Source organism: Stenotrophomonas sp. B2 (genome assembly GCF_014947095.1).
GTDB lineage: Bacteria > Pseudomonadota > Gammaproteobacteria > Xanthomonadales > Xanthomonadaceae > Stenotrophomonas > Stenotrophomonas maltophilia_P.
Map to the genome: position 1 here is coordinate 113,916 of NZ_JADCQA010000007.1, position 55,401 is coordinate 169,316.

Annotated in this window: 55 protein-coding genes, 1 tRNA gene and 1 pseudogene (2 of these 57 running past the window's edge); 28 read left to right on the top strand and 29 right to left on the bottom strand. The window is 65.7% G+C overall.

All coding sequences use genetic code 11. The annotated features are described in order from the left end of the window. A protein-coding gene (locus IMX13_RS10165) for a multiubiquitin domain-containing protein (RefSeq protein WP_193396282.1) crosses the window boundary here: on the bottom strand, positions 1-664 show its 5' portion. Its footprint begins 83 nt before the window's first position; 664 of the gene's 747 nt are visible here — the first part of the coding sequence; it begins with the start codon at positions 662-664; its stop codon lies beyond the left edge, outside the window. A 141-nt stretch (positions 665-805) separates the two neighbouring features. On the opposite strand from IMX13_RS10165, the gene IMX13_RS10170 reads away from it, so the two are divergent. Both IMX13_RS10170 and IMX13_RS10175 read left to right on the top strand, forming a co-directional pair. Further along, positions 806-1,159, top strand: coding sequence for a helix-turn-helix transcriptional regulator (locus IMX13_RS10170; RefSeq protein ID WP_193396283.1), 354 nt, complete (start codon positions 806-808; stop codon positions 1,157-1,159). Beyond that, positions 1,156-2,073, top strand: coding sequence for an ImmA/IrrE family metallo-endopeptidase (locus IMX13_RS10175; RefSeq protein WP_111188213.1), 918 nt, complete (start codon positions 1,156-1,158; stop codon positions 2,071-2,073). Before IMX13_RS10170 ends, IMX13_RS10175 begins: the two co-directional genes overlap by 4 nt. 226 nt (positions 2,074-2,299) lie before the next feature. Here the strand turns inward: IMX13_RS10175 and IMX13_RS10180 are convergent, their stop codons facing one another. Together IMX13_RS10180 and IMX13_RS10185 are read right to left on the bottom strand one after the other, a co-directional pair. After that, positions 2,300-2,656, bottom strand: coding sequence for a hypothetical protein (locus IMX13_RS10180; protein ID WP_065181349.1), 357 nt, complete (start codon positions 2,654-2,656; stop codon positions 2,300-2,302). Between the two features lie 543 nt (positions 2,657-3,199). Continuing rightward, positions 3,200-4,123 carry a LysR family transcriptional regulator gene (locus IMX13_RS10185; protein WP_193396284.1) on the bottom strand — a complete coding sequence of 308 codons (924 nt, stop codon included), beginning with the start codon at positions 4,121-4,123 and terminating at the stop codon, positions 3,200-3,202. Between the two features lie 96 nt (positions 4,124-4,219). Here IMX13_RS10185 and IMX13_RS10190 point away from each other — a divergent pair. Both IMX13_RS10190 and IMX13_RS10195 read left to right on the top strand, forming a co-directional pair. Then, positions 4,220-5,059: pseudogene (locus IMX13_RS10190) on the top strand (type 1 glutamine amidotransferase domain-containing protein). 98 nt (positions 5,060-5,157) lie between these two features. After that, entirely contained in the window at positions 5,158-5,889 is a 732-nt protein-coding gene (locus IMX13_RS10195) for a hypothetical protein (protein ID WP_193396351.1), read from the top strand. Between the two features lie 66 nt (positions 5,890-5,955). Here IMX13_RS10195 and IMX13_RS10200 read toward each other — a convergent pair whose 3' ends face one another. The 3 genes from IMX13_RS10200 to IMX13_RS10210 all read right to left on the bottom strand — a co-directional run bounded on the left by IMX13_RS10200 (position 5,956) and on the right by IMX13_RS10210 (position 9,741). Beyond that, positions 5,956-7,839, bottom strand: coding sequence for a DUF2075 domain-containing protein (locus tag IMX13_RS10200; protein WP_193396285.1), 1,884 nt, complete (start codon positions 7,837-7,839; stop codon positions 5,956-5,958). After that, a complete protein-coding gene (locus IMX13_RS10205) occupies positions 7,836-8,108 on the bottom strand; it encodes a nucleotide pyrophosphohydrolase (RefSeq protein WP_227255387.1) in 273 nt (90 codons plus the stop codon). Before IMX13_RS10205 ends, IMX13_RS10200 begins: the two co-directional genes overlap by 4 nt. Positions 8,109-8,361: 253 nt before the next feature. Beyond that, entirely contained in the window at positions 8,362-9,741 is a 1,380-nt protein-coding gene (locus IMX13_RS10210; RefSeq protein WP_193396286.1) for a hypothetical protein, read from the bottom strand. 128 nt (positions 9,742-9,869) lie between these two features. On the opposite strand from IMX13_RS10210, the gene IMX13_RS10215 reads away from it, so the two are divergent. Then, entirely contained in the window at positions 9,870-10,652 is a 783-nt protein-coding gene (locus IMX13_RS10215) for a 3-hydroxybutyrate dehydrogenase (protein ID WP_193396352.1), read from the top strand. Here IMX13_RS10215 and IMX13_RS10220 read toward each other — a convergent pair. Continuing rightward, a complete protein-coding gene (locus tag IMX13_RS10220) occupies positions 10,649-11,020 on the bottom strand; it encodes a DUF4180 domain-containing protein (RefSeq protein WP_193396287.1) in 372 nt (123 codons plus the stop codon). The genes IMX13_RS10215 and IMX13_RS10220 overlap by 4 nt on opposite strands. A 315-nt stretch (positions 11,021-11,335) precedes the next feature. On the opposite strand from IMX13_RS10220, the gene IMX13_RS10225 reads away from it, so the two are divergent. The 5 genes from IMX13_RS10225 to IMX13_RS10245 are packed head-to-tail and all read left to right on the top strand — an operon-like array spanning position 11,336 to position 13,997. Further along, the gene (locus tag IMX13_RS10225; protein WP_193396288.1) at positions 11,336-11,758 is read left to right on the top strand and encodes a PAAR domain-containing protein; all 423 of its coding nucleotides are present in this window, start codon (positions 11,336-11,338) and stop codon (positions 11,756-11,758) included. A 2-nt stretch (positions 11,759-11,760) separates the two neighbouring features. Then, complete coding sequence (locus IMX13_RS10230) at positions 11,761-12,213, top strand: DUF4123 domain-containing protein (RefSeq protein ID WP_053517579.1); 453 nt, start codon at positions 11,761-11,763, stop codon at positions 12,211-12,213. Then, entirely contained in the window at positions 12,213-12,572 is a 360-nt protein-coding gene (locus IMX13_RS10235) for a hypothetical protein (protein ID WP_053517578.1), read from the top strand. The genes IMX13_RS10230 and IMX13_RS10235 overlap by 1 nt, the downstream gene beginning before the upstream one ends. Continuing rightward, a complete protein-coding gene (locus IMX13_RS10240; protein WP_065181358.1) occupies positions 12,572-13,273 on the top strand; it encodes a Tox-REase-5 domain-containing protein in 702 nt (233 codons plus the stop codon). Before IMX13_RS10235 ends, IMX13_RS10240 begins: the two co-directional genes overlap by 1 nt. Positions 13,274-13,286: 13 nt before the next feature. Further along, positions 13,287-13,997: an Imm52 family immunity protein gene (locus tag IMX13_RS10245; RefSeq protein ID WP_180875926.1), complete on the top strand. Its 711-nt coding sequence runs from the start codon at positions 13,287-13,289 to the stop codon at positions 13,995-13,997. Positions 13,998-14,019: 22 nt separating this feature from the next. Here the strand turns inward: IMX13_RS10245 and IMX13_RS10250 are convergent, their stop codons facing one another. From IMX13_RS10250 to IMX13_RS10260, 3 genes are read right to left on the bottom strand one after another with little or no spacing between them, the layout of a single operon-like run. Further along, the gene (locus IMX13_RS10250) at positions 14,020-14,478 is read right to left on the bottom strand and encodes an SRPBCC family protein (RefSeq protein WP_193396289.1); all 459 of its coding nucleotides are present in this window, start codon (positions 14,476-14,478) and stop codon (positions 14,020-14,022) included. 2 nt (positions 14,479-14,480) lie between these two features. Beyond that, entirely contained in the window at positions 14,481-14,795 is a 315-nt protein-coding gene (locus IMX13_RS10255; RefSeq protein ID WP_053517574.1) for a metalloregulator ArsR/SmtB family transcription factor, read from the bottom strand. A 33-nt stretch (positions 14,796-14,828) separates the two neighbouring features. After that, entirely contained in the window at positions 14,829-15,665 is an 837-nt protein-coding gene (locus tag IMX13_RS10260) for an oxidoreductase (protein ID WP_193396290.1), read from the bottom strand. A gap of 102 nt (positions 15,666-15,767) precedes the next feature. On the opposite strand from IMX13_RS10260, the gene IMX13_RS10265 reads away from it, so the two are divergent. The 3 genes from IMX13_RS10265 to IMX13_RS10275 all read left to right on the top strand — a co-directional run bounded on the left by IMX13_RS10265 (position 15,768) and on the right by IMX13_RS10275 (position 17,942). Further along, complete coding sequence (locus IMX13_RS10265; RefSeq protein ID WP_319637183.1) at positions 15,768-16,721, top strand: AraC family transcriptional regulator; 954 nt, start codon at positions 15,768-15,770, stop codon at positions 16,719-16,721. Positions 16,722-16,776: 55 nt separating this feature from the next. Further along, positions 16,777-17,361 carry a TetR/AcrR family transcriptional regulator gene (locus IMX13_RS10270; protein WP_193396291.1) on the top strand — a complete coding sequence of 195 codons (585 nt, stop codon included), beginning with the start codon at positions 16,777-16,779 and terminating at the stop codon, positions 17,359-17,361. Between the two features lie 95 nt (positions 17,362-17,456). Beyond that, complete coding sequence (locus IMX13_RS10275) at positions 17,457-17,942, top strand: hypothetical protein (protein ID WP_193396292.1); 486 nt, start codon at positions 17,457-17,459, stop codon at positions 17,940-17,942. Positions 17,943-17,966: 24 nt separating this feature from the next. Here IMX13_RS10275 and IMX13_RS10280 read toward each other — a convergent pair whose 3' ends face one another. Next, the gene (locus tag IMX13_RS10280) at positions 17,967-19,211 is read right to left on the bottom strand and encodes a hypothetical protein (protein WP_193396293.1); all 1,245 of its coding nucleotides are present in this window, start codon (positions 19,209-19,211) and stop codon (positions 17,967-17,969) included. Positions 19,212-19,297: 86 nt separating this feature from the next. Next, positions 19,298-20,299 carry a helix-turn-helix domain-containing protein gene (locus IMX13_RS10285; RefSeq protein ID WP_193396294.1) on the bottom strand — a complete coding sequence of 334 codons (1,002 nt, stop codon included), beginning with the start codon at positions 20,297-20,299 and terminating at the stop codon, positions 19,298-19,300. Between the two features lie 260 nt (positions 20,300-20,559). Between IMX13_RS10285 and IMX13_RS10290 the strand changes: the two genes are divergently transcribed. The 9 genes from IMX13_RS10290 to IMX13_RS10330 all read left to right on the top strand — a co-directional run bounded on the left by IMX13_RS10290 (position 20,560) and on the right by IMX13_RS10330 (position 31,158). Beyond that, positions 20,560-23,136 (top strand): TonB-dependent receptor, encoded by a 2,577-nt coding sequence (locus tag IMX13_RS10290; RefSeq protein WP_193396295.1) that lies wholly within the window; start codon positions 20,560-20,562, stop codon positions 23,134-23,136. 52 nt (positions 23,137-23,188) lie between these two features. Next, positions 23,189-23,770: an FMN reductase gene (msuE, locus tag IMX13_RS10295; RefSeq protein ID WP_193396296.1), complete on the top strand. Its 582-nt coding sequence runs from the start codon at positions 23,189-23,191 to the stop codon at positions 23,768-23,770. Between the two features lie 159 nt (positions 23,771-23,929). After that, a complete protein-coding gene (locus tag IMX13_RS10300) occupies positions 23,930-24,292 on the top strand; it encodes a DUF3088 family protein (protein WP_193396297.1) in 363 nt (120 codons plus the stop codon). Between the two features lie 14 nt (positions 24,293-24,306). After that, on the top strand, positions 24,307-25,302 hold the full coding sequence (locus IMX13_RS10305) for an LLM class flavin-dependent oxidoreductase (RefSeq protein ID WP_053517564.1): 996 nt from the start codon (positions 24,307-24,309) through the stop codon (positions 25,300-25,302). Positions 25,303-25,320: 18 nt separating this feature from the next. Then, positions 25,321-26,664 (top strand): LLM class flavin-dependent oxidoreductase, encoded by a 1,344-nt coding sequence (locus tag IMX13_RS10310; protein ID WP_193396298.1) that lies wholly within the window; start codon positions 25,321-25,323, stop codon positions 26,662-26,664. A 4-nt stretch (positions 26,665-26,668) separates the two neighbouring features. Then, the gene (locus IMX13_RS10315; RefSeq protein WP_193396299.1) at positions 26,669-27,883 is read left to right on the top strand and encodes a M20 aminoacylase family protein; all 1,215 of its coding nucleotides are present in this window, start codon (positions 26,669-26,671) and stop codon (positions 27,881-27,883) included. Then, complete coding sequence (locus tag IMX13_RS10320) at positions 27,880-28,440, top strand: GNAT family N-acetyltransferase (protein WP_065181368.1); 561 nt, start codon at positions 27,880-27,882, stop codon at positions 28,438-28,440. The genes IMX13_RS10315 and IMX13_RS10320 overlap by 4 nt, the downstream gene beginning before the upstream one ends. Further along, positions 28,437-30,167 carry an amino acid ABC transporter permease/ATP-binding protein gene (locus IMX13_RS19025; protein WP_193396300.1) on the top strand — a complete coding sequence of 577 codons (1,731 nt, stop codon included), beginning with the start codon at positions 28,437-28,439 and terminating at the stop codon, positions 30,165-30,167. The genes IMX13_RS10320 and IMX13_RS19025 overlap by 4 nt, the downstream gene beginning before the upstream one ends. A gap of 16 nt (positions 30,168-30,183) precedes the next feature. Further along, positions 30,184-31,158 (top strand): ABC transporter substrate-binding protein, encoded by a 975-nt coding sequence (locus IMX13_RS10330; protein ID WP_128990415.1) that lies wholly within the window; start codon positions 30,184-30,186, stop codon positions 31,156-31,158. 59 nt (positions 31,159-31,217) lie between these two features. Here IMX13_RS10330 and IMX13_RS10335 read toward each other — a convergent pair whose 3' ends face one another. Both IMX13_RS10335 and IMX13_RS10340 read right to left on the bottom strand, forming a co-directional pair. After that, complete coding sequence (locus tag IMX13_RS10335) at positions 31,218-34,334, bottom strand: discoidin domain-containing protein (protein WP_193396301.1); 3,117 nt, start codon at positions 34,332-34,334, stop codon at positions 31,218-31,220. 197 nt (positions 34,335-34,531) lie between these two features. Continuing rightward, a complete protein-coding gene (locus IMX13_RS10340) occupies positions 34,532-35,611 on the bottom strand; it encodes an MBL fold metallo-hydrolase (RefSeq protein ID WP_065181371.1) in 1,080 nt (359 codons plus the stop codon). Positions 35,612-35,714: 103 nt separating this feature from the next. Here IMX13_RS10340 and IMX13_RS10345 point away from each other — a divergent pair, with 103 nt between their 5' ends. After that, positions 35,715-36,326 carry a TetR/AcrR family transcriptional regulator gene (locus IMX13_RS10345; RefSeq protein ID WP_065175563.1) on the top strand — a complete coding sequence of 204 codons (612 nt, stop codon included), beginning with the start codon at positions 35,715-35,717 and terminating at the stop codon, positions 36,324-36,326. Between the two features lie 124 nt (positions 36,327-36,450). Beyond that, entirely contained in the window at positions 36,451-37,479 is a 1,029-nt protein-coding gene (locus IMX13_RS10350) for an aminoglycoside phosphotransferase family protein (protein ID WP_193396302.1), read from the top strand. Positions 37,480-37,486: 7 nt separating this feature from the next. Here the strand turns inward: IMX13_RS10350 and IMX13_RS10355 are convergent, their stop codons facing one another. From IMX13_RS10355 to IMX13_RS10385, 7 genes are all read right to left on the bottom strand, one after another. Beyond that, entirely contained in the window at positions 37,487-38,374 is an 888-nt protein-coding gene (locus tag IMX13_RS10355; RefSeq protein ID WP_065175629.1) for a DMT family transporter, read from the bottom strand. A gap of 32 nt (positions 38,375-38,406) precedes the next feature. After that, positions 38,407-39,468: a UDP-N-acetylmuramate dehydrogenase gene (murB, locus tag IMX13_RS10360; protein WP_193396303.1), complete on the bottom strand. Its 1,062-nt coding sequence runs from the start codon at positions 39,466-39,468 to the stop codon at positions 38,407-38,409. Between the two features lie 8 nt (positions 39,469-39,476). After that, on the bottom strand, positions 39,477-40,532 hold the full coding sequence (locus IMX13_RS10365) for a quinone-dependent dihydroorotate dehydrogenase (RefSeq protein ID WP_065181373.1): 1,056 nt from the start codon (positions 40,530-40,532) through the stop codon (positions 39,477-39,479). A gap of 8 nt (positions 40,533-40,540) precedes the next feature. Further along, complete coding sequence (locus IMX13_RS10370; protein WP_180875936.1) at positions 40,541-41,308, bottom strand: class I SAM-dependent methyltransferase; 768 nt, start codon at positions 41,306-41,308, stop codon at positions 40,541-40,543. Between the two features lie 5 nt (positions 41,309-41,313). Beyond that, positions 41,314-41,598, bottom strand: a complete 285-nt coding sequence (locus IMX13_RS10375) for a DUF4190 domain-containing protein (RefSeq protein WP_053517549.1) — start codon at positions 41,596-41,598, stop codon at positions 41,314-41,316. A 76-nt stretch (positions 41,599-41,674) separates the two neighbouring features. Next, on the bottom strand, positions 41,675-42,478 hold the full coding sequence (locus IMX13_RS10380; protein WP_193396304.1) for an SDR family oxidoreductase: 804 nt from the start codon (positions 42,476-42,478) through the stop codon (positions 41,675-41,677). Further along, positions 42,478-44,010 carry an aldehyde dehydrogenase family protein gene (locus tag IMX13_RS10385; protein ID WP_065175566.1) on the bottom strand — a complete coding sequence of 511 codons (1,533 nt, stop codon included), beginning with the start codon at positions 44,008-44,010 and terminating at the stop codon, positions 42,478-42,480. The genes IMX13_RS10380 and IMX13_RS10385 overlap by 1 nt, the downstream gene beginning before the upstream one ends. Before the next feature lie 483 nt (positions 44,011-44,493). On the opposite strand from IMX13_RS10385, the gene IMX13_RS10390 reads away from it, so the two are divergent. Beyond that, complete coding sequence (locus IMX13_RS10390; protein WP_193396305.1) at positions 44,494-45,951, top strand: undecaprenyl-phosphate glucose phosphotransferase; 1,458 nt, start codon at positions 44,494-44,496, stop codon at positions 45,949-45,951. Between the two features lie 149 nt (positions 45,952-46,100). Next, a complete protein-coding gene (locus tag IMX13_RS10395) occupies positions 46,101-46,535 on the top strand; it encodes a low molecular weight protein-tyrosine-phosphatase (RefSeq protein ID WP_053516763.1) in 435 nt (144 codons plus the stop codon). 61 nt (positions 46,536-46,596) lie between these two features. Here the strand turns inward: IMX13_RS10395 and IMX13_RS10400 are convergent, their stop codons facing one another. The 6 genes from IMX13_RS10400 to IMX13_RS10425 all read right to left on the bottom strand — a co-directional run bounded on the left by IMX13_RS10400 (position 46,597) and on the right by IMX13_RS10425 (position 52,431). After that, positions 46,597-48,702 (bottom strand): YjbH domain-containing protein, encoded by a 2,106-nt coding sequence (locus IMX13_RS10400; protein ID WP_227255388.1) that lies wholly within the window; start codon positions 48,700-48,702, stop codon positions 46,597-46,599. 83 nt (positions 48,703-48,785) lie between these two features. Then, the gene (locus IMX13_RS10405; RefSeq protein WP_193396307.1) at positions 48,786-49,538 is read right to left on the bottom strand and encodes a capsule biosynthesis GfcC family protein; all 753 of its coding nucleotides are present in this window, start codon (positions 49,536-49,538) and stop codon (positions 48,786-48,788) included. Between the two features lie 5 nt (positions 49,539-49,543). Continuing rightward, a complete protein-coding gene (locus tag IMX13_RS10410) occupies positions 49,544-50,170 on the bottom strand; it encodes a YjbF family lipoprotein (RefSeq protein WP_164152426.1) in 627 nt (208 codons plus the stop codon). A 64-nt stretch (positions 50,171-50,234) separates the two neighbouring features. Then, the gene (locus IMX13_RS10415; protein ID WP_180875995.1) at positions 50,235-51,335 is read right to left on the bottom strand and encodes a polysaccharide biosynthesis/export family protein; all 1,101 of its coding nucleotides are present in this window, start codon (positions 51,333-51,335) and stop codon (positions 50,235-50,237) included. An 83-nt stretch (positions 51,336-51,418) separates the two neighbouring features. After that, positions 51,419-51,751, bottom strand: a complete 333-nt coding sequence (locus IMX13_RS10420; RefSeq protein ID WP_053516758.1) for a hypothetical protein — start codon at positions 51,749-51,751, stop codon at positions 51,419-51,421. 77 nt (positions 51,752-51,828) lie between these two features. Continuing rightward, positions 51,829-52,431 (bottom strand): phosphatase PAP2 family protein, encoded by a 603-nt coding sequence (locus IMX13_RS10425; RefSeq protein ID WP_193396308.1) that lies wholly within the window; start codon positions 52,429-52,431, stop codon positions 51,829-51,831. Positions 52,432-52,540: 109 nt separating this feature from the next. Here IMX13_RS10425 and IMX13_RS10430 point away from each other — a divergent pair. Next, a tRNA-Arg gene (locus IMX13_RS10430) sits at positions 52,541-52,617 on the top strand. Between the two features lie 886 nt (positions 52,618-53,503). Beyond that, a complete protein-coding gene (locus IMX13_RS10435) occupies positions 53,504-53,686 on the top strand; it encodes a hypothetical protein (protein ID WP_053516755.1) in 183 nt (60 codons plus the stop codon). Positions 53,687-53,968: 282 nt separating this feature from the next. Here the strand turns inward: IMX13_RS10435 and IMX13_RS10440 are convergent, their stop codons facing one another. After that, positions 53,969-54,328, bottom strand: a complete 360-nt coding sequence (locus IMX13_RS10440; protein WP_053516753.1) for a response regulator — start codon at positions 54,326-54,328, stop codon at positions 53,969-53,971. Beyond that, positions 54,325-55,401, bottom strand: the 3' portion of a protein-coding gene (locus IMX13_RS10445) for a PAS domain-containing sensor histidine kinase (protein WP_193396309.1). Its footprint extends 78 nt past the window's final position; 1,077 of the gene's 1,155 nt are visible here — the last part of the coding sequence; its start codon lies off the right edge, out of view — the gene reads right to left on this strand; it ends in the stop codon at positions 54,325-54,327. Before IMX13_RS10445 ends, IMX13_RS10440 begins: the two co-directional genes overlap by 4 nt.

Sequence of the window (55,401 nt, forward strand, 5' to 3'; positions counted from 1 at the left end):
GATTCTGGTGAGGTCCTCCAATGTAGTCGATGGTGTAAACGATCTCCTCGGCAGGGTTGGCATCGGGGAAGCCCAGTTTGACGACGTCCCAATAGGCCAAGCGGGGGCGGGACAGGGTCTCGGGCGACCCGTTGACGAAGATGTTGAAGGTCACCTCCCGCAGGTAGAAGCGCTCCACGCCTGGCAGGGTCAGGTCGACCAAATCTTCGTCCAAGACGAGCAAATCGGCTTGGCTGCGCAGGTCTTGCCAGATGAAAAGGTCAGGCTCATCGCGACCTGCAAGAGCACGAAGCGTGGCTCCGGAAATGCGGCCTGCACCCCAATCCAGCGTTCGGTCGTCCACCAGCAGGCGGAAGGATCTGTCGTTCTTAAACAACAAGAAGCGGGCCGCGCGATTTGAGCGGATATCGGTGGTCTCTTCGGGGTTGATTTCCTCCAAAAGCCCACTTGGCAGCATCTGGTAGACCAAGTGTTCGATTCGGTCCCTGACGCCTGCAACGGCCAGAATCTGACTGCCCGTCAGGATCGGATCCGTTACGACGATGGAGCGGAACTGAAGCGCGTCATCACCAACTTGGATGCGCCACGGTCCCTCGTGGCTCACGGCACGCCCAGCCATCACTGCGCGTTCAACGTCTTCTTCAACAGCCGGTTCAATTGTCATGTCACGTCTCCCGGGAGCAGGGCGCTCCGTCGGGCACATGATGTAGAACGCATGCGTACTTTGTCAAGCACTAAAAGCATGCTTGACGCATCAAGCGGAAGCGGCTACAATCAATCGCCCCTGCACGATTAGGAGGGCCAAGTGGGCCCGACTCTTGGCCAATACTTAAGTTCGATCCGACTTGATCGGAAAATGTCACTACGGCAGGTCGAGGAGGCGACGAACAAAGAAGTCTCCAACGCCTATATAAGCCAGTTGGAGAATGGTCGCATTACTGCTCCAAGCCCCAATGTTCTACACGCGCTTGCAGAAGCATATGATGTTGACTACATCACTTTGATGCAGCTGGCTGGTTATCTTCCTGCCGCAAGTGAGCGCCCCGATCAGGCACGTCATGGTCGAGCGGCAACCTTTGCCGAACATAATTTAAGCAAGGACGAGGAAGTCGAGCTTCTCGACTACCTACAATTTCTCCGGACGAAGAAACGAACATGAAGCCCGATGACAGCTCGCTTGATCCAGCAGACCTTGTTGTTGTTGAAGGTCGTGCAAAGCGGTTCCTTGATCGAGCGGATGCATGGGGTGTTTTTCCAACGCCAGTGGATACCCTAATGGAGGCGGCGAAGCTCCAAGTGGCCCCTAAAAGTGCCTTCGACCCCTCAGTATTCCTTGCTTACATTAAGCAGAAGACGCAACAAGCTGCAGAGACATTGAAGCGCGCAATTGGCAAGGTGTTCGGCCTTTATGACTCCACGGAGGGAGTAGTTCATATCGACTACGGGGTTGGATCTGCGAAGCAGACCTTCCTAAAGCTTCATGAAGCCGGGCACCATGAGATGCCCACGCACAAGACCGTGTTCAAGTTGTTCCAGGAATGCGAGCAAACGCTCGCGCCTGAAATTGCAGACCGCTTCGAGCGCGAAGCCAACAATTTCGCCCGCTTCGTGCTCTTCCAGGGTGACACATTTCGTAAAGCAGCTGCGGATCATAAAATGGGCATCCGCACGCCGATCGACCTTGCCAAGCGCTTTGGCTCGTCCAACTATGCTGCGGCGCGCGAGTTTGCGCGCACTCACCATGCGCCCTGCGTCGTGTATGTCCTCAATCCACTGGTGCCCGGTGACGCTGGTGGATTTAAGGCGGAAGTGCGAAGGATTGAGCCTTCCCCTAGTTTTCTGATGAAGTTCGGTCGACCTACTGATCTTGTTATCGATCACAAACACCCGCTCGCAAGCTTAATTCCCATTGGAAAAAAACGTATGACGCCTCCACGAGATTTCGTCTACGTAGATAGAAATGGGATCAAGCATCAATGCATTGGGGAAGGGTTTGACACCAAGCACAACATCCTATTGCTGATTTACCCCGAGGCCGAGTTGCCGACGAGCCTGTTGTTCTTGCCGAAGTGAGTCTCGGGTGCCCGGCTGGCGATCAAGCAATAGCCGGTGAATCGAAATGTGTCCAACCGTCGGTTTTGTGAGTTGCTGGACCTGAGAGGCCGACTGGTCATGCACGCTTGAGCGTAGTCTTGGCTCGGCTTAACACGCGGGCTCATGTCTTCTGCTGGCCGGACGTGGACGTTGGCTGATTCCGCGCTCGATCAAATTTGCTGCTTGTGCGCTGGCTTGAACTCAATCACTCCGGCCTAACCTCCCGACAAGCCCACTCAAGCAACCCCCTACAAGCCAGAAACAACCCATCCACCACCCCCTCATCCAAATGACGCTCCGGGTCAGCCGCCACCCGGCAGCGGTCCGCGGCATGTAGCACCTCCAGCACTGTCAGCGCCCCCACCATCGCGCGCTCACTCCTGGCGAGGCTGACTCGCCGTCCAGGCGACACATCGTTCTCCGGCCAAGGCAACCCATCCGCGCCCTCGCAGCGGCGGATGCGCTTGAGGATGCCAATCAGGGAGTTGAGGTCGGGCGGCGGGGTGTCGTCGTTGATGGGCTCAACGGATGTATACGAGGAAAAGTTCTCGGAATCGTTCATGGCGTCGGCTTCCCTGGCTGTACTTAACAGCGCCACCGCGAAGAGGGTGGCGGACGGTGCGGGTTCCAAACCGGGACAGACAGTTGTCAGAAGACCGGCGGGTCCGGAGACCCCCACGCACCGCCCGCCATAAAGGCCGACGGATTACCCGCCGGCACCGGTTTAAGACGGTGCCGACGGGTAAGCGTAAACAACTCTCTGTCTCGGGTTTGGACGCCCGGCCACCCGTTGTCGGTGGCGCGCCATGGTGTTTACGCCGTCGCTCCGAATGCCAATAGAAATTCCCGAAGAAATCGCAGGAATCGAGAGCGAAGAACTATTGTGGCACGCACCATTCGTGCAGCACGCGACATCGCCAGACGCATTCGCGCAGTCACCCTGCTGATTGCGAATCAAACTGGCGTAATCGCCCACGCCACAAGCGAATAGCGCGACAGCCTTCTTAACACCCCTTTCGGCTTAAAATCGGATGGCGACACCGCCCGATCACCCGCGCACCTGAAAAATCGGTTCAATCACGACACCGCCAGCAGGCAGCGCTCCTCAACGAACACCTTCCTCAACCGCGCCCGCATTCCCCACCAACAACTCAATCATCGCCCGCGCCGCCGCCGACTGCCGCCGATGCGGCGCATAGATCACCGAGAACGGCCGTGACCGGCCCCGCAGCTGCGGCAGCACTTCCACCAGCTGCCCGCGCTGTAACCGCTCGCGCACGATGAACTCATAGCTCTGGCAGATGCCGATGCCCTGTTCGGCCAGCGACACCACGCCCAGCACATCGTCGGAGGTCTCGATGGACGAACGCGGCAGCCAGTCCACGTCGCGCCCGTCGTCGCGGAAGATCCACGGCGCCAGCCGCCCGGTACGCGGCATCACGAAGGGCAGGCACAGGTGCTGCTGCAGGTCGTCCAGCGTCTGCGGCGTGCCACGGCGTTGCAGGTAGTCCGGCGCGGCCACCAGCAGCAACGGCGCGTCTTCCAGCTTCCGCCCCACCAGCCCGCTGTCCGGCAGCTGGCCCAAGCGGATGGCCAGGTCGAAGCCTTCGGCCACCAGGTCCACGTTGCGGTTGGTGATGTTCAGTTCCACCTGCACCTGCGGGTGCCGCTGCGCAAAGCGCGCCAGCACTGGGGGTAGCCGGTAGTGGCCATAGGTGGTCGGCACGCTCAGGCGCACGCGGCCGGCCAGCGCGCCATCTTGGCCCTGTACGTCGCGCTCGGCGTCGTCCAGCAGGCCAAAGGCCGTGCGCACCTGTTCCCGATAGAGCCGCCCGGCGTCGGTCAGGCTCACGCGGCGGGTGGTCCGCTGCAGCAGCTGGCGGCCCAGCCGCGCTTCCAGGCGGGTGACCGCGCGGCTCAATACCGACGGCGTGGTGGACAGCGCCACCGCGCCGGCCGTGAACGAGCCGTGCTCCACCACCGCCAGGAACACCTCCACATCGCCCAGATAGTCGAACTTGCGGCTCATTTGGCTCTCCGGGGAACAGATGTTTTTCGATGCGGCCAATTTATCGCCGCTGGGGCGATGAATAAAGTGGCGGCCATTCCCCGATAGGAGCTTCCCATGAACCTGATGACCCGATTGGCCGCAGCGCTGGCCCTGACCCTGGCTGCCAGCGGCGCCCACGCCGCCAACGTGCTGGTGGTGCTGTCCGACGAAAACCACCTGGACCTGAAGGACGGCAAGGTGCTGTCCACCGGCTTCTATCTCAACGAGCTGATGCAGCCGGTCAAGCTGCTGCTGGACGCGGGCCACGCGGTGACCTTCGCCACGCCGCAGGGGCGGGCGCCGACGGTGGATGCGTCCTCGGTGACGGCGGCGTACTTCGGCAACGATGCCGCGCAGCTGACGCTGCACAAGGACCTGCTGGAGAAACTGGCGCTGACCTCGCCGACGGCCTCGCCGGTGGTCAGCCTGGCGCGTGTGGAGCAGCAGGGCTACGCGCGTTTCGATGCGGTCTACATTCCCGGTGGCCACGCGCCGATGCAGGACCTGCTGAAGAGCCCGGCGCTGGGCCGGCTGCTGGCCGACTTCCACCAGCGCAGCAAGACCACCGCGCTGGTCTGCCACGGCCCGATCGCGCTGCTGTCCACCCTGCCGGATGCAGCGGGTTTCGTGGCAAAGCTGGACGCGGGTGCGATGCCGGCTACGCCGAAGTGGATCTACAGCGGCTACCAGATGACGGTGATCAGCAACCAGGAAGAAGAACAGGCCAAGCCGCTGCTGGGCGGCGGCGAGATGAAGTTCTACCCGCAGACCGCGTTGCAGCGGGCGGGTGCGAAGTTCAGCAGCAACACCACGCCGTGGACCGGCCATGTAGTGGTGGACCGCTAGCTGATTACCGGGCAGAACCCGGCCTCGGCGTTGGAGGTGGGGCAGCGGCTGCTTGAACGGTTGAAGTAAGCCGGTGGATTGGGCGTGTGATGGCCGGCGTGGCACCATGGCGGATTGGCCTCGCGCATTCGGGCGAGGCCTTTTCCCAGGGAAGCCCTCGACACGACATGCGAACGTCCTTCTTTATTCTTTCCGGCCTGTGCCTGGGCCTGCTGTCCGGGTGCGCCACCGGCCCGGAGCAGCACACCTCAAGCCGCGAGATTACCGGTGCCTTCGTGGCCGACGATGGGCAGCTTTACCTGCTGCCGCGCTACGACGAGCCGATGCGTTTCGATGCGGCGCCGTTCCGTGACTACCGCGCCCTGATGGACAGCCCGCTGCGCGAGGCGGTGGTGTGCGCGCAGATGTACTTCCACGAGGATTGGCGCGATCCGGCCAACAAGGCCAAGGTGCATGGCAGCTACGCGCTGCTGCTGCGGCCGGAGCAGGTGACGCCGCAACAGGCGGCGCAGTTCAGGCTGGAACGGATTGACGTCACGCCGCGCGAAGCCAAGGTGGTCGATGAGCGCGCGCGCTACTACCTGCCGCTGGAGCGGAGCCGTTACTCGCTGGCCTTTGATCGCGCCTGCGACCTTTCAAAGAAGGGCGGCAGCTATTACAGCGCCTTGTTCGAGGGCAATGGCGAACGCGTGCAGTTGCCGCATGCTGCGGCACTGGCGGCGAAGGCGGCGCTGGCGCAGCCGATCAACGCGCGCGCCGAGCGTATCCTGCCGGAGCGGGAGGACGGGCCGGGCGTGGGGTCAGCGGCGGGCAAGGTGCTGGGCGCCGCTCTGATTCCTGTGGCGGTTCCGGTGTTTGTGTTGAGCCTGCCGTTTCTGGGGCCGGATCACTGGAAGTGATGGGTTGAGGGGGAGCATCTTCGCCCCGCGTGAATCTACCGCTGATGGCCTGTCAGGTGGAGGCGCTCAGGCCTCCACCTCTACAGCGTGCTCAACGCTGGCGACGGACTGCAGTCGGGCCCTGAAGTAGGCGGCAACCTGCGGATCGGTCGCGTAGACGTAGCAGCCCTTCATCCCTCGGGTCATCAAGGTGCGGTAGGTGTTCTTGATGATGGTGTCCGCGAGTTCAGCGGCGTGGGCGGGATGAGCCTTTGACAGCTTCACGAAACCCTTCATGGTTTTGTCGTGCCGGTCCCGCGCGCGCGGCACGGTCTTGAGCGCGCCGTCCTGCATGACGAGGTCCGGCCCGATGATCACCCCGATGTAGTCCACTTCCAGACCCTGGCAGGTATGGATGCATCCCACCTGGTCGATCGAGTCCGGCGAGATGATCCAGAGGCTTCCGTCGTCATTGAGGTTCCATTGGCGCTGGTAGCTGCCGATGACAATGTCCATCTCCTTGCTGTTCTTCTTGCTGTTCCAAGGCCAGCAGTAGCCGGCCACAACGCGCGCACGGTTGCCGGTGTTCCTCGCTTCGATGGCGGCATGCAGCGCGGACGGATCATCGAATACCTGGAAGTCGTAGCTGTTCTCGTCCAGCGTTGTGTTTGCGGTGGGCCGGATCTGCAGTACATCGTCCAGCCACGCCAGATAGCCGTCTGAACCCGCGCAACGGAACTGCGAAGACAGTACGTATTCCTCCACCGTCGCTCCACGGGCAATCGCGAAGTCCCGGATGGCCTCTTTGGTGCCGACATCCTTCAGTGTGACGCGCTGGTCTTCATCGATGAAGAACACACTGCATAGTGCGGCATTTATCAGTTCCTGGATCTGGTGCGTGCCCAGGTTCCCATAGAACCCGCTCTTCTCGGTAAGGCGGTGTGCCTCGTCCACGACCAACACGTCATACGCGTTCTGTGCCGACTCGGTAAAGGAGCCGGACCCGCCGAAAAGATGCACCAGATGGGCGTTCTCGGGCTTCTGGATGAGCGCGTTGCTGTAGACGGCGCGAGGTGCCGCATTCTTGGAGATGTACTTGACGGTCAACCCATCGCGAAGCGCGGCAAGAAGATTCACCGCGACAATCGACTTGCCCGTGCCCGGGCCACCCTCAACAATGACGACACGGGGCTTTCCGCTGGCGTGCGCTTGGGCACACGCGGCCTTGGCGGCTTCAAATACCTGCTTCTGCTCATCAAGCAGCGCAAAGGCACTATTTCCCCTCAACAGCCGATGCACATCGTCGGCGAGCGCCTTGGAAGGGCGGATTCGCCCATTCTCCAGCTCGGCAAGCACGGACGCGCCATCGCCTTTGCTGGTGTGCTGACTGATGAAGCCACGCAGCTTTTCGAGGTCCCCGGTGCTCTTCAGGAAGAGCGGGGCACGTTCGATGTAGGGCTGATAGTGGGGCGAATCGATCACACCGTCCGGCACATAGTTGTGCAGGTAGGCGCAGGGGTGGAGCTGGAGTTTTCCTTCATGGACCGCTTCGTTGAAGCCTTCCAGGAACGCAGCATAGGACCACGCCTGATAGCTGGGGTGAACGAGAGACTGCCCTTCGCGAAGCTCCACGATGGCGTCGCGTTTGGTCGGCTTGATGGCGGACCATTGCTTGAGCTCGACGATGATGACGTGGGGCGAGCCGTCCTCGGAGCGACCGGTCAGGACGACGTCGATGCGCTTCTTCGACTGGGGAAGAATGAACTCCACGGCCACACCGATGTCATCGGGAATGGAGTGATGGGTGAGTGCACGCGCGACGTACCGAAGCGACTCGCGCCAGGAACGGATCTCGGGCTCGCCTACGTCGCCCTTCGTCGCCGCCTTGAAGCTGGCGCGGATGACCTCCTCGATCTCCTCGTCGTTGCATTGGCGAAGGAAGGACGCCTTGTCTGCCTGGTAGACGATCATGGCTGCGACAGCTTGTTGTACTTGGTGCTGACGCCCCGCGAGAGGTCCACCGGGTACTTGGCGGCATTGGTGGCCAGCTTGCTGCTGACGGCTTCGTTCAGATCGATGCCGAGCACGTCCGACAGCCGGATGAGGTACAGGGCTACATCGGCAACTTCATCGCGTACGGCCTTGGCGGTGGTTTCCGAAGTCGCCGCCTTGAACGAGTCGGCCTCTGTCATCCACTGGAAGATCTCGTTCAGCTCCCCAACTTCGCCGGAAAGGGCCATGACAAGATTCTTGGGGGAGTGAAACTGGGCCCAGTCACGGGCTTCGGCGAACTCCCTGAGCGCTTGGGCAGCGCCCCGAACCTCGACAAGAGGGTGTTCCATGGCATGGCCTTATACGACAGGGTTTGGCCAATTCTACCCATGCCAGTGGGGCGTAAGCGACATTTCGGCCTTGATTCCCCTGCAATCAACAAGGGCGCCAATGGGCGCCCTTGTTGGTGATGCGATCAGGCGATGATTGCCCGTCCCGGCATCAGCCCCGACACCTCGGCCTGCCCCCTGCCACACAGCTGGCCTGCCAGTGCTGCCAGGCCTCGGCATCGATACTGGCCTTCAGTGCAATGGCCTGCAGCTCCGCCCAGTCTTTCGGTGAAGGCGCGGCCAGCAGCCCGCGCATGAAGGCCTGCATCTTCGCCTCACCCACCTGCTTTTCCAGCGAAAGTAGCAGCAACGGACCATAGACGTAGCGATACATCTCGCCCAGGTCCGAGTGGCCATCGACGGCATCAAGCGCCGGCAGCGGCGTATCGAGCGCATCGACGGTGGCCTGCAACCTTGCAACATAGTGGTCCGCCGCAGCGTCACCACTGATCTGACGCAGCGCCTTGATCGACAGGAATTCGGCGCTGGATTCCAGCAGCACCCAGTAGTACGGCCCCTGCGGACGGTTGAGCGTGCCGAAGTAGTAATGGCCCATTTCGTGCGCGACGTACTGCACGCGCCGTTCGGCCTGTTCACCGCCGGCCAGCAGCGAATCGGCCACGTTGCCGATGCTGCCGCTCATGGCGATGGTCGGCCAGGTGGCAAAGCCCCATTCGCTGCCGTCGCGGTCGCGCTCGGCCTGGTTGAGCGTGACCATGCGCAGGAAGGTGGGGCGGTCGGCCAGCGGCACGCCCATGTAGCGCGCGTGCACGTCGGCCACCTGCTGCACGACGCGGGACAGCGCGTCGACCTTGGGCGTGGGCAGGCTCTCGTTGAGGAGGGTGACCTGCGCGGTGTGGGTGATCGGGCCGCTGCCACCGAACAGCAGGATGGGCCGCGCGTTGTCGCTGCGAAAGCGGCCCTGCGTGCCTTCGATGGCGGGGCTGCCATTGAGGTACAGGAAGCGGCAGCCGCGGCAGTCCACCTGCAGGTCGTAGCGGCTTTCGCTGCCGCGCACGCGGGCCTTGGGGTCGAACGCCTGAGGCAGCCATGCAGACTGCTCGGTAAAACGGGCGCTGTCGCCGTTGAAGGCCATCATGCCTTTGAAGTCGCCCATGGCATCGTGCTTCGGGTACAGCGGGAACGCGCCCACGTACTGCACGCAGAGCGTGGCCGTGTGCTCGGCCAGAGTGTAGACGCGCGCCTCGCCATCCACGCCCGGGTCGTACCAGCCATCGAATCCGACCGGCTTGCCCTCGTCATCGGTGACCCGTGCGACGTTCAGACCGGCATTGAGCACGAAGTGGCTCTGTGCGTCGGCGGGGCGATTGGACAGGCATGCATCGCCCTCCACGCGGCCACTGGCGATATCCAGGCGCACACTGCCAGTGGTGAGCGGCGTTGCCAGCTGCTCGGGCGATGCGGCTTGGCTGAGGGAAGGAGCGAGCAGTGCGGCGAGGGCCGCCGGCAGCAGGGCCTTGCTGGGGTTCATCGAGCCATCCTTGGGTGGATGGCGCCGACTATAGAGCCAATATGAATTCCTGCCGAGAGGGGCGCATCCACGCGTGGCGTGCAGTTGCGGAGCTACACTGGCCCCCTGCACGTGATGGAAGCTCGCCCATGTTGAACGGAAAGGTCGCAGTGGTTACCGGCTCCACCAGCGGTATCGGTCTTGGCATCGCCACGGCGCTGGCGCGACAGGGCGCCGACATCGTGCTGAATGGCTTCGGCGATGCGGCGCAGATCGAGAGCCTCCGCGCCAACCTCGAAGCGGAGTTCGGTGTGCGGGTGGCGCATGACGGCGCCGATCTGTCCCGGGGCGAGGCGGTACGAGCCATGATCGCCAACGCCGTTGCGAGGATGGGGCGTATCGACATCCTGGTGAACAACGCGGGCATCCAGCACACCGCGTCGATCGAGGAATTTCCTGTCGAGAAGTGGGACGCGATCCTGGCGCTGAATCTCTCGGCGGTGTTCCATGCCACGGCGGCGGCCTTGCCCTACATGAAGCAGCAGGGCGCCGGCCGCATCATCAACATCGCCTCGGCGCATGGGCTGGTGGGCTCGGTGAACAAGTCGGCCTATGTGGCAGCCAAACATGGCGTGGTGGGATTGACCAAGGTGACCGCGCTGGAGAATGCCGGCACCGGCATCACCGCCAATGCCCTCTGCCCGGGGTGGGTGCGCACGGCGCTGGTGGAGCAGCAGATCACCGCGTTGGCAGAGAGGGAAGGCACGGATCAAGAGTCCGCCGCTCGCGCGCTGCTGGCTGAAAAGCAGCCGTCGTTGCAGTTCGTGACGCCCGAGCAGCTGGGCGAGATGGTGGTGTTCCTGGCCTCGGACGCTGCGGCGCAGATCACTGGCACGGCGCTGCCGGTGGATGGGGGCTGGACGGCGCGCTAGGTAGCCGACACGGGAAGACGCGCCAGCAGGGCGTCCCAGTCGGCCACGAAGCAGCCGTTGCGGCCGCGGTTGCATTCGGTGATCCACGCGTCCAGCGATTCGCTCTGTGCGCGGTGGGCGCTGACATCCCCCAGTACGGCAAAACGCAGGCGGTAGTTCACCAGCATCTGCAGCCATTGCCCGGCCATGCCCGAACGCAGATCGAAGAAGTCCGGCGAGAGGCGCTGCGCGGGAACCACGATCCACTCGGCATCGTGACCCAGCGCGTCGCCGACGAGGTCGCGCAGGCCGCTGGCATCCAGCACGGGGCCTTGGTCATGGACGCGCAGGAGGGTGGTGTCGCCGATCTTTTCCAGGTGCGGGTGCATGGGGGTGGAGTGGGTGGTGTGCGTTGAGCGGGGTGGGGGAGGGAGCGAGCTAGGGCTGCCCCTTTTGCGGACGGTGTGGGTCGATCAGGCCGGCTGCTCGCTCATGGTGACGTGTTCGCCCTTAACTGGAGACGCATTCTGCCGCATTTGAGAGGTGGTTGTGTTTACACGATTCCAGAATTCTCCTTGTAGCTCATCCACTTGCGGGATTGCAGGTAGATCGCCGCCGTTTCGCGCCTGGAAGTCCTGTCATCGGCTTCGGTAGCTTCGCGCAGCTGGCTGGAAAGGTCGGTGCCTGCTTCGTGTGGAACTGATATGGGTCGATTGATTGTGGTCGTCGGGGATGCAACCAGTGGCGGCGGGCGCGTTATCACGGGCTCTGCGTTTACTGATATCAACGGGCACGCCGTAGCACGTGTGTCCGACCGCGCGACATGCCCCAAGCATCAGGGAATCTTCCCGATCGTGACCGGGGACGATTCCTGGATTGTCGATGGGCAGCCGGTTGCGCGCGACGGTGATCGGCTGGCCTGCGGATGCAGCCTGCTGGCGGGCGCCCAGCAGACGACCCACATCGCGGCTGCTGGTGCGTTGGCACCTGCCACGTCGGAAGGGGATGCCACGGCTCCCGCGCCACCGCCCGACGAGTTCACGGTGCACTCGACCCCAAAGGAGCCGGTCTGCCGGGAATGCCTTCTGGCGGCGGCAAGGAGCGGTGCCGCTTACCTGCGGAGATGAATATGGAATACGCCATTGTTGACGCCGCTGCGTCCCCGCAGATTGCCAATGTTCTGGGGGGTTATGCCACATCGGGCATTGCGTGGCCGCTCTTTGAACATCAGCCTGAAGCCAGCAGCGCCGATGTTGGGCCTTGGCTGATCCAGTTGAATGGCGATGGATGGGTGCGCCGATGGCTGCTGAATCTTGAGGCGCGTCCGGGACGGGTGTGCTGGGTGACCAGTGACGAGCCGGTTGGCGCCGTCATCGAGCATCTTCAAGCCCGCCTGGAAGTACGGCTGTCAGATGGAGGCTTGGCGCTGTTCCGGTTCTGGGATGGACGCGCCTTGTATCGTGTGTGGACCGTCATGACGCGTGAACAGAAGAGAGCGTTCATGGCGCCATTCCTCCGGTGGTCAGTCTGGCTGCAGGGGCAGCAGTGGCAGCTGGATCGCGACGTTGTGGAGAAAAGCTGATGCTGACGTTCAGTGCCAGGCAGGAGGCGTTGCTGCGCTTGCCTGATCTGTTCGATTTCCTCCCCAAGCTTGCTGGCGAGATTCGTCGTGACATGCCCGAACGGGTCCTTGGCATGGATGACGCCGCACTTCTTGCGGAAACCGATCGCTGTTATGCCTACGCGGCCTACGAGTTGGGCATCACCCACCTTCCGGTGCTCGTTGCCTGGACGAAAACGGATGTCGGCAGTGGTGGTGAGCTTCATCGCAATGCTGAAGTGGATATCGCGATTCGCCACGCGGAGCATCCGAGCACCAAGGCGGCTGATGTGCTCGGCGCCTTGGCCGCCTTGCATCGGTGGCCGAAGGGAGAGGAGTGATGGTTGCGGTTCCTGTTCGTTGGGGCATAGGCAAGCTGGCCGAGAGAGCCGCTGCGGCGGCGGCAGCGGCAGCCGCGGCCACCGCGGCGAACGACGCCGTCAAGGACAAGCCAGACGTCCGAAGTCGAGAAGCAGACTGCTCTGATGTGCCAGACCACAGCGAGTGCAATCAGTGCTTGCTGGGGAATGGGCGAGTGGGGCAGCCGCCGACGCCGAGATACATAACCTTGAGCACACGCATCAACTATGACTACCAGCTACAGATCGCCAACATGTTTGCCGGTCCGGAGCGGTTTGGCTATGTACGCCGAGGCGATAGTGCTGACCAGATCGTGAGCATTGGCGTAGAAGTCGTAAAGGGGTTCTTTGGCAAGGGCGGAGAGTACACCACCCTTGAATGGCTATACGGAGGTACCTCGTTTGATGGCTTCTGGCGAGATCGGTGTACCGTGGTTGAAGCGAAGGCCAACTTTGAAAAATTCTTCGACGAATATGGCCGTGATGCAACGCCATTTACGTTTGCCGTAACTGAGTCCTGGCTCAAAAGTTACAGAGTGCAATCCGCGCTCGTCGCCCCTGCAATGCCTAGAGGGAAGCTTGAGTGGCACTTTATGGACGTCGTCGCTTTCATTGCTGGAATTGAAGCCGGGATTCCAACTGAGAGTGCGCGCCATACCCCTTACGTGCTGGGTGCCATTTGAGATGATCGTTACCTTGACCGTGAAGTTCGTCCCACAGAGGCTGTCTCTCTCAGAGGCATACGCCTATTCGGCTGCATTGATCGAGAATCTTGGAGAGCTCACGCCTGATTTCCGGCAATGGTGGGGCATGCCGAAAGGGCCGAAGGACCATTTCGTGTCATTCGTAGAGCGATCGAGGATCATCGCCCGAATGGAAGCGGACGATGCCGAGTTTCCAGAGCTTCGGCATGCCGGCGCTCCCGGCCTGCTGTTGACGAACGCGGGAGATGAGGCGAGCTGGAGGGCGCGCGGACGGGTTGGGCTGGCGATCTCTCCAAGCTTTGGCTCGATTCGGATCAGCATCAGCGATGTGGAGGTGGTCTTCGAGCGGCCATCGCGCGTGCTGTGGACGATTCTGGATGCGATGTCCAAGCGGCCCGATGTGTGTTTGATACAGACGAACGTGAAACAGCGTGTGGGTGCTGATCTACTGCTTTACAGCCTGCATCGAGCACCGTTTCCCCATCGTGAGTTCCTGGGCTGGATGGGATATGTGGATGAGGCGCTCACCCGTGATCAGGTTCCTGCTGCGGCAAAGCTTGAGCGACGGGGCAACGGAACACTCATCCTCGCCACCGACGTACTCGATCTTGCCGACCCGCATGCCGTGCAACAGGCCAACCAGGTCGAGATGAGCCTGGTGGATCTCGGGCTGCTTCCGGTCATCGACCCGGCGTTGAAGTGACTGCGGCCAGACACCTCACCGGTCAGCTCGGCTTAGCAAACACGTCCAGACCCTTGCCGGTCTCCAGCAACGATTTCAGGCTGGACAGCACGATCGGCCAGCCATGGCGGATGCCGGTATCCATGCCGCTGCCGGGTTCCAGATCGTCGTGGGTGACGGTCAGCCGCACCATGTCCTGGTAGGGCACGATCTCGAAGGTGACCCGGCTGTAGCTGTCCGGGTTGTCGGCCTGCGAGGCCGCGGCCCAGGTGATGACCAGTCGCGAGGGTGGGGTGCTTTCCACCACTTCGCCGACCAGCTCGACCGAGCGCGTGTCGTTGGCGCGCACGTGCTGCCAGCGCGAGCCGGGTTTCCAGTCCGAGACGTTCTCGTGGCCCCAGTAGCGGCGGGCGATCTCGGGCCGGGTGATGGCCTCGAACACCTTCTGTGGCGTGGAAGCGATGTAGATCACGTGGATGAAGCGGGTGGACGCTGCGGACATCGTCATTCTCCTTCCAGTTCTCGTTTCAGGTCATGCAGCAGGCTCAGGCGCTGCTGCTCGAACTTGCGTACCCAGCGCTCGTAGACGTCATGCAGCGGCACCGGGTTGATGAAGTGCAGCTTCTCGCGGCCACGGCGCACCGTGCTGATGAGGTTGGCGTCTTCCAGCAGGCCCAGGTGCTGGGTGACCGATTGCCGGGCCATGTCCAGGTGTTCGCACAGCTGGCCCAACGTCTGGCCGTTGTCTGCGCAGAGCAGGTCCAGCAGCGTCCTGCGCGTGGGGTCGGCCAGGGCCTTGAACACCTTGTCTGCATCCATGGCGGACAGAATAGGCAGGTAAATGCCTGCATGTCAACCGCCGTCGGTGGATCGGCTCACGGCCTCCCACTGGTCGATGCGGCTGGACATGGCCTGCAGCTTGTCACGCACACGTTGCACGGCATCGCTGCCCAGCAGCAGGTGGCTGGGCGGTGCGTCGCCGTCGATGATCTTCAGCATGGCCTGCGCCGCCTTTTCCGGATCGCCCAGCTGATGGCCGCTCTTGGCCTCGCGCGTACGGCGGATGGGGTCGAACAAGGCGTCGTAATCTTCAATGCTGCGCGGTGCACGCACCATCGAACGGCCGGCCCAGTCGGTGCGGAACGATCCCGGCGCGACGGCCGTGACGTGGATGCCGAACGTGGCCACTTCCTGGCCCAGCACCTCGCTGATGCCCTCCAGTGCGAACTTGCTGCCGCAGTACCAGGCGATGCCGGGCAGGGTGATGAAGCCGCCCATCGAGGTGATGTTGAGGATGTGGCCACGGCGGCGCGCGCGCATATGCGGCAGCACGGCCTTGATGAGCGCGGCGGGGCCGAACACGTTGACCTCGAACTGGTGGCGCAGTTCGTCCAGCGTGGATTCCTCGAGGATGCCTTCGTGGCCATAGCCGGCGTTGTTGACCAGCACGTCGATGGCGCCGATGCCGTTTTCGATGGCATCGACCAGCGCGTCGATGGAGGCGTGGTCGGTGACGTCCAGCAGGCGGCCGAACGCGCGGCCGGGGGCGAGGGATTCAAACGCCTGGCGGGCCGGTTCGTTGCGCACGGTACCGACCACGCGGTGGCCGGCCTGCAGGGCCTGTTCGGCGAGGGCGCGGCCGAAGCCGCTGCTGGCGCCGGTGATGAGCAGCAGACGGGAGGGGGACATGGTGATGGCCTCATGGAAAGAGGGCTTGCACAGTAGTGCTTGTGGGGGATGCCCTACAGGCCTAAGCTTCGGCCGATCTTGCCTATTCCTCTGAGGTGTGCGGTGCGGTCTGGCGATGATCCGGTGCAGCAGGATGCGCAGGCGCGCATGGTGGGGCTGCTGCAGGCGTTGGCGCCGGAGGAGGGCTACACGCTCACCGCCGTGCCGGGCGTACGCCTGCTGCGCTCGAACCGGCCGCTGGCGCGCACGCCGGTGCTGTATGACCCGGGCATCGTGATCGTCTGCCAGGGCGTCAAGCGCGGCTACCTGGGCGGGCAGGTCTACCAGTACGACGCGCAGCACTACCTGGCGGTGTCGGTGCCGGTGCCGTTCACCATGGAAACCGACGCGTCGGCGGATGCGCCGTTGCTGGCGATCTACCTGCACCTGGACCTGCAGCTGGCGGCGGACCTGCTGCTTGCGCTGGACGCGCATGAGGCGCCGGGGCAGACACACGCGCGCAGCATGGTGGCCAGCCCGATGGACCCGCCGATGCAGGCCACGGTGATACGGCTGCTGCATGCGCTGGGCGACACGCGGGAAGCGGCGGTGCTGGGCCCGGCGCTGGTGCGCGAGGTGTACTTCCGCGTGCTGACCGGCGCGCAGGGCGCTGCGATGCGTGAGGCGCTGGCCATGCGCGGCCGTTTCGGCAGCATCGGCCGGGCGTTGCGGCAGATCCATGCGGCCTATGCCACGGCGCTGGACGTGGCACACCTGGCGGCGGAGGCGGGGATGAGCGTGGCGACCTTCCACGATCACTTCCGTGACGTCACCGGCACTTCGCCCATGCAGTACGTGAAGTCCACGCGCCTGCACCAGGCGCGGTTGCTGATGCTGCGCCAGGGGATGACCGCCGAGGCGGCGTCGCTGGCGGTGGGGTATGCCAGCCCGTCGCAGTTCAACCGGGAGTTCAAGCGTCTGTTCGGGCTGCCGCCGGCGGCGGAAGTGGCGCGGATGCGGCGCAGCTTCGCGGTGCCGCCGGCGCCGGCCGGTGCGCTGTATGTGTCTTCCCACTGAACGGCGCGGGTCGGCACGTTGACAGGCCTACCTACCTACTAGTAGGTTTGCACCCATGAAAGAGTCGCTGTCCCCGAAGGCGCTGGAGATCCTGGCGCAGGCCCGTTCCCTGCTGGAAGCCGGTGGTTACAACGGTTTCAGCTACGCGGACGTGTCCGCGCGGGTGAACATCAGCAAGGCCAGCATCCATCACCACTTCCCCAGCAAGGCCGATCTGGTGCGCACGGTGGTGGTGCTGTACCGGGCCGAGGCACGCGAGGGACTGGCGCTGCTGGACCGGCAGCTGGGTGATCCGCTGCTGGAGCTCAACGCCTATGTCGATTACTGGTCCAGCTGCATTGCCGGCGGAACGGCGTCGTTCTGCATCTGCGCGATGCTGGCCGCGGAAGCACCGATGATCCCGGTGGAGATTGCCGAGGAGGTGCGCGGCCACTTCGAGGACCTGACCGAGTGGTTGACCCGTACCCTGCTGAAGGGCGCCGCGCAGGGGCAGCTGCGCCTGCAGGGCCCGGCGGACGACGAAGCCAAGGCGTTCATGGCGTCCGTGCACGGTGCGATGCTGGCGGCGCGGGGGTTTGGCGATGCGGCGACCTTCGCGGCCCTGGCGCGGCTGGCGATCGCGCGGGTGAGCGCCGCCTGAGAACTGTATGCGGAAGGCCTGCGGCAACGCGGGTCTTCTTTTTGCCCATCAAGCCTACCTACTAGTAGGTTTACTGAATCCAACGGAGCACTCCCATGCCACACCCGCTGTCCGCCCTCGGCGTCATCCACACTGCCGTCAGCCTGCTTCCCATCGTGGCCGGTCTCTATGGCTTGGTCCGCCACCGCGCCATCGATCCGGCCACGCGTGCCGGCAAGCTCTACCTGCTGGGCCTGGTGTTGTCGGTGGCAACCTCGTTCACCGTGTCCAGCACGGGCGGACTCAATCCCGGCCACGCCTTTGGCGTGATCGTGCTGCTGGTTGCTTTCGGCGGGGTGCTAGCCGCGCGCCTGCGCTTCCTCGGGCGGGCGGCGCGGTATCTGTCCACCTTCGCGTTGTCGTTCAGCTTCCTGCTGTCGCTGGTGCCGGGCGTGAATGAAACGCTGACCCGCATCCCGGTGGCACATCCGATTGCGGCCGCGCCGATGGCTCCGGTCGTGCTGCAGACCTTGCTGGGGTGTTTCGTGGTGTTCGTGCTCGGTTTCATCGCACAGTGCTGGCGGATGCGTGGCCGCCGCTGAGAACAGGCGCCGCGGCGACGCTGCTCAGTCTGCCAGCGGCGGCGGCGCGTCTTCGCCATAGGTGGCGTAGGCGCTGCCGCAGGTGGCCACCGTAGCGGCCGCCGCGGGCAGGCCAGTAGCGCGGATGCCGCGCCGCGTATCGCGGTCGAATATTTCCGCGTAGCGTTCGGCGGCCAGCGCGTCATCAGGCAGCACATACAGCAGCACGCGCTGCAGGGTTGACTGGCCCTCCATGGGCTGCGGCGTGCGGAACGCCGGTACCTGCACGCGGGCGCTGTGCCAGCGCATCGGCTCGCTGCTGGTCTGCCAGCGGACCTGCAGGGGCTGATCGAGCGGAAGCAGGGCGGCGCTGTCAGGGTAGCCGTAGGCGGTGCAGTCCGCGGGTGGCGTCGGGATGCTGGCGATGGCGCCGTCACCGATGTCCAGCGTGAGGCCATTGACCTCCATCCGCACGATGGGCGCGCCGCCGTAGTTGTGGACCTTGAACAGCACCAGGCCTTCGAAGCGGCTGCGCTCCAGATCATCTGCGGTAGTGCCGCTGAGGCGTGCGAGCGCGGGCGCGACCTCCACATGATCGCGGTAGTGGTAATAGAGGTGCACCAATTCCGGCGTGCCCGGGCGCCTCCATGACGCGTTGAAGGGCGCAAGGTCCGGATAGGGGTGGCGCAGCAAGGGCACGTCGGTGACGGCACGATCTCCGGAGGGCGTGGCGTAGCGGTAGTGATCCACCGAGCGTTTCAGGCGCCCGTCTTCATACGGGAATGCCCTGTCTGCATCGGACTGCGCGTTGGGGTAGCGGTGGAAGGCGATGAAACGTTCGGGCGTGTCGCCCTGCATGGGCAGGTCCGGGCCAGCGCCGGAGCCGGTGGATGCATACGGCGAGGTGTCCAGCCACAGCGGTAGCCCGCTGAGATTGACGTGCAGTTCCGCGATGGCGGCACGCGAGCCGCCGGCGAAGCTGTCCCAGGTGTTCTGCAGGGAGTGCCACAGCGGAACGATGAGCATGGCTGCGGCGGTGGGCACGAACATCACAGCGTGCACGCGGCCGGGCACCTGGCCACGGTCCCGTACCATGTAGCGCAGCCACGCCAGCGCAAGCACCAGCAGCAACGGTACGCCCACCCAGATCGCCAGGGTGGCCAGCGCCACAACGCCCCAACCCAGATTGGGGGTGGCCACGGCGATGAGCGAAAGGGTGGCGATGAACGCCGCCAGCACCAGCGACACGCCTATCCCGAAGCGGTAGTTCCTGTAAGGGCGGTCAGTCATCACCGTTCCATCGGCCTGCGGGACATGGCGATATCTTGCCGGTCCGATGGCGGAGTGGAAAGGCGGACGTTGCCGCAGGCCTACCCTCAGCAGCCGACCAGTCGATCGGCTTCGATGCCCTGCCGATGCAGGCTGCGGTACTCGGTGGGGCTGGCATCGACCAGCCCGCGGAAATGGCGGCGGAACGATTCCTGCGAGCCGAACCCGGCCTGATCGGCGACCCAGTGCAGCGGGCGGTCGGTGGTTTCCAGCAACTCGCGGGCGAAAGCCACGCGCTCGCGGATCAGCCAGTCGATGGGTGACAGCCCAGTGGCGTCGAGGAACTGCCGTTGCAGGGTGCGCTGGCTCAACGCGGCCTGTTCGGCCAGGCTGCCCAGCGAGTGCGGTTCGCGCAGGTTGCGCCGCATCCATTCCATCAGCTTGGCCAGGCGTGTCGGCTCGCCGCTGGGAATGGCGCGGCTGACGCGCTGGCTGCGCCCGGCATCACGCCAGGGCGCCAGCACCAGGCGCTCGGCAACGAGGTTGGCCACGCGCGCGCCGTAATCCTTGCGCACCATGTGCAGCATCATGTCCATGCCGGTGGCCGAACCGGCCGAGGTGATGATGCTGCCGGCGTCGACGTAGAGCACGTCGTCGCGCACGCCGATGCGGGGGAACTGCTGCGCAAGCGTTTCGGTGAGCCGCCAGTGGGTGGTGGCCTGGCGGCCATCGAGCAGGCCGGCCCAGGCCAGCACGAAGGCGCCCGAGCAGATCGAGGCGATGCGGGCGCCGCGCGCGTGGGCGCGGACGAGCGCATCAAGCAACGCCTGCGGCGGGCGTTCACTGGGTTCGCGCCAACCGGGAATGACGATGATGTCCGCATCGTCCACCGCGTTGAGATCATGCGGCAACTGCACCTGCGTATTGCCGAGCATGCGCAGCGCGCCGGGTTCGCCCGCGCACAGCTGCGTGCGGTACCACGCCACGCCCAGTTCCGGACGCACCGGTGCGAACAGGCCCACCGCACAACCGAACTCGAACAGGCCCTGGCCGTGGCAGGCCACGATGGCGACGGTCGGCGCGGTGGGATCGGCAGCGTGGATGGGCATGGCCTGATGCTACCGGTGATGGTGCATGCCGCCGCGTGGCATGCGGTCATGAGGTGATGCCTGCGGGATATATGGCGGCTGGGGTCGGATCCGTTTCCTTCGAAAGGGATCCGACCCCATGCAAGCGCGCTGCCTAACGTCATTACCAGCGGTCATGTGGGTGGCCGGATGTTACGGCTGGGTGACGCGATCACGCCTGTCGTGGCGGGTGAACAGGCCCTTGAATGGAAGCGTGTTTCCGGCCCACCCCACGAGCCCCCATGCCTGCCGCCTACGCCCCCGTCCTGAGTCCTCTTGCTGTGTTGATCGCCGCCGCCCTGGTTGCGGCCCCCGTGCATGCGGCAGACGCCGATGCGCAGCCGGCAACCACAGCGGCTGCCGCCAACGTCGCTGCATCCACCCTGGACGCAGTGGTGGTGACCGGCTCGCGCACCAGCACGCGCACGGTCAAGAACAGCTCCACGCCCATCGACGTTATCTCCGCCGAGGATCTTGCTGCGACCGGGCAGGCCAACCTGCTCGAAGCGCTGCAGCGCAGCCTGCCGTCGCTGAGCCAGATCGGTGGCTACCAGAGCGACCAGGAGAGCCTGATCCGCGGCTATCAGCTGCGCAATCTTTCACCGGGCTACACGCTGGTGCTGGTCAACGGCAAGCGCCGCAACGCCAGTGCCTATGTGAGCGGTGCCAACGGCGGCGGCTTTCCTGGCCACGCCTGGGCGGATCTGGCGCTGATTCCGGTGTCGGCCATCGACCACGTGGAAGTGCTGCGCGACGGTGCCTCCGCCATCTACGGCTCGGACGCGATCACCGGTGTGGTCAACGTCATCCTGAAATCGCAGGCACAGGGCGGCGAGGTGTCGGTGGAGAGCGGGCAGAGCATCGATGGCGACGGTACGCGTACCAGCGTGCGCGCCAACGTCGGCCTGCCCTGGGGCGAGGGCGGCTTCGTCAACCTCTCGGGCGAGACCACGCGCCAGCACCACGCGATCCGGACGCGACGCTACATCGATGGCTATCTGAGCTATCCGGCGATCGATGCCAATGGCAACCGGGTCGCGCTGCGGCCGAACAACCGCCTGCCGGCCGGTGCGACGCCGGACCCTGCCGAGGCCACGCGCGATGCCGAAGCCAACACCATCCTCAGCTCACCGTCGTATGCGCTGAAGGCGTTTGCGGTGAACGTGGGCCATGGCCTGGGTGAGAGCGCGCAGTTCTACGCCAACGCCACTGCCAGTGACCGCACCGCGCAGGCGATCCAGAACTTCCGCCTGCCGGCCACGATCTTCACCACGTACCGGACGCCGGGGGTGCTGAGCGTGTTTCCCGACGGCTTCCTGCCGGTGCTGGAGACCAAGGAGAAGCAGTACACCGGCACCGCCGGCGTGAAGGGGCAGGTGGCCGGCTGGGACTACGACGCCAGCCTGACCGGCAACCGCAGCACGGTGCGCACCTATACCCGCAACTCGGTGAACTACTCGCTGCCGTACCCGGGCTCGCCCACCGACTTCTATGACGGCAAGCTGGATTACCAGCAGGGCATTGCCAACCTGGACCTGCGTCGGGGCTTTGACGTAGCGGCCTTTGCCTCACCCCTGGAAGTGAGTGCCGGTGCCGAGTACCAGCACGAGCGCTACGAGCGCGGGGCAGGGCAGTGGGAGTCGTACACCGGATTCGGTGCCGCTGCGTTTGTCGGCTACTCCACCGCAGACGCGGTGAACGCCACGCGCAACAGCAAGGCGGTGTACGTGGGGGCGGCGACCAACGTCACCTCGCGCTGGTACCTGGATGCGGCCGCGCGCTGGGAAGACCATTCGGACTTCGGCAGTGTCTCGACCGGACGCTTGACCAGCCGCTTCGACATCACCGACGCACTGGGCGTGCGTGCGACGGTCAGCAACGGCTTCCACGCGCCAAGCCTGGGCGCGCAGTTCTACCAGGCCACGGGCAGCTGCCCGTGCGGTACGACGCTGGTGGCGCAGGTGTCCTCGCCCGCTGCGGTGGCACTGGGTGCCACCCCGCTGAAACCGGAGAAGGCCACCAACTACAGCATCGGCGTGACCTGGGACCCGAGCCCGGCCTTCCACCTGGCCGTGGATGCCTACCAGATCGACATCCGCGGCCAGCTCGGCCAGTCCAGCCAGATCGGCTACAACGCGCAGGATCCGGCGCGCATCACCGACAACAGCGGCACCGTATTGACCTCCGCGCAGAAGAACACGATCGATGCGCTGCTGGGTTCGGCCGGCATCAGCATCCTGCCGGGCGACGCGTTCTATGCCAGCTACTTCACCAACGTGGGCGACACCCGCACGCGCGGCGTGGAGCTGACGCTGGAGGCGAACCAGGACACATCGTGGGGCAAGCTGCGCTGGAGCTACGCCGCCAACGTCGGACGCACCACGATCCGCAGCGTCAGCGCCATTCCTGCGGCGCTGCAGGGGCTGCCCAACATCAACCTGCTGACGAAGTCCGGCGAGTACGCGTTGCGCTTCCGTACGCCCAGCTACACCCAGGTGGCCGGACTGGGTTGGCAGAACGGACGCTGGCGCTCGAATGTGGACGTTACCTACTACGGGTCGATCAAGCGCCTCAACAACGGCGTGGAATACAGGCAGCCACCGGTGCTGGTGACCAACCTGTCCGGCGGTGTGGAGCTGGGCGCGGGCTGGAGTGCGGCGCTGGGCATCAACAACGTGTTCGACAAGCGCACCCGCAAGGTGCCGGAGTACGCGCGCAGCGCCACCGACGTGGCCAGCATCGAGACCACCTGGGACAGCGGTGACGTGCTCGGCAGGATCGGCGCGTTCTGGTACGGGCGGGTCAATTACCGGTTCTGAGGTTCAGGCATGGCGTCGTCGGGCAGCGTCCGGCGTTACCGAGGAGAGTGGCATGTCATCTGGGTTGAAGATTGTTGCGTTGATCGGTTCGCCAACGGCATCGGCGAATTCGCGCACGCTGTTGCTGGTACGGCACCTGCTGGAGGCGCTGCAGCAGCGCCTGCATGCCAGCGTGACACTGGTGGAGCTGGCGCCGATTGCGCGCGCGCTGGGGCAGACGCTGTCGCGCAGCGAGGCCGAGCCCGCGGTGGAACAGGCGCTGGCCACCCTCGAGGACGCCGAGCTGCTGGTGGTGGCCGCACCGGTCCATCGTGGCTCGTACCCGGGGTTGTTCAAGCACCTGGTGGACTTCATCGACCTCGAGGCGCTGGTGGATACCCCTGTGCTGCTGGCGGCCACCGGGGGCAGCGAGCGGCATGCGCTGGTGATCGACCATCAGCTGCGACCGTTGTTCAGCTTCCTGCAGGCGCATACGTTGCCCATCGGCGTGTACGCCACACCAGCCGATTTCGATGGCGAGCAGATCAACAGCGCGGCGTTGCAGGCGCGCATCCAGTTGGCTGCCGAGCGCGCTGCCGGGCATCTGCTGCCGCATGCCGCCAGCGGGCTGGCGCCCCTGCGCCGCATCGCCTGAGCTGCCCATAACGGCCAGCAGTCTGCTTATTGCCAACCTGCATCTGCGTGGCCGGATCCGACCGGCGATTGTCGCCAGCAGGTACGGGCGCGGCGCACAGCTTCTCTAGCATCGATAGCGAAACGGCACTTCATTGCCGGCCCAGACGAGGACGAACCCGTGGCTGCAGCTGCCTCCCCCAAACCCATCCTGTTCCTGCTTGATCGCGAGTTCGTCGACGGCCAGTTGCCGGGCCAGCGCTTCTTCTGCCGGCACAGCCTGCTGCTGGAAGGCGCGCTGTCCAGCATCGACGGCCTGGATGCACAGCTGGACGTGCGCCGCATCGGCTTCGCGCGGCCACGCCGCGAGGTGATCGCGGCGGTGGGCGAGCAGGACGAGTCGCTGCCGAAGCTGGTGCTGCCGCAGGGCGTGCGCAGCGAACACGCCAACGGTGCCTACCAGGACCGGCAGTACGTGACCGGCGCCGAGCCGATCCTGGCCGCACTCAATGGCCTGCTTGGCATTCCTGTGGCCCACCCCTGAGCGAGGACGCGGACATGAGCTACCTCATCAGCGTGCTGGACAAGAGTCCGGTGGCCGAAGGCGCAGGCGCCGAGCAGGCGCTGCGCAACAGCCTGCAGCTGGCCCAGCGTGCCGAACAGCTGGGCTACCACCGCTACTGGTTTGCCGAGCATCACGCCGCACCGACCCTGGCCAGTCCGGCGCCGGAGGTGCTGGCGGCATGGGTGCTGGCACAGACCCGGCGCATCCGCATCGGCAGCGGTGGCGTGATGCTGCGCCACTATGCGCCGTACAAGGTGGCCGAGAACTTCAACCTGCTGGCGGCGCTGGCGCCCGGACGCGTCGACCTGGGGGTGGGCAAGGCACCCGGTGGCCTGCCGGCGTCCACCGCAGCGCTGGCCGCGGGGCGGCCGGCCTTCGCCGATTTCGATCAGCAGCTGCGCGATCTGGAAGGATTCCTGTCCGGCTCGCTGGCCGAAGATCATGCGCATGCCAATGCGCAGGCGCGGCCGGTGCCGCAGGTGGCGGCCGAGCGTTTCCTGCTGGGCGCCAGCCCGCAGAGCGCACGGCAGGCGGCGGAGCTGGGCTGGCGCTTCGTCTATGCCGCCCATTTCGACGGCGACCCGAAGCACATCGAAGCGGCGTTCGAGGCCTATCGCGCCGTATCCACGCAGCCGCCGTTGCTGGCCACCGTCGCTTTCGCGGCGCCCACCAGCGAAGCGGCGGCGCGCCATGTCGGCGCATTGCGTGTCTACAAGCTGCACCTCGGCCCGGGGCAGACGGTGAACCTGCCCAGCCCGGACGCCGCGGCCGAGTATGCCCGCCAGGTGGGCGTGACCGACTTCCGTATCGAAGAGACGCGGCCCAGCGTGCTGTCGGGCGACGCGCAGCAGGTGCGCGGGGAACTGGACGCACTGCACCGCCGCTTCGGCGTGGGCGAATTCATCCTCGATGCGCCGGTGGCCGACCTCGACGCACGCCTGGCATCCCTTGAACTGCTGTCGCCCGCGCCACGCGCGGCGGTAGCCTGACCTGCAGGAGCGATACCCATGAGCAAGACACCGCGCACCATCCCGTTCGGCATCATGCTGCAGGGACCGGGCAGCCACATGCATGCGTGGAAGCATCCGTCCAACCCGGCCGATGCCAGCGTGAACCTGGACTTCTACATCGACATCGCGCGCACGGCCGAAGACAACGGCATCGCGTTCGGCTTCGTTGCCGATGGGCTGTACATCAACGAGAAATCGATCCCGCACTTCCTCAACCGCTTCGAGCCGATCTCGCTGTTGTCCGCGCTGGCCACGGCGACGAAGAAGATCGGCCTGGCCGGCACGCTGTCCACCTCCTACAGCGATCCGTTCACCGTGGCCCGGCAGTTCGCCTCGCTGGACCTGATCAGTGGTGGGCGCGCCGGCTGGAACGTGGTGACCTCGCCGCTGGAAGGATCGGGCCGCAATTACGGCCGCCCGCATCCGGAACATGCGCTGCGCTACCAGATCGCCGACGAATACCTGGAGGTGGTGCAGGGCCTGTGGGATTCATGGGACGACGATGCCTTCATCCGCGACCGCGAACAGGGCACCTTCTTCGCCACCGACAAGTTCCGCCGCCTCGACCACAAGGGCCGCTTCTTCCAGGTCGAAGGCCCACTGAACATCCAGCGCTCCGCGCAGGGGCAGCCGGTGATCTTCCAGGCGGGCTCGTCCGACGACGGCATCGCGCTGGCCGGCAAGTATGCCGATGCGGTATTCACCCACTCGCCCTCGCTGGAAGAAACCCGTGCCTTCACCCAGAAGGTGAAGAACTCGGCCATCGCCCACGGGCGCAGCGGCAATGACGTTAAGATCTTTCCGGGCATCGGGCCGATTGTCGGCCACACCGCCGAGGAGGCCGAAGCCAAGTACCAGGCGATTGCCGCACTCGCGGGCCTGGACGATGCGCTGGCCTACCTCGGGCGCTTCTTCGACCATCACGATTTCACCCAGTACGATCCCGACGCGCCGTTCCCCGAGCTGGGCGAGATCGGCAGCAATTCGTTCCGCTCCACCACCGATCGGATCAAGCAGGATGCCCGCGAGCAGGGCTTGAGCCTGCGCCAGGTCGCGTTGCAGGCGGTGAGCCCGCGGCCCAACTTCATCGGTACACCCGAGCACGTGGCCGACGAGTTGATCCGCTGGTTCGAGGCGGGCGCCAGCGATGGCTTCATTCTGGGGTTTGCGGCGCAGCGCGAGGGGCTGGACGATTTCGTGACCCTGGTACTGCCGATCCTGCAGGCGCGCGGGTATCACCAGCGCGAGCTGGAAGGGAAGACGCTGCGCGACCACCTGGGCCTGCCGTACAAGGCCAGCCGTCATTCGACGGCCGCCGAACCGGCGCGGAAGGTGGGGTGAGGCGATGAACGTACTGCGCCGGGCATCGTTGACTGTGGCGCCCACCGGGCCGACGGGCGTGCTGCCTGAAATAGCCGCACGCGCCGATGAGGCCATCGCCATCCGCCACGACCTGCATCGACACCCGGAGCTCGCCTTCGAGGAGCATCGCACCAGCGCACGCGTAGCCGAACTGCTGCAGCAGTGGGGCTATACGGTGACCACGGGCGTCGGCGGAACCGGCGTGGTCGGAACGCTGCAGCGGGGGCAGGGCAGCCGCCGGCTCGGGCTGCGCGCCGACATCGATGCGCTGCCGATCCAGGAGGCGTCCGGGCTGCCTTATGCCAGCCAGAACGAAGGACGGATGCATGCCTGCGGTCACGATGGACACACCGCGATCCTGCTGTCGGCGGCGCATTACCTGGCCCGGCACGGGCGCATCGATGGCACCCTGCAACTGGTGTTCCAGCCGGCGGAAGAAACCGGCTCCGGTGCGTCAAGGATGCTCGCCGACGGTCTGTTCGAGCGTTTTCCGGTGGATGCGATCTATGGACTGCACAACTGGCCGGGTGTGCCGGCGGGGCACTTCGGCTTTGTCGACGGACCGGCGATGGCATCGGTCGACTGGGCACGGTTGAGGGTGATCGGCAAGGGCGGGCATGGTGCGGAACCACAGGGAAGCGTGGATCCGATCCTCGCCGCCGCGCACATCGTCACCGCACTGCAGAGTGTGGTGTCGCGCAATGTGGACCCGCGGCAGATGGGCGTGGTGACGGTCGGTTCGATCCACGGTGGGCAGGCGGCCAACGTGATTCCCGACGTGGTGGAGCTGACCCTGACCGTACGCGCCTATCTGCCCGACGTTCGCGACACGCTGCGCCGTCGCGTGACCGAGCTTGCCGAGCAGACCGCCGCCGCGTTCGGGGCGCGCGCCGAGATCGAGTTCCCGCGTGGCTTCCCGAGCGTGATCAACCATCCGCAGCAGACCGCCTATATCCGTGAGGTGGCGCTGCAGGGATTCGGCGCAGGGCAGGTGCTGGATGCCTTCGCGCCGCGCACCGCCAGCGAGGACTTCGCCTTCCTGCTGCAGGCCCGGCCCGGAAGCTTCGTGTTCGTCGGCAACGGTGACAGTGCATCGCTGCACAGCCCGCGCTACGTGTTCAACGATGCGGTCATCGCTCCCGCCGCCAGCCTCTGGGCGCGGCTGGCCGAACACTATCTGGTGGAGGACGCAGCATGAGTACGGCACCGTTCGAGGAGCGCTTCCTCTACACCTCGGTGGACGATCCACTGGCGCGGCCACTGTTCGATGGGCTCGAGCAGGAGTACGACAGTCGTTACGCCGATGTGCGGCGACGCATCGGTGGCAGTGCGCGCGAGGAGCTGCAACGCTATCCAGCGCAGGCATTCGCTGCGCCGGTGGGAGCGTTCGTGCTGCTGCTGCGTGAGGGCGTGGCCATTTCCGGCGGCGCGTTCATGCCTCACCGCGACCCGGATACGGCCGAGTTCAAGCGCATCTGGACACTGCCTGGCCTGCGCCGCCAGGGCATCGCCCGGCGCGTGCTGCAGGAGCTTGAAGACCAGGCCGCACGCCAGGGCTATCGCCGCGTGTACCTGACCACCGGCTTCCGCCAGCCTGAGGCGGTCGGCCTGTACCTGAGCCATGGCTACACCGCACTGTTCGATCTGTCTGCCGACCCGGAATCGATCGCCCATCTGCCGTTCGAGAAGCAGCTGCGGGCACCGGCGCGTCCGCCGGCATCAAGCACTGCCGCCGTGCAGGGAGTCCACGCATGAGTACGCCGTCCACCGCGATCGAGGGTCTGGCCGCGCGTCCGGCACCGGCATTGAAGATCGTGCCGGCGCGGCATCCGCTGCAGGTGTTCGGCACGGTGCTGGCGCTGGCGTTGATCCTGATCGGGCTGCAGTCGGTACTCGGCAATCCACGTTGGGGCTGGGGCACCTTCGCCGAGTGGTTCTTCGCCCGCCCGGTGCTGGAAGGGCTGGGTCGCACGCTGTTGCTGACCGCGCTCGGCACCGGCCTGGGCTTCGCGCTGGGCACGCTGCTGGCGCTGGCACGGGTATCCGGCTCGCCGTTGTTGTCGGCGGTATCGTGGGGCTACGTCTGGTTGTTCCGTTCGATTCCACTGCTGGTGCTGTTGCTGCTGCTGAACAATCTGGGTTATCTGTACAGCACGATCGAACTGGGCATTCCGTTCACCGGCATCAGCCTGTTCTCGTATCCCACCACCCAGCTGATCGGTGTGTTCACGGCTGCGGTGCTGGGCCTGACCCTGAACCAGGCGGCGTTCTCGGCCGAGGTGATCCGCGGTGGCATCCTCTCGGTCGATCACGGCCAGTATGAAGCAGCGGCCGCGCTGGGCCTGCCGCGCGGCCGCCAGGTGCGGCGCATCATCCTGCCGCAGGCGATGCGTTCGATCCTGCCGGCCGCCTTCAACGATGTGATCGGCCTGGCCAAGAGCACGTCGGTGGTCTACGTGCTGGCGTTGCCGGAGCTGTTCTACACCGTGCAGGTGATCTACCGCCGCAACCTGGAGGTGGTGCCACTGCTGATGGTGGCCACGGTCTGGTACCTGGTGATCCTGACCGTGCTGTCGCTGCTGCAGCGGCGCGTGGAGCAGCGCTTCGCGCGTGGCCAGCTGCAGCGTGAGCGCAGCGTGTCGCGGGTATCCTCGCCCGCGCCGCGTGCGGCATCGCCGGTTGCGGTGCGGCCGCGCATCGCGAGCGCGGCCGAGGCCGGACAGGGAGCGCCGATATCGCTGCACGGTGTCGGCAAGGCGTTCGACGGGCAGCCGGTACTGGAGGACATCACCCTGGAACTGCGCGGCGGCAGCGTAACGGTGCTGATCGGCCCGTCCGGTGCCGGCAAGTCGACGCTGCTGCGGCTGATCAACCACCTGGAGCGCGCCGACACCGGCTTCGTCAGCGTCGGTGGCCAGCTGATCGGCTATCGCCGTGACGGCGACACCCTGTACGAGCTGCCGGAGCGCGAGATCCGCCGCCGTCGTGCCGAGGTGGGCATGGTGTTCCAGGGCTTCAACCTGTTCCCGCACCTGACCGCGCTGGAGAACATCATCGAGGCGCCGATCGCGGTGCGCGGTGTGCCGCGTACGCAGGCCGAACAGCAGGCGCGCGTGCTGCTGGAGCGCGTCGGTCTGGCGGACAGGGCCGATGCGTTCCCGCGCCAGCTGTCAGGTGGCCAGCAGCAGCGCATCGCCATCGCCCGTGCACTGGCCCTGCAGCCGAAGGTGCTGCTGTTCGATGAGCCGACGTCGGCGCTGGACCCGGAACTGGTGGCCGAAGTGCTCAGCGTGATCGAAGAGCTCGCCCGTTCCGGCACCACGCTGGTGATCGTCACCCACGAACTCGGCTTCGCCCGCCGCGTTGCCGACCACGTGGTGATGATGGACCAGGGCCGGGTGATCGAGCAGGGCACGCCCGAGGCCATATTTGAACACCCGCGCCAGCAGCGCACCGCCGATTTTCTCGCCAAGACCCTCTGATCCGGATGTGACCCCCATGAGCCCTGCAACGTCCCGTCGTCCCTCGCGCAGCACCCTGCTGGTCATCGCTGTGCTGGTCATCGGCATTGCCGGCATCGTCTATTCCCGTGCACGGCAGGGACCGGAGGCCGTGCCCGCAGCGACCAGCAGCCTGGCCGGTGCCGGCGCGCCAGCGCTGCGGGGGACCGTGGATCCGAAAGCGCAGGCGCTGGTTCCGGCGGACTTCCGCTTCGTGACGCCGGGCACGTTGACGGTCGCGACGCATCCCGGTCAGTTGCCGCTGGCCGACTATGGCGCCGACAGCAAGGAAGTGATCGGCATCGAGCCGGACATCGCACGGCTGGTGGCCGATGCGCTGGGCCTGAAGCTGGTGGTGGTGCCGGTCGCCTGGGCCGACTGGCCGCTGGGACTGGAGTCGGGCAAGTACGATGCAGTGCTGTCCAACGTAACCGTGACCGAAGAGCGCAAGAAGAAGTTCGACTTCTCCAGCTACCGTTATGACCTGCTCGGCATCTATACGCGCACCGACGGGCCCATCCAGAAGATCGAGAAGCCGGCCGATGTCGCTGGCCTGAAGGTGGTGGTCGGTGCCAGCACCAACCAGGACCAGATCCTGCGGCAGTGGGATGCACAGAACATCGCGGCCGGGCTGGAGCCGGTGCAATACCAGTACTTCGATGATTCGGTGGTCGGCCGCCTGGCCGTGATCACCGGCCGGGCCGATGTATCGTTCGAACCCAACGCCACCGGCGCGTACTCCGCGCGCGATGGCAAGGTGCGGCGCGTTGGCCTGTTTCCGGGCGGTTGGCCAAACGCTGCTGCGATCTCGGTCACCACGCGCAAGGGCAGCGGCCTGGCCGATGCGGTGACCCAGGCGCTCAATACCCAGATCGGCAGCGGCACCTACGCACAGGCACTGGCGCGCTGGAACGTGACCGAGGAAGCCGTGCCGCAGTCGCAGACCAACCCGCCGGGCTTGCCGGATCTCTGACGCCGGGCATGCCCCGGCACCAAGGCTGCTTCTGTAGAGCCGAGCCATGCTCGGCTGCTCTACCAACGCGCCTCCAGCGTCCTGAACGGCTTCGCCAACCGCACACCCTCGGCATCGAAGTCGGAAACGCTATGGCCGTCCACGCGCACCTGCTTCGGTGCCGTGCGCGCGGGCCACCAGACCTTGACGGCCGTGGCGCTGCGCAGCCCTTCGCCGAGCGTCACGGTCAGCGTACCGTCGCGTTGCTGTGCCTGCATCCGCAGCGTGCCGTACGCCGTCGGCAGGCGTTCCACCGCAAGGCCATCGCCGGCCAGCCAGGAGGGCGGCGTACCCGGCAGCAGTGACAGGGCATCGTCGTCCTCGCGCATCAGCATCCCGAACAGGGTGCGGCCGTATTCGGCACCGATCCAGGTGTGCGGCATGTCGCCCAGGTAGCGCGGAAAACGCAGCCGTGAGTGCACGACTTCGGCCAGCACCTGCCATTGCAGCGGGCGACGGTCGCGCAGCAGGCCCTGCAGCAGCTCGTCGGCCGCTGCGGGCTGGCCCAGATGCACATAGCTCAGGACGTTGCGGATTTCATAAGGGGTGTACGCATACAGCGCACCGGGCTGGTTGCGCTTGCGGACGTCGTCAAGATAGCGGGCAAAGGTGGTGCGCAGCGCATCAGCCGGCAGCACGCTCTGCGCACCGGTGGGATCCAGCGCGATGGAGACGCCGGTCGGGTCGCCATCGCCAAGATCGGCGGAGGAGGGAATGAAATCGATGCCTTTCCACGCCATCGTCGCGCGGATCGAAGCGTGCAGTGCGTCATACAGCGCCTTGTACTGCCCGCGTGCCCAGGTGGCGGTGGCGTGGTCGCCGAGTGATTCAGCCAGCCATGCGCCGTCATGCCAGCCCTTCAGGCCCCAGTAGTCGTCCCAGTAGCTGTGGGTGGGAGAGGGATAGCCCTCGTGGCTGATCGACGGTGCCAGGATGCCGGCAAAGCGTTCCGGCGCCGGTTGATCGGCCTTGTAACCGGGTACCAGCGTGCGCTCACGCAGTTCCTGCAGGAAGCGCAGCGCGGCCTTCACTTTCGGCAGGTACGCACGCACGGACTCGGGGCCACCGTCGAGGCGCGCGACATCGGCCACCAACGCGACGTACTGGCCCTGGCTGTCGTACTCGATGTCCGATCCGAAGCCGGTGTTGACGCTGCCATCGTCATTGAGGATCGGCGACACCAGGCCGTTGGCATGTACCCCGTGTTCGCTGTACCACGCCAGGTAGTCGCGTGCGACCTTGGCTTCGCCCATCCGCAACAGCACCGCCGAGGTGGCCATGCCGTCGCGGATGAAGGAGCGGTTGTAGTTGCGTGGGCCGGGTTGCATGGCCGGGCCGGTCTGGTTGATCAGCATGTACGCGGCCTGGGCACGCAGCATGTCGACCAGCGACGGATCGGGCAGGCGCAGGCCGACCTGGCCCAATCGTGCCTGCCAGTCCGCGGAGGCTTCGGCGGCCAGCGTCTCGAAGCCGGCATCGGCATCGCGTGGCAGGCGCGCGAGGTCCAGTGCCGGTGGCTCCGGAAGTACACCCTTGGCGTCGGCCGCCGCCGTACCCAGCGGGAAGGCGACGACCACGGATTGGCTGGCGCCGGGCGCCAGGGTGATCCGGTAGTCCAGCGCCGCCGCCGCCAGCCCACGCGCATCGGTGGCCTGGCGTGCGCCGGGCAACCGGCCCGAAGCGATGGCGGAGGTGATCTCGGTTTCGCCGTTCGGGCCGAACGGTGCCGCGCCGGAGGCGCTGACCGCCGACAGCGAGTGCAGCAGGGTACGACCATTGACGCGCACGCTCTGGCCGTCGATGGCCACGTCGCGGATCGGCGACAGGCCACCGTTCTGCCACGGCGGGTTCATCTGCATCGGCCGCACCACCAGGCTCAGCGTGCCCTCGACCGGCGTGGTACCGGTATTGCGCAGTCGATGCCGGAGGAAGGTGACGGGCTGGCCGTCGCGCTCGATCGCGAACGCTTCGCTGCGCAGTTCCAGACCGGGCTGCGGCGACCAGGCGGCCGAGGGCATCGGCTTCCAGCCGTCGCGCAGGGCATGCTGCACGGTCTGTTCCGCGGCACCGGCGGCACGCCCATCGGCATTGCGCCAGATCGGCTGCACCAGCGGTGCGCCCTTGAATGCCTCGATGTTGCCGTATTCGTCGAAGATCGACTTCTGCCGTCCGGCATGCACGCCCACGGCCGTCCAGTACGTCTGCTGCATCTGCAACGACGCCGGGAACAAGCCACGCTGCGCGCCGCTGGCGGCGATCTGGTACTGCTTCATCGGCGTCATCACGGCCTTCGGGCCGAGCAGGCGCAGGCGCGTGACCTGTGGCGAGGGCCCTTCGACGATGAGCCGCAGGGCACGCACATCGTGCACCGTATCGCTGGCCAACCAGCTCTGGGCATGGCTGGCGGCCTGCGTGTCCTGCGCCAGCGGCTGCCAGCGCCCCTGCGCATCCTGGGCCTGCAGGCGTGCGGCGCCACGCTGGCCCGCCCACTCCACCGCCAGGCCGGTGCCCGGCTGAGCGCGCGGCAGGGTGATTTCAAGCACATGGCTGCCCTTGCCATCGGTAGGGAGGGCGACGCCGCTACCGCCTTGCCACAACGCGGCTGCCTGTGCGCTGTCGAGTCCGTGCACGCGTGCACTGAGCGTGGCGTCCAAGGGTTCCATCTCGAAGATGGAGACCCCCCAGTCCGACGTGCGCTGGGGACTGGCCAGCCTCAGATAGCGCGCCTGGCGCGGTTCGAAGTACAGCGTCTCCACATCGCCCAGCGAGTCGGCCATGGTGTATGCGGGCTGCCACTGCCGGCCGTCCATCGAGGTCTGCAGTGTGTAGCCCTCGGGATTGGAGACGTCCCAGGTCAGGCGTGCGCCCCCCAGCAGGGCAGGTGCGCCCAGATCGATCTGGAACCAGTGTCCGGGGCTGAAGGCGCCGCCGGTGACCGTCTTCGGGTCGTTGTCGATCAGATGGCCGATGGCCATCGCCGGGACCTGCTGTGATGAGCTGCTGGCCTGCCACTGGCTGCGCGGTGGCAGTGTCTGCGCCTGCGCGGCGGAGGCCATCACGGCCAGCGGCAGGAGAGCGCGCGCGGCGTAGCGCAGGCAGGCGCAGGAGGGGCGGGAGCGATCAGCACGCAGCGTCATGTCGACAGCCTTGGAGGTTCGGCCAGGATCGGGCAGGCGCTACGCTAGCAGGGGGTGTAATCGTTTACATGACGCGCTGCAATAGGGCAGAGGGCGGACGCGTGGCGCGACGCCCTGCACGGCGTCGCGACAGCCATCGTCCGCAACGTCACTGCCTGCACGAACCGGCGCCCCGTGACAGCAGCGCCCAGGCAAGCTCAGCGCAGCGCCACCTGTTCCCACCAGCGCGTGCCTGCCTGCGGCGCCTGCATGTCCAGCGCCTCGCCCATCATCGGCGTGGCGATCGGCACATCGTGCGCGGCTGCCAGCGCGGTGATGCGCTCGAAGGGCTGTTGCCAGTCGTGCAGGGCCAGGTCGAAGGTTCCGTTGTGGATCGGCAGCAGCCACTTGCCGCGCAGGTCCAGGTGGGCCTGCAGCGTCTGCTCCGGCTGCATGTGCACGAACGCCCAGCGCGGATCGTATGCGCCGGTTTCGATCATGGTCAGATCGAACGGGCCGTACTTCTCGCCGATGGCCTTGAAGCCATCGAAGTAGCCGGTGTCACCACTGAAGAAGATGCGGAAGTCGCCGTCCTGGATGACCCACGAGGCCCACAGGCTGCGGTCGCTGTCGCCCAGGCCGCGGCCGGAGAAGTGCTGGCCGGGTGTGGCGGTCAGGCGCAGGCCATCGGCTTCGGTCGATTGCCACCAGTCCAGCTGTTCGACCTTGTCCGCGTCCACGCCCCAGGCGATCAACTGATCACCCACACCCAGCGGCGCGATGAAGCGCGTGGTCTTGCCCGCCAGCTGCATCACCGCAGCGTGATCCAGATGGTCGTAATGGTTGTGCGAGAGGATCACGCCGGCGATCGGCGGCAGCTGTTCGATGCTGATCGGCGGGGCGTGGAAGCGCGCAGGGCCCATCCACTGCACCGGTGACGCCCGTTCGGAGAAGACCGGGTCGGTCAGCCAATACTGGCCGCGCAGCTTCAGCAGGATCGTCGAATGCCCCAGCCGGAACAGGCTGCGATCCGGCGCGGCTTCCAGCGCGGCACGATCCAGCGCCTGCACCGGAATGGCGCCCGCGGGTACGGTCCCCTTCGGCTTGTTGAACAGGAAGGTCCACCAGATCTCCAGCCCGTTGCGCAGGCCCATCGCCGGCCGCGGCAGTACGTTGTGGAACTTGCCCTCGCGGTATTGCGGGGAGTCGGGGAAGTCGGGGAGGGACCAGGACTTGCAGAAGGTGTAGGCGGTCACGGCGAGGATTCCAAGCAGGAGGACAAGGAGCAGGCGCTTCATGGGTGACGTCCGCAGGGTACACTGCACAGTGTAGTTTCCTGCTGCGGAAAAGTATACTCATCGGTGTAAAATGGGGGTATCCGTTCAGTTATCTGGTGTCGCCATGTCCCGTCCGCCGCAGCGCCTGACCGACCGCAAACGCGAGGCCATCGTGCGCGCGGCGGTGGAGGAGTTCCGCACGGCCGGCTATGAAGCCACCAGCATGGACCGGATCGCGGCAGCGGCCGGTGTATCCAAACGCACGGTCTACAACCACTTCCCCAGCAAGGAAGAACTGTTCTCGCTGATTCTGGAGGAACTCTGGGAACGCAGCATGGCCGGCGTCGAGCTGCCCTACCGTGCGGAGCAGCCACTTGAGCCGCAGCTGCTCGCGTTGCTGGAGCAGAAGCTGGAACTGCTGGGTGATGCCAATTTCATCGACCTGGCCCGCGTTGCCATGGCGGAGATCATCCATTCACCCGAACGTGCGCAGGCAATCGTCTGTCGCATGGGCGAGAAGGAGAGTGGGGAAAGCGCCTGGATCCGTGCAGCGATCGCCGATGGCCGGCTACGTGCGGTCGATCCCGAATTCGCCGCCCATCAGCTGCATGGACTGGTGAAGAGTTTCGCCTTCTGGCCGCAGGTAACGATGGGGCAGGCGCCGCTGGGGGCCGACGAGCGCGCGCGGGTGGCGGCATCGGCGGTCGCCATGTTCCTGGGCCACTACGCGCGCTGACGCCGTGGCAACCGCGTCGGCATGGATCGCCCGGCCCGCAAGCACAGTGCTGTGACGGACATGTCTGTGCCGTCGATGCGCCATCTGCGATAGTGACGTCGGGTATCAATGCACGATTGCTTCCATGTCATCCGCTTCGGCGCGCCATATCGGCGAAGTCCTGCAACAGTCCTATGGCATCACCACCGCCGCCGTGGTGCCTCGCCCGGTTGGCGCAGACGCCAATGCCAGCGTTTACCGCATCGACGCGCGACGCGGTCAGTGGTGGTTGAAATGCCGCACCTACCAGGTGCAACCGGCGGTCTGGGACACGCTGCATTGGCTGCGGGGCACCCTGGGCATCGAGGAGATCGTGGCGCCATGGCCGGCATTGACCGGCGGCGCGTCGGTCCAGCGCTGGGGCCTGCAGTTCACGCTGTTTCCCTACATCGAGGGCCAGTCCGGTTTCGAGGCGCCGCTCAGCCATGCGCAGTGGCTGCGCCTGGGCAACGTGCTGCGCCGGCTGCATGACACTGAGGTGCCCGAATCGCTGCAACGCGCGCTGCCGAGCCTGCGCCTTGAAGCGGATGCGTTGAACACCGTTGGGCGCTGGCTGCAGCCGGGCGATGCCTTGCCGGTCGCGCAGGATCGGTTGGGCAGCGCATTCCTGGCCGTCTGGGAGCTGCGCCGCGAACGTATCGCCGAGGTCCACCGCCGCGCGTCGGAACTCCACGATGAACTGCGCGACGAACGGCCGCCGCTGCGGTTGTGCCATACCGACCTGCATGCGGGAAACCTGCTGATGGGCAACGAGGGCAACCTGCACCTGATTGATTGGGATGGCCTGTCCCTGGCGCCCCGCGAGCGGGATCTGATGTTTCCCGGCGCGGCGGTGGGTGGACGCTGGGGGCGCGAACGTCCGCTCGGTTTCGTGGAAGGGTATGGCCCGGACCTGGGGGACCCACGCTGGATAGCCTGGTACCGGCACTGGCGGATCCTGCAGGACCTGATCGAGTTCGAACAGGTGCTGCTGGGGGGCGACGCACTGGAGCGCTCGCCGCAGCTGCGCCGTCAGTCGCTGCACTACCTGGGCGAACAGTTCGCGCCGGGCAATGTGTTCGACGCAGCCGAACGCGCGTATCGCGCGCTGGATGCGTCGCCGCTGCAGCGTTGACGGTGGATCATTCGGCGGGCTTGGCCGCCGCTGACGCCGCCGCCGTCGCCGCCCGCCGCGACAGCACGGCCTCGCGGTGGGCGATGTAAGCGTTGGCGGCCAGAATGATGCCCGCACCGACGATGGTCCAGCGGTCCACGGTCTCGTTGAACAGCAGCCACCCGCACAGGGTCACCAGCGGCAGCTGCAGGAAGCTGATCGGCGTCAGCGCCGACACTTCTCCCAGGCGCAGCGCGCGCGTCCACAGCAGCTGGCCGACCGTGCCCATCACGCCGGTGACCAGCAGCCACAGCCAGGCCACGCCACTGGGCCAGACCCAGACAAACACTGCCGGAACCAGCGAAAGCGGCACCCAGAAGACGTAGGTATAGAGCACTACGGTATCGGCGCTGTCCACGCGGGTGAGCTGCTTGATCTGGATGGCCACCAGTGAACTCAGCACCGCAGCGGCGACGGCGACCAGGCTGCCAGCGGTGAAGCCGGTGGTGCCCGGCCGCACGATCACCAGCACACCGATGAAACCGACCACCACTGCGGCCCAGCGGCGCACACGCACGGTTTCGCCCAACCACAGCACGGCGGCGATGGTGACGAACAACGGTGTGGAGTACGAGAGTGATACCGCCTGCGCCAGTGGCAGATGGCCCAACGCCCAGAACGCGCACAGCATCGAACCCAGGCCGATCGCGCTACGCACGAAATAGCGTGGCAGCTGCTGGGTCTTCAGCGGCGCATGGCCCGGCCGCAGCAGCATCGGCAGCAGTGCCAGCAGGCCGAACGCATTGCGGAAGAAGGCGACCTCCTGGGTCGGTACGTAACGGGTGGCGTAACGGATCGCCACCGCCATCATGCCGAACGCCAGGGTGCTGCCGAGCATCAGCAGTGCCGCCCGCATCGGGGTGGCGCCGGTGGAAAGGGCGGGGGTGTTCACCACTGTGCGCCGAGCAGGCGGGGCTCCGGTTCGATCGGTACGCCGAATTTCTCCAGCACTGACGCGGAAATGCGCCGCGCCAGCGCAAGCAGCTCGGCCCCGGTGGCGTTGCCATGGTTGACCAGGACCAGCGCATGGCTGGCAGCAACGCCTGCATCGCCCTCACGGAAGCCCTTCCAGCCGCAGGCCTCGATCATCCACGCTGCGGAGACCTTGCGCCGGTCCTCACGATCGGCCGGGAACACCGGCAGGTCCGGGAAATGCTGCAGCAGCACGTCGACCTGCTCCAGGGGCAGGACCGGATTCTTGAAGAAACTGCCGGCATTGCCCAGCACCTCCGGATCGGGCAGCTTGCGGCGGCGGATCGCGATGACTGCGTTGGCCACGTCCACGGCACTGGGCAGCTCCACGCCCTGCGCCTGCAGTTCTTCGCGGATGCCGGCATAGTCCATGCGCAGGTCGTGCAGCAAGGGCAGCTTCAGCTCGATGGCGGTGATCAGGTAGCGGTCTGCCTGCTGCTTGAACACGCTGTCGCGGTAGGCGAAGCCACACTGTTCGTTGTCCAGCCGCACCCAGGCCTGCTCGTGGCAGTCCCAGGCTTCCACTGCCTGGATGAACTCGCCGACCTGTGCGCCATAGGCGCCGATGTTCTGGATCGGCGCTGCACCGGCCGTGCCTGGAATCAGGGCCAGGTTCTCCAGCCCGGACAGGCCTTCCTGCAGCGACCACATCACCAGGCCGTGCCAGGGCACGCCGGCACCGGCGCGGATCACCGCATGATCGGCGCGATGCTCCAGGAAACTGATGTCGCGGTTGCCGAACACCAGCACGGTGCCAGGCAGATCGTCGGCGATCAGCACATTGCTGCCGCTGCCCAGTACCAGCAGCGGTCCGCCGGAAACCTCCGGTAGCGCCAGCACGTCCGGCAGCAGCGATGCGTCATGCAGCTCCAGCAGCTGCGCGGCATTGGCACGTACGTGGAAGGTGTTCAGCGCCTGCAGCGGCGCGTTCCGGGTCAATGTCCAGCGCAGCGGCGCGGCGGTGTCGAGTCCATCCATGGGGGCGCTCACAGCGGCGCCACCGCGCCACGGCTTGGCGCTTCGCGGCGGCGGCGGATCGCCTCCACGCATTCCGATACCAGCGCCGGCCCGCGGAAGATCAGGCCGCTGTAGCACTGCACCAGCGAGGCGCCCGCCGCCATCTTGGCCACTGCGTCGGCGCCGGACAGGATGCCGCCGACACCGACCAGCGGCACCGACTCGGGCAGGCGCGAGCGCAGCCGCCGCAGGACCAGGGTGGACTGTTCCAGGACCGGGGCACCGGACAGACCGCCGGCTTCGTTCGCCAGCGGATCGCCGGCCACCTTGCTGTGGTCGATCGTGGTGTTGGTCGCGATCACGCCGTCCACCTGCAGCTCGCCGAGCACGCGCGCAGCAGCGTCGATGTCGCGCTCGCTGAGGTCAGGCGCCACCTTCACCAGCATCGGTACGCGCCGGCCGTGCCGCGCGGCCAGGTCTTCCTGGCGGTCACGCAGCTGGCTGACCAGCTGGCGCAGTGCGGTTTCCTCCTGCAGCTCGCGCAGGCCGGCGGTGTTGGGCGAGGAGATGTTGACGGTGATGTAGTCAGCCAGCGGGTACACCTTGTCGAGGCAGGCCACATAGTCGTCGACGGCCTGCTCGTTGGGGGTGTCCTTGTTCTTGCCGATGTTGATGCCGAGCAGGCCGCGACGGTTGCGCGCGCGCTCGACATTGCGCACCAGTGCATCCACGCCGGCGTTGTTGAAGCCCATTCGGTTGATGATGGCGTTGTGCGCCGGCAGCCGGAACAGTCGCGGCGTCGGGTTGCCCGCCTGTGGCCGCGGCGTGATCGTGCCGATCTCGACGAAGCCGAAACCCAGCGCGAACAGCGCATCGATGTGCTCGCCATTCTTGTCCAGGCCGGCCGCCAGGCCGACCGGATTGGGGAATGTCAGCCCGAACACGGTGCTCGGCAGCGGCGCGATGCGTGCGGCCAGCAACGGCGTGGTGCCGGTGCGGTAGGCCACGTCCAATGCGGACAGGCCGAGGCCGTGGGCGCGCTCGGCGTCGAGCGAGAACAGGAAGGGGCGGGCAAGCGAATACATGCGTCGGTTCAGTCCAGCGTGCCGAGGAAGGCTCGGGTTCGATATTCAAAGGCGACCTGGCCGTTGACCGCGTGGGCCGCGAACAGATCCTGCAGTGCCGCCAGCATCGGCGCATGGCGCGGATGCCCGGGCTGTGGCGCATAGGAGGACGACAGCAGGCGGCCGCGCAGGGCGTCCAGATCCAGATGCTGCACGTTCGGCAGTTCCACCTGGCCGCGCAACCCGGCACCAAACCATGCCTGCATCGTGGCGTCATCCTGGTAGCGTTCGGCCACGGCGGAATAGTCCGTGCCGTAATCGAGCAGCAGCTGCTCATAGCCGACCAGGAACGGGCTGGCATCGAGCAGGCGTGAGTTCCAGTAGATCAGCGCCAGTCCGCCGGGGCGCAGGATGCGCTGCCATTCGACACGGACGGCGTCGGTGTCGAACCAGTGGAAGGCCTGCGCGGCACTGACCAGATCGACGCTGTGCTCTGCCAGGCCGGTGGCCTCGGCACGCCCATCGACGGCCTGGAACAACGGATATGCAGCCAGCCAGCCTTCGGCGGCGGCGCGCATGGCGGCGTTGGGTTCGACCGCGACCACAGGATGGTCGGTGTCGAGGAACAGACGGCTGGAAATGCCGGTACCGGCGCCGATGTCGGCCACCCGTGCATCGTGGTCGACGCCCATCGGTCCATGCAGCCATTCCATCAACGCCGGCGGGTAGTCAGGCCGATAACGGACATAATCGGCGACGCGGCTGCTGAAGCGTTCGGTGCTGTCGGAGGAGGTCATGGCGGTCAGTTCGACAGTGCGGCGAGCCAGGCCAGGCCACCGAAGAAGAGGATGAAGGCCAGGACTGCCGCCAGGGCGGCTGCCACCATCACCCAGCCCAGCACCAGCCCGGTGACCGCCAGGCCATCGCCCTCAAGTTCATGCGGGCGGCGGCGGATCTCGGCGCGGGCCATGTGGCCGGTGACGATGGCGACGATGCTGGCCACGAAGGGCAGGACAGTCCAGGCGGCAATGCCCATGACCAGGCTGACCACGGCCAGGGCGCTTGTCTGTCGGGGTGCCACGCTCATCGGGTCCTCCTTGCAGTACGCACATGATAGTGCCTCCGTCCGGGCAATCCCATGGGCAGTGCCCGGCCCGAGCGGTTCAGCCCATCAGTACCTGGCCACCATCGACGTTCAGCACGTGACCAGTGATCCAGCGCGCCAGCGGCGAGCACAGGAACAGCGCGGCATCGGCAATCTCGCGTGGCTGGCCGAAGCGGCCGAACGGAATTCTTGCCAGGGTGCCGTGATACAGCGCCGGGTCGCTGGTTTTGCGCCGGTCCCACAGACCGTCGGCAAACTCGATGGAGCCCGGGGCGATCGCGTTGACCCGGATCCGGTCTGGCGCCAGTGCCAGCGCCTGCGACGTGGTGTAGTGCGAAAGAGCGGCCTTGGCAGCCGCATAGGGGGCGCCCCCCGGCCGGGGCTGCTGCGCGGCGATCGAGGAGAGATTGAGGATGCAGGCGTCGCTCGATTCGCGCAGCCAGGGCAGGGCGAGCCGCGAGGCCCGCACCGCGGCCATCAGGTCGACCTGCAGGCTTGCGGCCCAGCCGTCTTCATCGTCGGCCATGCCGTAACCCGTGGCATTGTTGACCAGCACGTCGATGCCGCCCAGGGACGCTGCGGCCGCATGCAGCCAGGCGTCGATCTGGCCGGGGTCGGCCAGGTCGGCGGCAAAGGCGTGCAGTGATGCCCCCTGGGCCGCTGCGTCGGCCAGCAGGGCGTCGAGCCCCGCCTGACCTCGTGCGCAGACCGAGACATGGGCGCCGGCCGCAGCGAAGGCCAGGGCCATCTCACGGCCGATGCCTTTGCTGCCGCCGGCAACCAGCACCCGGCGGCCGCTGAAGTCGAGGATTGGAGCCCCCGCCGGGGCCCCACTCTCGGCGACGTCCGGGTCGGGATGCATCACAGGTCGAACTTGATGCCCTGGGCCAGCGGCAGCGAATCGGAGTAGTTGATGGTGTTGGTCTGCCGGCGCATGTAGACCTTCCATGCGTCCGAGCCCGACTCGCGGCCACCACCGGTGTCCTTCTCGCCACCGAACGCGCCACCGATCTCCGCACCGGAGGTGCCGATGTTGATGTTGGCGATGCCGCAATCCGAGCCCGCAGCCGACAGGAAGCGTTCGGCGGTCTTCAGATTCTGGGTGAAGATCGACGAGGACAGGCCCTGCGGTACCCCGTTCTGCATGTCGATGGCTTCGTCGATGCTGTCGTAGGGCATCACGTACAGGATCGGCGCGAAGGTCTCGTGCTGGACCACGGCATCACTGTTCTTCAGGCCGCTGACAATGGCCGGCAGCACGAAGTTGCCGGCGCGGTCGATGCGGGTGCCGCCGGTCTCGATGGTGCCGCCGGCTGCCTTGGCCTGGGCAATGGCGTCGAGGAACTGCTGCACGGCACCTTCGCTGTTCAGCGGACCCATCAGGTTGGCGGCATCGGTCGGATCGCCGATCTTGCCTTCCACCTGCTTGTACGCCTTGACCAGCGTGGCCAGCACGTCGGCGTAGATCGAGCGGTGCACGATCAGGCGGCGGGTGGTGGTGCAGCGCTGGCCGGCCGTACCGACGGCGCCGAACACGATCCCCGGCACAGCCAGCTTCAGGTCGGCGGTCTCGTCGAGGATGATGGCATTGTTGCCACCCAGTTCCAGCAGGCAGCGGCCCAGGCGGCGCGCCACCTTTTCATTGACGGTGCGGCCGACCTGGGTGGAGCCGGTGAAGCTGATCAGCGGCACGCGACGATCATCAACCAGCTTTTCCGACAGTGCGGTGCCGGCATCGTTGACCAGGTAGAAGATGTCCGGGAAGCCGGCTTCGCGCAGCGCGTCGTTGCAGATCTTCATCGAGGCGATGGCGGTCAGCGGCGTCTTGTTGGACGGCTTCCAGATGCACACGTCGCCGCAGATCGCCGCCAGGAATGCATTCCAGCTCCACACCGCGACCGGGAAGTTGAAGGCTGAAATGATGCCGACCAGGCCCAGCGGGTGGTACTGCTCGTACATGCGGTGGCCGGGGCGCTCCGAGTGCATCGTGTAGCCATACAGCATGCGGCTCTGGCCGACGGCGAAGTCGGCGATGTCGATCATCTCCTGCACCTCGCCATCGCCTTCCGGCTTGCTCTTGCCCATCTCCAGGGCAACCAGCGAGCCCAGCGCGTCCTTGTGCCTGCGCAGCGCCTCGCCGCACAGGCGCACGGCTTCGCCACGGCGCGGGGCCGGGGTGGTGCGCCACTGCTTGAACGCTTCCTGGGCGCGGGCGATCACCGTTTCGTATTCAGTTTCGGTGGTCGCACGCACCTGTGCGATCGGCTCGCCCGTGGTCGGGTTGACCGGGGTGATCAGCTCACCGCTGGCAGCGCTCGACCACTCCCCGTTGCCCAGGTACGTGCCAGCGTTGATCGCGTCCAGGCCAAGGGACTTGAGCAGCTCGGAAGACATGCAGACTCCTGTGTTTCGTTACGTTGTTTGGCGTCATCGCGGGCGGGTGGGGGGCGATGAACAGAACCGCTGATGGTAGCAGAGGGCGATGAGCGGCCTTGGTGCAGTGCAGGGTGCCAGGCCTGGCGGACGTGCTGGGACGGGACGTCCCGGCGACGCCAATCGGGTTGATCCTTCGGAGCGTGATGGGATGATTCCGTGCAACAAACGTCGATTTCTGGACGCTGTCGGACGCAGTGCGAATCATTTTGACGCATTTTGAAATATTAAAAAATAGGAATAGTTCTAATGACTTAGGGTGGGTCGGGCGGGTGAATGGGCGCACGACGGGCTGCCGCTTCCTACCAATTGCCTTTCACATCATTCACAATCACGTTCGACTTATTGACGCAATTCCGTCTGTTCGCACCGGCTTGGGGAGGCCTGGTATGCGACAGCCATCACATTGTAGTGCTGGATCGGAACACAGCTTGGAGAAGTGCAGTGCTACATGGATCGGTAGATGACCTCCCCGCAGAGCGTGCCGATGCCGGCCGCCGCCGGGTCGAAGCCCGGGCGGCCCTGGAACTGGGGCTTCGCCTCGGAGACCTGTTGCTCCTGCCCGGCATGGCTGCACTGGCCCACGTCGTATGCTACGGGACGCCGGCCCCCAACCAGTCCCAGCGCATCGTCTTCGGTGCGGTGATTCTCAGCGCCATCGTCTGCTTCTCCATCGCACCGGTCTACCGCAACTGGCGCCTGCGTGGCCTGCTGGCCGACCTCTGGCTGCTGCTGCTGGCCTGGTCCGGCAGCTTCGCCCTGTTCTCCCTGTATGCCGTGCTGGTGGGGCTGGCCGATGCCGTGCCATCGCGCTGGCTGGTGGGCTGGTACATCGGCGGCCTGGCCTCGATGGCGGGGCTGCGCGTACTCCTGCGTGTCCAGCTGCACCGGTTGCGTTCGCGTGGACTGGATCACGAGCGGATCCTGCTGGTCGGGCTCCGGGCCCCGGCGCTCAGGCTGCATCGCCTGCTGCGCGGCAAGCCGGAGATGGGCAAGGAGGTGATCGGCTACTTCACCAGCAAGGGCGACATTGCCACCCGGCGTGGCGGCGATGCCCCGCAGCGCCTGGGCGCACTGGAGGATGTGCCGCGCTACCTGGATGCGCACCGGGGGGAGTTCGACCAGGTCTGGGTGTCCCTGCCGCTGGGGGATACCGCGCCCATCCGTGACATGCTCAAGCAGATCGAGCGGTTCCCGGTGCCGATCCGCCTGATTCCCGATACCACGGGCCTGGGAGCACTGAATCCGGGCGTGCACCAGGTGGGCGATGTGCCGATGATCGGCGTGCGCCAGGGCCTGGTGGACCATAATTTCCGCCTGTTCAAGCGCATCGAGGACATCCTCGTGGCCGGCGTAGCGGTCATCCTGCTGGCGCCGCTGTTCGTGGTGCTGGCGATCGGCGTGAAGATCAGTTCACCCGGCCCGATCCTGTTCCGCCAGCGCCGCCACGGTCTGGGCGGGAAGGAGTTCTGGATGCTGAAGTTCCGCTCCATGCGCGTGCATGAGGAAGGGACGGGGCAGATCACGCAGGCGACCCGGGGCGACCCGCGGGTGACCCGGTTCGGTGCCTTCCTGCGGCGCAGCAGCCTGGATGAGCTGCCCCAGTTCTTCAACGTGCTGGGCGGCAGCATGTCGGTGGTGGGCCCCCGTCCGCATGCGATCCAGCACAACAATCACTATGAACGGGTGATCGAACGCTACATGCACCGCCATTACGTCAAGCCGGGCATCACCGGCTGGGCGCAGGTGCACGGGCTGCGGGGCGAGACGCCGGAACTGCGGTCGATGAAGAAGCGCGTGCAGTACGACATCGACTACATCCGTCGCTGGAGCCCGACCCTGGATGTTCGGATCATTGCCTTAACGGCGCTGAAGGTTCTCGGGCAGAAGTCGGCTTATTGAGCCTGCAGAACTGCGAACTGCGACGTAATTCCATGAGTTGCATGGCTATTTTCTCGCCAGCAGCGGCGCTGTAAGGTAATCTGTGCAGCTGTCAGCGCTCCGCCCGTTTCGCGGCGGGGCCTGCATGGAATGCCACAGGATCCAGGTCAGTGTTCAATAACGTACTTTTTGTTTGCGTCGGCAATATCTGCCGCAGTCCCTCGGCTGAAGTGATGCTTCGACGGGCGGTTCAGGGCAGAGGCATCCAGGTGTCTTCCGCAGGTCTGGGAGCACTCGTCGGGCATGGTATCGACGCCACTGCCCAGGCGCTGCTGGTGGAGCAGGGCATGGATGGGCTGGCTCACCGCGCACGCCAGATCGATGATGCGATCCTTGGGGCGGCCGATCTGGTGCTGGCCATGGAGCGCAAGCACATTCACCGCATCACCGAGATCGCGCCGCAGGCGTCGGGCAAGACCTTCCTGCTGGGCAAGTGGCAGCAGGACCGGGAAATCCCCGATCCCTATCGCCAGCAGCGTCCTGCTTTCGAGCATGTCTACAGATTGATGGCCGAAGGCATCGAAAGTTGGGTGCGGTACCTGTAGGTCTTCACCGGGCGAACGTGCAGCAGGGCGGCCTTTGGCCGCCCTGCTGCGTTCCGGCAGGTCAATCGTCGATCGAGCGGATGTTGTCGTAGAAGAATCGCTCGTCGCGATCGCCGGTGATGTTGTACAGCGAATATTTGCGGCTGAGCATGGCGCCACCGTCGCGGATCAGGGGATTCCAGTTGAACGCGGCTCGTCCGCGTGTCGACCGTGGCAGGAATCCGTCCAGCGGGACGCTTATGTAGATTCCCTTGTCGAAGCTGCCTTCGCCGAAATCGCGTGCGGAAACGTTGGTCTTCGTTGCATAGGCACCCATCGTGACGCCATTGTCGAAGACGCGGGCGACGTCCAGGGTTGCGCCCCTGTCCCCCGCCAGATACTGGCCGACGGACAGCGAGCCGACGATGCGCTCGCGGGCGTCGAAACTGTAGTAGAAGGTGGCGTGCCCGGTCGTGACCTTGTAGTCGCGCAGATCCCAGCGCTGATCGAAGTCGCGTTGCTGCACGCGATTCAGGTTCGCGCTGACGGCCCATCGCTCACCGCCGGGACGATACAGCAGTTCACCGCCTACGCCGGCATACATCCACTCCAGATAACCCGCGTACGCGATGCCATAGAGATCGCGGCCCAGGCGCCCAGCCACATTGAACTGCAGATTTGGCAACACCACGTCCGAGTCCACCATGTACCTGCGCAGATCGGTGCGCACGCGCGGGAGTCGACTTGGGGCGTTGTACTTGAACTTGTCGTAATTGTTGATCAGGTTGGCGCTGACGGTTCCTGTAAGCCACATGTTGGGGCGTACGAACAGGCTTCCGGAATAATTGGCGGCAATCTGGTAAAGGATGAAACCATCCGGGCCACCGAGATTCTGTCGGTAGCCGATGTTGAAGCCGCCGCCATAGGGGCGTGTCCTGGGTTCATACAACGTCTGGCGAGTGACGTCGTCGGGAGACTGCACCTCGGTGCTGCGACGTAGCACGTCCTCGCTGACCCGACCATCCAGATAGCCCACGAGGGCACCGCGGGCGACGGACGTGTCCACGATGGGCATCCCCAGTCGTGTTGTCCGCAGCGTGAACCACTCGTACTCATCGCCCGTCGCATTGGCCAGGATGCGGCCGGCGCGTCCCAGGCCCTTGGCGTTGTGGAGGTATCGGTTCTGGTAGCCGTCCACGTAGAGCTCAGCGCCGCGACGGGAGATGCGCTCGACCCGGAAGCCTGCATTCCGGGTGAGGTCGGCGCTGATGGCAGCCCAGTCCGGGCCGCCTTCTGCTGTCGTGGCGCCGGCGTCGCGCGCTGCGGTCGCCGCAACCGCGGCTGCCTGCGGGTCGCGAGGCACGATCCGTTGCGGCGGAGGATCGAAAGGCTTGGGCGCAGACACTGCATGGCCGGGATTGCCGCGCCAGGTCAGCGAGAACATCGCCGCGTCACCGCGTTCCCACGCGGCGGTGAGTTCCACGTTGCGGTTGGGGACGTAGACCAGCCCCACGTTGATGGGGGTGCGCTGTTCCAGATTGTTCCCGCGCGGCTCACGGCGGTAGTCGTTACCGTCGTACTCGACCTTGACCAGCAGCGAATCCAGCGGCGTCTGATAGGTGATGCCGCCAAAGACGCCGACCGGGCCCTTGAACATGTTGTCCAGACCAAAGCGACCGGCGTCGTTGATGTTGCTGCCCGCGATGGGGCGTCGATTCTTGAATCGATCGTCGATCGCTCCCAGCGGATTGGCGAAATCGCCGCGGTTGCCGATGTAGCCGGTCGCAAGGCCGATGGAGGCGTCGATGGGCCCCAGATTCTTGCTGGCAACCAGATATTCGCTGGAGAAGAAGCCGGTACCACCGAGGTCGCGTACACCGAAGGCAAGCTCCGGCAGCCATCGTGATTCCTGCCAGAGCCGCAGCTTGAAGTCGATCGATTTGTCCTTGTAGTTCTGGTCTCCCGCGATGTTCGGACCATAGCGGATGTTGGACACGTTGATGTAGCGGAACGTGCTCTCAAGCCAGGGGAACGGTTGCAGCGTGAGGTTGTAGCGGCTGTACGGGGAATTGTGCGAGGCCGTGAAGCTGAGGTCGCCGTCGGGCGCCATGCGTGCCGTCGGTGTCTGCAGGAGGCCGATGCCGCCCCATTCGTTGGCGGTCGGCGGAGGGGCTTCCTGGGCCTGCAACGCGGCACTCAGTGACAGGGCGAGCGCGGTCAGCGCAAAGCGGGCTGGGCGCGGCACGCGTGCACGCTGGGGAATGTCGGTCATTACGGGCTGACAGGCTGGGTGGCGATGAAGGTGGCAACGTCGTTGTTGAATGCCGGGTCGATGGATTTCAGCACCGATTCGCGCAGCGGAACATAGATCGAACCGCCAGGGGCGACCGCCTGGGGATCTGCGCGGTTCCAGAGCGCAATGCCCTGCTTCTGAACCCGGCCATCGGGTTGCACGATATAGAGCGAGTCGGGATCGGCGGCCGCGTTGGGTGGGCAGTCACGCAGATAGTCCCGCGCATCGCGCTGCGGGGAGTGGTGGACAGTACAGCTGGTTCGGACCGCGCCGAGGACCGTGACGTGATCAGGTCGGGCGGGAATGCGGAGGACGTCGTCGGCCATGAGCACCGGATTGCTCTGCGGCTGCACCTGCATCAGGCGTGGCGAGATCACCGTCGGTACACGTCCGGTTGCAGCGTGCGCCTGCACCCATTGCTGGAGGGCCGCCGCGGTTTCGACGACGGCCGGATCCGCGTTGAGCTGAAGCTGCGTCAGGCCATGCAGGATTCCGGCACGCAGTCGGACCTGTTCAACGAGCGCCTGGCGGCGAAGATAGCTGCTGCCGAGCAGATAGGCGTCGGCGGCAGGCTGGGCTTGGACAACCGCATCGGCCATTCGCCGCTCCGGCTGGATGGCCTGGTCACCGGGATGGGCGACCGCACCCTCGACGCGCACGGTAGACGGTGCCTGCGCCAAGCACAGTGACGGTAGTGCCGACAGAATCAGGCAGAGAATTCGAGTGTTCATGCCTGTCATCCCTTCGGGGCACGGTAGGGCTTGAGCTGGGTGAGTTCCACGACGTACCCGGGGGCAAGATGCTGCCGGCTCTTCCAGATGAATCCGGTCGCCGGGTCCGCCCAGTAGATGTTCTGCGCGTCCATTCCGCCGCCCTGGAGATGCTCGACGAATCGCTGCAGGGTGCGGGTGCGGCCGAGAATCCTGACCTCCTCGGTGGCGCCGGGTGTCAGCGTGCCGGTGACGACAACGCCGAGCTGATACGACGACATCCAGTCGTATTGGCGTTGCACCTGTGCCGGTCCGCTTAACGACGTCAGGCGGTCGAAGGGGGACGCGCCGATGATCCGCGTCTGCAACTGACGTCCCAGCCCGCTTGAGCCCAGCAGCACGCCGTTGCCGTCCAGCTCGATCACGGCATGCGTGCCGGCGTACCACTGCTGCCGGCCACCATCAACGTAGCCAAGAACGGCCACCGCGGTCAGGTCACGTGTCTCGACCAGCACCTGCGGGAAGCGATTTGCCGCCACGGTAGCGGGGCTGACCTCAACGGGCTTGTGCAGCAACAGCCGGAAGCTGTCCGCCGTTGCCCGGCTGCCGGTGGTGCAACCGGCAAGCACGAGCGCCACGGCGATCAACGCCATGCGCAATAGACGGCCTGAAGTGCGTCGGAATGAACGCACCGAGGCTGCTCCCGTGCGCGCCATGTCAGTTGTCCCTGACTTCGGTTCCGGTGCGCGCGGCCGTGTAGAGGATATTGGTGAAGGGCAGCAGCTGGTTGACGAAGCGGTTCCAGCGGCTCACACCTGCGGCGCCGACAAACACCACGTCCCCGGGCTGCAGCTTGAACTGGCTGCCAACGGCAAATGCTGTTGGTGAGCGTGCTTCCAGCTGATAGATCACCGAAGGCTCCTGCTGCAGATCGGTGCTGCCGCGGATGACGTACACCGCATTGCCATTGGCCGTCTGCTGCAGCAGCCCGCGTGCACGACCGAGCGCCTGGTTCAATGTGACGTCGCCAGTCCGGAAGCTGTACGCGCCTGGCAGGTTGACCTCGCCAACGACGAAGACCTCCTTGCGATCCAGATAGGGGATATAAATTGAATCGCCATCCTTCAGGAACAGCTGGCGCCCACCATGTTCCTTGGCCAGACTTTCAAGGTTGATGGTGTAGCTCACTCCGTCGCGGCTGAACTGGATGCCGGAAAGATCCGCCTGGGCCGCGTTCAGTCCGGCCTGGCTGATGGCATCGGTCAGGGTAAGCGGCGAGGTACCCAGTGGGACGGGCGAGGACCGCTCGGCCGCGCCGGTGACCCACACCCGCTGGCTGCCGTAGTTGAGGACCGACACATCCACCTGCGGCGATTCCACGTACTGCGCGAGTCGCCGGCTGATTTCCTCACGGATCTCAGACGGGGTCTTGCCCGCCGCCTTGACCTTCCCGATGTAGGGGTAGAACAGCGTGCCATCGCTCTGCACCAGACGACCGGCGAGCGCGCCCTGTTGTTGGGAGCCGGCGGGTACGGTGAGTTCAGGGTGATCCCAGACCGTCACGTAGAGGATGTCACCGATGCCGACCTGGTAAGGGGAAGGCTGGTAATCGAAAAGCTCGGCAGGAAGCGTCTGTTCGTTGCGAGCTGCATGCTCCTGGGCGATCAGCTTGGAGGTGATGGTGACGATTTCCAGTCGGCCATCGTCGCTGCTCTGCGAAGTGACATCACTTCGGCGCAGGTGCTGACCTGGCGCGAATGCGCAGCCGGAAACGGCCAGCACAGTGAGTGCAGTGGCGAGAATACGGAGAGGCTTCATGTTCATGTGGTGGGTTTCCGACAGGCATAAAAAACCCCCGCCGTGCATTGCCCGGCGAGGGCTTGCTCGAACAGCAGGGCGAATCAGCCGCCGGTGCCGCCGGTCCCGCCAGTGCCACCCGTACCGCCGGTGCCTGGGCCGCCCGGACCCGGACCACCGGGTTCGCCGCCACCATTGTCGTCGCTGCCGCTGCTGCTGTCGCCACCGATGCTGTAAGCCACAGCTGCGGCTGCAATGCCAACTACAGTGGTGCCGAAAATGGCAGCGTTCGAATAGCCAGCGGCTTCAGCGCCGGCGGTCACTTCGGCAGCCGGGGTCTCGGCGTCAGTGGTTGCCTGCGCGTCCTGCGCGAAGGCCATCATCGGGGAGGCGGAGAATGCCGCCAGGGCCAGAACGGCGATCGTCTTCTTGAACATGGGAGAGGCACCTACTCCGTTAGGGAAAATTTCACCCCAATCTTGCGGCGGAAGGCCCGCAGTGTCAAGCGCCGGGTTCAGTTCCCGAGGTCATGCCGCTCATGCGTGCTGCTTCGCCCCGACAGCAGCTTGGCGGCGTCCCTGATGAGATCGTGTGTCCGAAGATCCGAAATGGCCGCCGGAACCACCAGCCCCGTCACGCAGGCCAGCAACAGCACCCGGACTTTCGGCCGCGAGTGGGCGACCGATGTCCCCAGTGCCGCGCAGCTTGCAGCCAGGCCCAGAGCCAGGCCGGAGATGACCTCCGATGTCGAATGTGCCTGAATAGGCAGTCGTGAATACGCGATTGCACCGGCCAGCAGAGAGCCAGCAGCGAACCAGCGGAGGTCCCGGCGTTCGCCAGTGCTCACCGTCAGCCATAGAGCTACCGGGTACACCACGCTGGACATCGCGGCGTGCCCGGAAATGCCGGTGAAGTCCAGGCGTCGGATGCCGATCCCCCAACCCATGAATGCGAGCTTCGACGCCACTGTCAGCCCGGCGGTCACGGCGATGGCGACGGCCCAGCGTCGCCTCAAGGACGATTCGCTTCGCGGCAATGCCAGCAGCAGCACCATGGCCATGGGCAGCAGCCAGCGGCTGTCGCCCAAATTGGAGAGGAAAAGCCAGAACTCGGACATCCGGTGGGACTGATGTGGGGGCGGCCAGCATACCTGCCGCCGATGGCGCGGCGATCGTCGGTGGCTTGGTCCATTCAGCTGGACGCGGTATGCTTTACCGCTTGCGCAAGGCCCCGTAGCTCAGCTGGATAGAGCGTCCCCCTCCTAAGGGGAAGGTCGCCCGTTCGAATCGGGCCGGGGTCACCATCGGTCAATTGCCCGCAGATGATCAGGCGGGTACCGCTTCTGCTTGCGGCGTGCCGTCTTCGCTGCGGCGTGCTTGCCACCCGCCACAGTGCGTTGGAAAAGGGCGTGCGGCGGCCTTGCCTGCCTTCCGCCAGGCCCACCTAGGGGCGATCCAGGTCCTCTGGCAACAGGCCAGCGAGTGCGAGTATTCGATCGTGCCTGATCTGCTGCACCCAGTGGCCCCAGGCATCCGCCGCCGTCAAGACATCGATCGAGCCGCAGGCGGGACACCTCAGTTGCACACCCCCGTGCACATCGGTGAGCCCGCACCCATGCGACATCCGTGATTCGTCCCCACATGACTTGCACTTGGCCTGCACGGAATCCAGCCGTTCGATGGTGGCATCCAGGCGCAGCAAAGGGCGGATCCGCAGGATCCGGAATGCAACAGGAGTGGTCATGTGTCTTGCCGGTCAGGGGCTGGACACGGAGGCGAGGAATTTCGCGCCGAAGAGAAGCCGAATGCAGTGACCATACAGCATGAACTGTTAAGACTCTCGTTCTTGACAGCCCTTACTTCGTTCTGGTGAGGGCCGAGGGTTCGCGAGAGGGGCGGGGAGCCTGAACATCCAGTCAGGTAAGCAAGCCGTTTTCACACAAGGCTAACTGCTCAGCGCCCAGTTTCACTGCAGCGTGACGGGTCGGCAGGGGGACTCGTGGCAGGCCTTGAGCCTGCCGTGCGCAGCGCTTCCCCCATGACCAGCAGGATCCGAATGAATCGCAATGCCGTGACGTCCGTTGGCGTCGGACCGGGCGCCGTCCCCCTGGGCTGCCGGGGGGGCCATGCCGTCTTCCCTGGACGCGCACGCCGCCGCGCCTTCCCGATCATCCCCCCGGCGGCCGGGTGATGGGGCGTTTCCAGTACGCCTTCCGCAAGGCGCGGGGCTGGCAGGCCTCCCTGGTCGCTGCCGCGTGGGCAGCGCTGCGCTATACCGTGAGCGGGGACACCGGCTACTTCCGCTCCCACGGCGGCTGGCGAAGATCGCGGATCAGCCGGAAACCGGGCGAGGCCGACTCTCTGGATGACTGAGTCCGCGGGTGATTCTTGCCGGAAACGCATAGCAGTCTGCGGGCTGCATGGGTTTGCCGGGCCTACAGTGGCCCCCAATGCCGGGAGGGGTACCCGGCCACCTGCACGCCTTCGGTCCAGACGGGAGTCGCCATGCACCTGCTGATCGCCCTTGGCAAAGTGGCCGCGGTGTTCGCCTGCGTGCTCGGAATTCTTGAAATCTGCAGCCGGGTTCACCGTCGGCGCAGGGGCCGCAGTAGGCGTGCGGACAGGGAAAAACTCCCCTGACGCACTTGGCGAGGCTCAGTCCTGCCTGAGCAGCTCCACCAGTTGCCGCAGCCGATAGGGTTTGGGCAGGAACTCGACCTGTTCGGGCAGGGGAGGCAGCTGCGAACGCGCATAGCCGGAGGAGAGGATCATGCGGGCGTGCGGCTGGTCGCGCGCGACGTGTTCGCTCAGTTCAATGCCGGACATGCCATTGGGCATGCTGACGTCGCTGAACACCACGTCGAAGCGGGTATCGCCGCGCAGCAGGGCCACTGCTTCATGACCATCGGCCGTGGTCGCCACGTCGATGCCGAAATCGCGCAGGGCCAGCCCTATCATTTCGCGCAGGTCGGTCTGGTCCTCCACCATCAGCACGCGGATCGGATCATCGGTCATGGGGCGGGTTCCTCTAGTGCGGGTAACAGCAGGCTGACTGTGGTGCCGACGCCTGGCGTGGTGGAGACATCGACGAAGCCGCCGCTCTGGGTGGTGAATCCGAACACCTGGCTCAGGCCCAGTCCGCTGCCTTTGCCGATGTCCTTGGTGGTGAAGAAAGGCTCTGTCGCGCGTTCCGCCACATCGACGGGCATTCCACGCCCCTGGTCACGCACGCTCACCGTCACGTATCGGCGCTGCTGGCCAGCCTCTCCATCCGGATCAAGGCGATGCTCCAGTGCGGTGGCGATCAGCACGTGGCCGCCATCGGCCGTGGCTTCGACAGCGTTCGCAACCAGGTTTGCCAGGGCGGTCTGCAGCTGCAGCGCGTCGGTGCACACCGGCGGCAGATCGTGAGCCAGTTCCGTGCCCAGCAGTGTACCCGAGGCATGCGCGCGCCGCAGGCCCGGCAAGGACTCGACGATCAGTTCGTTGACGTCCACCGGTTCACGGATCAGGGTCTGCCCGGTGCTGAAGGCAAGCAACTGGCGGGTCAACAATGCGCCGCGGTCGGTCGCCGTCTGTGCAGTGGAAAGCAGTTCGTGGGCCCGCGGATCACTGCCCACGCGCAGCGCCAGCAGATCCAGTGCGTTGCCGATGGTGGTCAACAGATTGTTGAATTCATGCGAGAGCCCACGACTCAGCCGGCCGACCGTCTCGAACTGCTGGGTCTGCCGGAGTGCACGCTGTGCGTCACGCAGCAGGCGCTGCGCCTGCCATTGTTCGGTGATGTCGCGGGTAATCTTGACGTAGCCGAGCAGTTCGCCGTTCTCCAGCACCGGCTCGATCACGATGCTGGCGCGGAACGAGGCGCCGTCGCGACGGACGCGCCAGCCTTCGGCGGAGCAATGACCCTGCTGCGCGGCCAGCCGGAGCAGCCGCTGCGGCTCGCCGGCGTCGCGGTCTGCTGGCAGGTAGAAGCGTCCGAAGTGGGTCCCGATGACTTCGTCGGCTGCATACCCCTTGATGCGTTCGGCCCCGGGGTTCCAGCTGCAGACGATGCCCTCGGGATCGAGCAGATACAGCGCATGGTC

Bases quoted from the DNA above. Each gene is read 5' to 3' on its own strand.
- IMX13_RS10175 (WP_111188213.1), top strand. From the start codon at position 1,156: ATGAAGCCCGATGACAGCTCGCTTGATCCAGCAGACCTTGTTGTTGTT.
- IMX13_RS10180 (WP_065181349.1), bottom strand. From the start codon at position 2,656: ATGAACGATTCCGAGAACTTTTCCTCGTATACATCCGTTGAGCCCATC.
- IMX13_RS10185 (WP_193396284.1), bottom strand. From the start codon at position 4,123: ATGAGCCGCAAGTTCGACTATCTGGGCGATGTGGAGGTGTTCCTGGCG.
- IMX13_RS10195 (WP_193396351.1), top strand. From the start codon at position 5,158: ATGCGAACGTCCTTCTTTATTCTTTCCGGCCTGTGCCTGGGCCTGCTG.
- IMX13_RS10200 (WP_193396285.1), bottom strand. From the start codon at position 7,839: ATGATCGTCTACCAGGCAGACAAGGCGTCCTTCCTTCGCCAATGCAAC.
- IMX13_RS10205 (WP_227255387.1), bottom strand. From the start codon at position 8,108: ATGGCCCTTTCCGGCGAAGTTGGGGAGCTGAACGAGATCTTCCAGTGG.
- IMX13_RS10210 (WP_193396286.1), bottom strand. From the start codon at position 9,741: ATGAACCCCAGCAAGGCCCTGCTGCCGGCGGCCCTCGCCGCACTGCTC.
- IMX13_RS10215 (WP_193396352.1), top strand. From the start codon at position 9,870: ATGTTGAACGGAAAGGTCGCAGTGGTTACCGGCTCCACCAGCGGTATC.
- IMX13_RS10220 (WP_193396287.1), bottom strand. From the start codon at position 11,020: ATGCACCCGCACCTGGAAAAGATCGGCGACACCACCCTCCTGCGCGTC.
- IMX13_RS10225 (WP_193396288.1), top strand. From the start codon at position 11,336: ATGGGTCGATTGATTGTGGTCGTCGGGGATGCAACCAGTGGCGGCGGG.
- IMX13_RS10230 (WP_053517579.1), top strand. From the start codon at position 11,761: ATGGAATACGCCATTGTTGACGCCGCTGCGTCCCCGCAGATTGCCAAT.
- IMX13_RS10235 (WP_053517578.1), top strand. From the start codon at position 12,213: ATGCTGACGTTCAGTGCCAGGCAGGAGGCGTTGCTGCGCTTGCCTGAT.
- IMX13_RS10240 (WP_065181358.1), top strand. From the start codon at position 12,572: ATGGTTGCGGTTCCTGTTCGTTGGGGCATAGGCAAGCTGGCCGAGAGA.
- IMX13_RS10250 (WP_193396289.1), bottom strand. From the start codon at position 14,478: ATGTCCGCAGCGTCCACCCGCTTCATCCACGTGATCTACATCGCTTCC.
- IMX13_RS10255 (WP_053517574.1), bottom strand. From the start codon at position 14,795: ATGGATGCAGACAAGGTGTTCAAGGCCCTGGCCGACCCCACGCGCAGG.
- IMX13_RS10260 (WP_193396290.1), bottom strand. From the start codon at position 15,665: ATGTCCCCCTCCCGTCTGCTGCTCATCACCGGCGCCAGCAGCGGCTTC.
- IMX13_RS10270 (WP_193396291.1), top strand. From the start codon at position 16,777: ATGAAAGAGTCGCTGTCCCCGAAGGCGCTGGAGATCCTGGCGCAGGCC.
- IMX13_RS10275 (WP_193396292.1), top strand. From the start codon at position 17,457: ATGCCACACCCGCTGTCCGCCCTCGGCGTCATCCACACTGCCGTCAGC.
- IMX13_RS10280 (WP_193396293.1), bottom strand. From the start codon at position 19,211: ATGACTGACCGCCCTTACAGGAACTACCGCTTCGGGATAGGCGTGTCG.
- IMX13_RS10285 (WP_193396294.1), bottom strand. From the start codon at position 20,299: ATGCCCATCCACGCTGCCGATCCCACCGCGCCGACCGTCGCCATCGTG.
- IMX13_RS10290 (WP_193396295.1), top strand. From the start codon at position 20,560: ATGCCTGCCGCCTACGCCCCCGTCCTGAGTCCTCTTGCTGTGTTGATC.
- msuE (WP_193396296.1), top strand. From the start codon at position 23,189: ATGTCATCTGGGTTGAAGATTGTTGCGTTGATCGGTTCGCCAACGGCA.
- IMX13_RS10305 (WP_053517564.1), top strand. From the start codon at position 24,307: ATGAGCTACCTCATCAGCGTGCTGGACAAGAGTCCGGTGGCCGAAGGC.
- IMX13_RS10310 (WP_193396298.1), top strand. From the start codon at position 25,321: ATGAGCAAGACACCGCGCACCATCCCGTTCGGCATCATGCTGCAGGGA.
- IMX13_RS10315 (WP_193396299.1), top strand. From the start codon at position 26,669: ATGAACGTACTGCGCCGGGCATCGTTGACTGTGGCGCCCACCGGGCCG.
- IMX13_RS10320 (WP_065181368.1), top strand. From the start codon at position 27,880: ATGAGTACGGCACCGTTCGAGGAGCGCTTCCTCTACACCTCGGTGGAC.
- IMX13_RS19025 (WP_193396300.1), top strand. From the start codon at position 28,437: ATGAGTACGCCGTCCACCGCGATCGAGGGTCTGGCCGCGCGTCCGGCA.
- IMX13_RS10330 (WP_128990415.1), top strand. From the start codon at position 30,184: ATGAGCCCTGCAACGTCCCGTCGTCCCTCGCGCAGCACCCTGCTGGTC.
- IMX13_RS10335 (WP_193396301.1), bottom strand. From the start codon at position 34,334: ATGACGCTGCGTGCTGATCGCTCCCGCCCCTCCTGCGCCTGCCTGCGC.
- IMX13_RS10340 (WP_065181371.1), bottom strand. From the start codon at position 35,611: ATGAAGCGCCTGCTCCTTGTCCTCCTGCTTGGAATCCTCGCCGTGACC.
- IMX13_RS10345 (WP_065175563.1), top strand. From the start codon at position 35,715: ATGTCCCGTCCGCCGCAGCGCCTGACCGACCGCAAACGCGAGGCCATC.
- IMX13_RS10350 (WP_193396302.1), top strand. From the start codon at position 36,451: ATGTCATCCGCTTCGGCGCGCCATATCGGCGAAGTCCTGCAACAGTCC.
- IMX13_RS10355 (WP_065175629.1), bottom strand. From the start codon at position 38,374: ATGCGGGCGGCACTGCTGATGCTCGGCAGCACCCTGGCGTTCGGCATG.
- murB (WP_193396303.1), bottom strand. From the start codon at position 39,468: ATGGATGGACTCGACACCGCCGCGCCGCTGCGCTGGACATTGACCCGG.
- IMX13_RS10365 (WP_065181373.1), bottom strand. From the start codon at position 40,532: ATGTATTCGCTTGCCCGCCCCTTCCTGTTCTCGCTCGACGCCGAGCGC.
- IMX13_RS10370 (WP_180875936.1), bottom strand. From the start codon at position 41,308: ATGACCTCCTCCGACAGCACCGAACGCTTCAGCAGCCGCGTCGCCGAT.
- IMX13_RS10375 (WP_053517549.1), bottom strand. From the start codon at position 41,598: ATGAGCGTGGCACCCCGACAGACAAGCGCCCTGGCCGTGGTCAGCCTG.
- IMX13_RS10380 (WP_193396304.1), bottom strand. From the start codon at position 42,478: ATGCATCCCGACCCGGACGTCGCCGAGAGTGGGGCCCCGGCGGGGGCT.
- IMX13_RS10385 (WP_065175566.1), bottom strand. From the start codon at position 44,010: ATGTCTTCCGAGCTGCTCAAGTCCCTTGGCCTGGACGCGATCAACGCT.
- IMX13_RS10405 (WP_193396307.1), bottom strand. From the start codon at position 49,538: ATGAACACTCGAATTCTCTGCCTGATTCTGTCGGCACTACCGTCACTG.
- IMX13_RS10410 (WP_164152426.1), bottom strand. From the start codon at position 50,170: ATGGCGTTGATCGCCGTGGCGCTCGTGCTTGCCGGTTGCACCACCGGC.
- IMX13_RS10415 (WP_180875995.1), bottom strand. From the start codon at position 51,335: ATGAAGCCTCTCCGTATTCTCGCCACTGCACTCACTGTGCTGGCCGTT.
- IMX13_RS10420 (WP_053516758.1), bottom strand. From the start codon at position 51,751: ATGTTCAAGAAGACGATCGCCGTTCTGGCCCTGGCGGCATTCTCCGCC.
- IMX13_RS10425 (WP_193396308.1), bottom strand. From the start codon at position 52,431: ATGTCCGAGTTCTGGCTTTTCCTCTCCAATTTGGGCGACAGCCGCTGG.
- IMX13_RS10435 (WP_053516755.1), top strand. From the start codon at position 53,504: ATGGGGCGTTTCCAGTACGCCTTCCGCAAGGCGCGGGGCTGGCAGGCC.
- IMX13_RS10440 (WP_053516753.1), bottom strand. From the start codon at position 54,328: ATGACCGATGATCCGATCCGCGTGCTGATGGTGGAGGACCAGACCGAC.